The following is a 57,671-nucleotide window of genomic DNA, read 5'->3' on the forward strand; positions in this document are numbered from 1 at the left end:
CTATTCAATGCTCGATAGCTTACGTCGTGAAAAAAATGCAGCATTTGCTGTGCTTCCTGAGGGGGGCCCTAAAAATATGCTTGGCGTATTAGGAGATTTCCTGCTGAGCGTTGATGAGCTCGATATTGTCGTCCTCACGGCTAGAAATAGAGAGAAAACCTTTATCTCTCTTCGTTCAGAGTGTTCAAAAAACAATGTCGCGAAGATAGTTAGAAGGGCTCTTAATGAAAAAGGGATTGGTTTTGGCGGCGGGCACCCTCATATGGCTGGCGGCATTATCAACAAACAGTTTGAATTCAGCAGTGAACTTGCTTGTGTTTATGACTTGATTCGACCGAACCTTTTACTTGATGCCTAAGTTCATCAATGAAAATGATTGTTGCTCTATAAGAAGCATCAACTCAAAGGCGATAACGAAAGTTGTCGCCTTTGTCTTATTTACAGCAAACCAAATAACATGAATCTTCCTGAGCCTTTGGTTTGGGAGTGACTCGGTGCACAAGTTAGCTAATGTAGACTCGATCTCGATAAATTGGGATACGTGTTCGAAGTAAATTTGTGAGACGCTTGAACCAGTATCAGTTGAATCACAAGGAAGTTGAATGCACCACTTTAATATCCGTGCTCTTGATTATTTAAACGCGTTATCAAAATATGGGTCATTGCGTAAGGCATCTAAGATGATGAACGTTGACCCAGCGGCGATGAGCAGAATGCTGACACAGCTAGAAGCGCAAGCGGAAATGAAAGTGTGGGAGCGCAACAACCGCCAATCACTGTTAACCGAAGCGGGTAATGAACTGTTGAATTACTACCGTTCAATTGTTCGTGGAGAGGCTGCAGTGCTTGCTCGATTAACCAAGCTTAAAAACCTCAAAGGAGGCAATGTCAGTATTGCCATCGGTGAAGGGTTTATTACCAACTTGGTTTCCAAGCCGATGCAAACTTTCATGGCTCGTTATCCAGATATCAATCTATCGATTGAGATAGCTGGAGCGTTAGACGCGATCAAAATGCTTGAAGATCAACAGATAGATTTTGCAATTACCTATGCTTCCGCACCGCACCCCAAACTACACTCCCACGTTGAACGCAGCCATCCGCTCGAATTGATTGCTCCGAAGGGACATTTCCTTACGATGAAAGAGGCGCCTGTGGTAATGCAAGATATTCAAGACGCTTCTCTCGCCTTGATCGATAACTCGACAGGTATGGGTAGGCTGGTAAAGCAGGCCGAGCAAATTTCCCACCTTACCTTGCAGCCAAAGCTTCAAACCAATTCGGTAACCGCACTGACGAACTTTGTTTCTGCGGGGTTGGGCGTAACCTTTATGCCCAAACTCACCGTGATTGATGAGATCAAGGCTGGCCAGATTGAAGTGGTTGCGACCGATTTGGAGATGTTATCTAAGGCAACCGTTAAGGTTCAATCTTTGAAAGGCCGCGCACTCACGCTACAGGCTGAAACCTTGTTAGATTTCTTACTTGAAAACGCCACTTTCTTGAGTCATGACGCCTACAATATTTAGGAATAGTAAATTTATGGAATAACCCCTCCCAGGCTTCCAAATACCTCCAACATCACAGTTCCAAACCGCCGAATTCGTTTTTAAGTGTAATTGATCTTTTGTCAACGCCATCCCTATTGTTAAGTCAACATGTGCAGAATAAGTTACAAATCATTAACGAAACGAGTTTTAAACAGATAGCTGTGTTCGACAGGTTTTGGCTTTGTTGGGCATTAGGGGAAGATAATGGAAGTAATTGTAATTGGTAGCGGTGTTATTGGGTTGACTAGTGCTTGGTACCTGGCGAAAGAAGGTCATTCAGTCACAGTTATTGATCGTCAAGATAGCAGTGGTAAGGAAACCAGTTTTGCTAATGCCGGGCAGATTTCTTACGGCTATTCTTCACCATGGGCGGCTCCTGGTATTCCATTGAAAGCCATGAAATGGTTAACCCAAGAGCATGCGCCACTAAAAGTGAAACCGTCACTTTCTCCTGAATTGGTCTCTTGGGCGACTAAGATGCTCACTAACTGCAATGAAGCCAAATACGCACAGAATAAATCTCGCATGTTGAGAGTAGCAAATTACAGTCGTGATTGTCTGACTCACCTGAGAACCAGAGAAGAACTGGCTTATGAAGGTCGTCAGAAAGGGACACTGCAAGTGTTTCGAAGCGAGAAACAATTGGATTTCATTCAGCAGGATATGAAGCTGCTTAAAGATAGCGGAATTGAGCATTCGTTGCTTGATGTTGAGCAGTGCTTATCCATTGAACCAGGTTTAGCGGACGTGAAAGATAAGCTGGTGGGTGGCCTGTATTTACCACACGATGAAACCGGTGATTGCCATCAGTTCTGTTTAGCCTTGACCGAAAAAGCCCAAAAGCTTGGAGTTCAGTTCGTGTTCGACACCGAAGTGGTGAGGCTGAATCAGCAGAATCAAACCATTGAGAGTATTACTACCACCCAGGGTGAGTTCAAAGCCGATGCTTATGTGGTCGCTTCGGGCAGTTATTCCCGAGATTTGTTGAAACAAGTCGACTTGTCTATTCCAGTGTATCCAGTAAAAGGTTACTCACTCACATTGCCTATCGTGAATGCAGACAAATCACCAACCTCTACCGTGATGGATGAAACCTACAAGGTAGCGATGACTCGTTTTGATGACCGTATTCGTATTGCAGGAACGGCAGAACTCGCAGGTTTTGATTATCTCATTCCTGAAAAACGTAAAGCCACGATTGATATGGTGGTCAAAGACCTCTTTCCTCAAGCGGGTGATTTTTCTAAGGCAGAGTATTGGACTGGGTTAAGGCCAATGACCCCTGATGGCACGCCTATTATCGGCAAAACACCAATAAAGAATCTGTTTACTAATACGGGGCACGGGACCCTAGGTTGGACAATGGCATGTGGCTCAGGAAAGATCTTGGCAAGCGTGGTTAGTGGCTCAGCTAGTGATATTAAAACTGATGACTTGAGTATCTACCGTTATCTGTAATTGAGGGAAGATAACGGTAGATATCCCATTAACCCTATTCTTGAGTTTAGAATGGGGTTAATGGTGTACGGCTCAGTATTGAGCGTCTATCGGGTGGTGGTTTCTAATACATGAGTAAAGCGATCCCATGATTTTTGGTCAGCTTCTTGTTGATAGTTGTTTGAGCCGAATACAGTAAAGGCATGCGGCGCACCACTGTAGGTGATCATTTCATGCGGAACTTTGGTCGATTCGAGTTGGGCTGCTAGGTTTCCAAAGTCTTCCATTGTAATCATCGAATCTGCTGTGCCATGGAACACGACAACAGGAGCTTTTGTCTGAGAGTAATCTTGGCCTTTCGGTGTTGATAAACCACCATGGAAGGTGACATAAGCTTTCGAAGGTATGCCCGCACGCGCGGCTTCCAACACAGCTGCTCCGCCAAAACAGTATCCCATCATCACGTTGTTATCTAAGTTACCGCCTAGTCTTTTTGCTTCCATTGCTCCAGCATTGAGTAACGTACGCATCTTTTCTCGGTCTTTATACAATTCGCCAGTGTGTTGCTTTTTATCTTTCACTTCGGTTGGACGAATATCTTTACCAAACAAGTCGATGGCGAATACGTTGTAACCGAGTTCATTGAGCATCTCAGAACGTTTCTTTTCGTAATCGGTTAATCCATCCCAATCATGTACTAATAGCACCAAAGGCGCTTGGTCGCTGGCTTCACTCCAATAACCTTCGTAATCCATACCATCGACTTGGTACGTGACGTTTTCTCCTGAAATCGCGGAGAAGGGCAGTAAAACTGAAAACAGGCCGAGCGTAGTGAGTTTTCGCATGAGTGATTCCTTTCGATGACAATTGACGTTTCACTCGAAAGTATAGATAACGCGATGATTCTCGCCAGATTTCTGTTTCTAATTTTGAAGTGTAAGGGTGAAGGTAAAAAATATAGGTGAAGGTAAAAATAAAGTTGAAGTGCACTAGACAGCCATCACGATGAAATGCGATGGCTGTTTTGTGATGTTCTCAGCTTACCAGTATTTGAATAGCTAAAACTGGGGAATAAAGGAAAACATCTACCAAGATGCGTTGGTTTTGGTATTGCTGATACTCATCTCTGGGTATTTTCGCTGATAGCGTGGCAACATCGATTCATTACCTAAGATGCCGCCTTGATGGATATAGATGATGGTTTTGGTTGGGTTGTCTTGTTGCCACTGTTTTAGGCACTGCCACATTAATGGGTCATATAGCAGGTCGAATTCAATGTCGGTTTGTTCTTGTAGATCTAACCAAGTTTGATAATCCTGTTGATACAGCTTACCAAAATGGTGTTTGGTTTTGAGCGGTAAGATCTGTGGATGATCGGTTTCGCCAAGTTCATTGAATTGCTGTGTTAAATACTCACTCCCACCAACACACGCACAAGTTATTACAGGGATGTCGTGGATCTTTAAATGCTTATGAAGGTACAGAGCAGTACTGCCTGTGCCTGCTGGTAGTGCAACCACAAAATCGTACTTGTTTTCGAAGCGAGTCCAGCTGAGTATCTCCATCGCCAGTTGTTTCACGCCATACTCCGAAAGTTGGGAGCGTCCGCCTTCCGGCAACACAATGCAATGAGAGTCGGGTTTTCTAACTTGCTCAATGTATGCTTTTGGGTGCAGCTCTGCTCCAGTTTCTTTAACTGAAATCACTTTAGCCCCTAAGTCGACAGCGCCACGGTAGTTACCGATAGGACGTTCTTGTAGCCATTGAGGAATATGGTCTACATAAAACTCAAGCGTCCAGCCTTTAATCTTTGCGAGTGCGGAGAGTGAAAACAGAGAGTTCGCCTGCGCAGAACCATAGCTGATCAAGGTAGTGGTTTCTGGGTGCTCGTCTTCCAACAGCTTCATGAATTTACGGGCTTTGTTGCCGCAAAAGTGGGAGTGAAGCTGGTCGTCACGCTTTAAGAAAAAGGTGTGGTTGTTGTATTGATGCTGAGTTACAGGGCTATTATTTAGTTTCATCGCACTTAGACAAAATGCTGACTAAAGAGCCTGCATTTTTAAATCAAATAGGGCCAACGAGTATCTAGTAGCTAGCCAGCGCTGTAAACCAACTAAATCAAGTTTTCGTTGGATATTGAGCTTAGTACTACGAGTTTATTTGCTCTGATATGGACAAGGATGAATCGGTTTGAAAGGCAATTTTCGCGGTGCAACCACCACAGCTACGATTGAACAATTCAAAGTCCCAATGGAAGCGCTGACACAAGTCATCGACAATCAACAAGCCTAACCCATGACCATTTGGATTGTATTGTTCTTGCAAGCCTTCACCTTGGTCTTCAATCACAAGATTGTCTTGGGAGAGGGTGATGGTTACAGTGCCGCTATTGGTTGCTGCAATCGCATTTCTCAACAAGTTGCCGACCAACATGTTCATGATCGCGCTGGTGGCTTGAATAATCGGCTCTGATTGAATGTGTAGTGATATCTCGACTTGCTTCTCATCCGCTTGTAATGAATTTTTGGAAACGATAGCTTCTAATTCTTGCTGACTAAACAAACGCAGCGGCGCATCGTCACTGTTTCTTTCATAACGGACTAAACCGAGCAGGGCATCGACCATTTCTGACATTTGAACTATGGCTTCATCAATGCGCTCAACTTGACGAGATTGAAACTCGGTCGTCTCACTGCGAAGTAGTAATTTGTTTGCCCCTCGAGCAACAGTCAGCGGGGTTCTCAATTCATGGCTCGAGTAACGAGCAAAGGCTTGTTCACGCTTAAGCAGGGAATTTATTTCTCGACGATATTGATTGAGTTGATCGGTCAGTTGACGAAACTCAACAGCAGCACCTTCACTGACACCAAACTCTTCCCCTAGATCGAGTTTATTCGAATTGAGTTGCTCAGATAGGGAATTGAAAGGCTCAATAAGTCGTTTAGAAAGACGAGAGAGTAAGGTACCAAAGCTAAATATCAAAATGGATAGCAGTACCAACACAAACGAGATGGCGTATACCAACTCATAGGTATCAAATTCGACGCGATCTATCTCAGACATTAGGATGATCGGGTAAGTTTTACCTTCATGAGAGTACTCTCCCACATAGATCATTCGTGATTCCGGTTCGTCGCCGGCTTCACCAAGAAAGTTATCCTTACCCTCTATATAAGGCGCGTACTCTTTTGGCACAAATGAGAGGTCATTGTATGCCATGGTGAGACCGTCAATACGTATTGCGCCGCTCTCTCCTGCTTGAAAGAGTTCGATAGCATAGTTGCGGTCAATCAGGATGCGTCTTTCACCAACCCGGTCTTCTGACATATACAACCCGGCAACAAAAACGACATAGACGAATGCAGACACAATCACGGCCATTAATCCAAAGAAAACCGCTAGGCGACCGGTGAGGGTTTTGGTGCTTGTCAGAACATTTGAAATCAATTCGATGGCTCCAGACGGAATCCCACTTTAGGGACCGTAATCAACATCTGGGTATCAAAAGGTTTATCGAGCTGATTACGTAATTGATAGATGTGACTGCGTAGCACATCATTGTTAGGCTCGTTTTCTTCCCATAATTTATATGAGATAGCTTCACGTGTTACCACATCAGGTGCGCTTTGGCACAGCATTTCAAGTATGGTGTAAGTGGTAGGGTTAAGCGCGAGCAGTTTATCTTTACGGTAGGCTTTACGAGTTTTTTGGTCGATGGTGAGTTCATCAAACTGAAGTTTTGAAGAGGCCACTTTCCCGCGGTAACGACGAATAAGCGCATTCATTCTGGCTTCCAAAATATCCAAATCAAAAGGCTTGGTGAGATAATCATCGGCACCATGCTCAAACCCTTTCAACATATCATCTCGGCTATCTAGTGCAGTGAGCATTAGAATAGGCGTTGCGTTGCCTTGGTCCCGCAGTTTATTACAAACCGTTAGGCCGTCCATTCGTGGCAGCATCAGATCCAATATGATGATATCAAATGCATTCTCCATTGCGAGTTGCAAGCCAAGCTCGCCGTTGTCCGCGTAGTCGAGTTCCATACCAATACATTCAAAATAATCAAATAAGACACCAGCGATTTCGCGGTTATCTTCGACTAATAGAACTCGTTTCATTTTGATTCTCATACAGAAATAGACGGTAACATTATCCTGAGTGAGTGTGAAAAATATGTCAATAACATAACTTTCACTTGTGGGAGGGTAGATTGGCTTCAGATTAAAAAAATAGAAGAACGTGTTATGTCTGAACTCCATATAAGCCGCCCTAAGATATCTACATCGCAGATCAACCCTGCGGTTTCTCTGTCTATCATTGTGCCTTTTTACGATGAACAAGAAGTACTGGAAGAATTCCACTCTCGCCTTACTAAAGTGCTTGATAGCTTGCCCATCACCAATGAAATCGTTTATGTCGACGACGGCAGCAAAGACAGCAGCTTGGAGTTGGTGAGTTCATTTACTTCAATCAACAGCTCAATTTCTGTTATTGGTTTAAGCCGTAACTTTGGTAAAGAATCAGCGATGAGTGCAGGTCTTGAGCACTGCCGTGGACAAGCGGTTATTCTGCTCGATGCCGACTTACAAGACCCGCCTGAGCTTATCCCGCAAATGATTGCCAAATGGCGTGAAGGTTATGATGTGGTCAATATGCAGCGCAGTCAACGTGACGGTGAGACGTGGTTTAAGAAGTTTTCAGCCGCAAGTTTTTACAAAGTCATGAACGTAGCTGCGAAGATTGATGTTCCCGAAAATGTCGGTGATTTTCGATTGTTAAGCCGAGAAGTTGTCGACCATATTAATCAGCTTCCAGAACGTAACCGCTACATGAAAGGCATATTTTCTTGGCCGGGTTTCAGACAAACGATGATCCAATTTAAGCGAGATGCTCGCTTTTGTGGTGAAACCAAGTGGAACTACCTAAAGCTTATCGGTTTGGCGATGGATGGCATCACATCATTCTCTATCCGACCACTGCGTATTGCGACGGCCATTGGGGGTTTAGTGGCTCTTACTGCTTTTGTGTATGGCGTCTTCATCGTATTCAAAACCATGATGTTTGGCGAGCCTATCACGGGCTACCCGTCAATGATGGTGGTGCAACTTGCCCTAGGCGGCATTCAACTTCTGAGCATTGGTTTAATGGGGGAGTACATAGGTCGTATTTTCATTGAAACCAAGAATCGTCCTCTGTATCTGATCCAATCGGTCGTCGATACTCCTGCATTGAAAACACATTTTAAATTAGAGGAGTCAGCATGAGCCTGAACAGAACGCACCTATGGTATTTGTTGGCTTTTGCACTGGTTCTAAGGCTCTTATCTTTAGCGACGTATCCATTAATGGACACCACAGAAGCACGCTACGGGGAGATGGCTCGTTTGATGGTGGAAACTGGTAATTGGTTAACCCCACAGTTTGATTACGGTATTCCTTTCTGGGGCAAGCCACCGTTGTTCACATGGATGAGTGCAGTTGGCATTGAGTTGTTCGGCTTGAGTGAGTTTGCTGTGCGTGCTCCGCATTGGTTAGCTGGTTTCGCGACAATTTTGTTGGTTGCTTACATGGCTAAGCGAACGGGTCAAAGTGCCTTGGTCGCTGCGGTTGTATTAGCGACATGCAGTATTTTCTCTGTCGCGGCGGGTGCCGTCATGACAGACATGGCATTAACGTTAGCCATGACTATTGCGATGCTGGGTTTTTACCTATGTTGGCTAGGAGGAGAGGATAGGGAAAGAGAAGGAAGTTCGAAACCCAATAGAGTTTGGGGCTATGTCGGTTTCATTGGACTAGCACTAGGCTTGCTTGCAAAAGGGCCTGTAGCGATTGTGATTATGGGTATCGCAGTTTTCCCTTGGTTAGTATTACAACATGGCTTTTTTGGCGCTTTTAAAGTGCTTTGGCAACGCTTTCCATTGTTGTCTGGTTTAGGTGTAATGCTGGCGATTGCCTTGCCTTGGTACATCATGGCCGAAATGGCAACACCGGGTTTTATTGATTACTTTATTGTTGGTGAACACTTTAAACGTTTTGTTGTGAGTGGTTGGGAGGGCGATTTATACGGTTCAGCCCATGACCAGGCGAGAGGCATGATTTGGCTGTTTTGGCTTCAAGCGGCTGCGCCATGGTCGATTGTGTTGCCTATTTTGGCGTTTACTCGACGCCAGAAAATTACAGAAATTAATAATGAAAATCATGGCTTGTTTTCATTCCTAATGTGCTGGTTGATTTCACCTCTGATTCTTTTCACTATGGCGGGCAATATTCTCCCAGCTTACGTCCTGCCAGGTATTCCGGCCCTTGGCTTGTTGATTGCTATGCTCGTAGTGGAAAAAGATAAGAAGTGGTTTTCGAGCGTGGCTTTGGTTCTACCTGTGCTGCTAATGATTGCGATGGTCTACCTGAATCTCGGTAAAGCGAACGAGAAAAGTGACCGTATTATCTTCGAACAAATTACGGATTCTGCGCCAAGCTTTTACGTGGGTAAACGACCATTCTCAGGGCAGTTTTATAGCCATGGGCAAGCAAAAAGACTACTTGATATCGAACAGCTTGATGGCATTGATAAGTTCTATCTGATTGGTAAAAGAGCGGAAGTAGAAACCAAGATTAAAGACAACGCGTTAACGTGTATTTTGGAACCGACAGTCACAATAAAGCGCGACTTATTCAGCTGTCATAGCCAAAACATCAAACCAAATTTGTCGTTGAGTCATACTCGAAGTGAAAGTGATGTTCAGCGTTAACTCAGGGCTGCGAATGATTCAGACACAAAGCCAAAGGCTTCAGTCCCATCACAAGATGGTTCGGTTTGCTATGGTTGGTGTTGGCGGGTTTGTTGTTGATTGCTTAGTTTTTACATTGCTCCATTACGTTATTGGGTTGCCTTTAATGACTGCGCGAATTGGTTCCTTCATTGCTGCTGCAACGACAACGTGGTTTGGCAATCGAGTGCTGACCTTTGAGTTCAAAGGGCAGGGTAATTGGTCTGAAAAACTGATTCAGTGGCAAAAGTTCATGTTCTCAGCGTCGATATCAGCGGTACCTAATTTACTGTGCTTTAAGTTGATGACGGAATTACTGCCAGTGTTTACTGGTGTTGTATTTATTGCCATGGCGGTTGGTATCTTGGTGGGTATGGTCACTAACTATCTGTTTAGTCAATATTGGGTCTTTACCCGTTAGAATTCCTGTAATCACATAACCAAGTGAAACCTTTGGGTAGCTCATTAGTAACAGGTGCAAAAAAGCGCAGCTAAATAGCTGCGCTTTGTATTTTTATGATGACCAAGTAAATGAAGTCGCTATATTAACGCTGTGTTGCGCGTTGGCGATTCTTTCCGTTACCCGCAGGTTTACCACCTTGACCATTGCCCGCTTTGTTGCGGTTGGGCTTGCCATTTCCGCCACCGTTGCCTTGCGATTGCTGACTAGCAGGTGCTTTTTTGATGAAGCCAGTCGCTGGTTTATTACCATTGCTGTTCTGCTTTCCGTTGCCCTGATTGCCGTTGCTTTGGCTACCTGTTGGCTTTTTACCACCCGGTTTAGGCTTATTGCCACCCGGCTTAGAATGGTTACGTGGGCTTTCGCCGCCAAGACCCGGTTGAGCTTTACTGTGCTTAGTTGCAAAGCGTTGTGAGCCGTGACGACCAGACTTACGACGCTGTGCTGGTGTCTGAGCTTCAAAATCTTCTTCTGGCACTAGGCAGTTTATTTTGTCACCAATTAGGTGCTTTTTGCCCATGCTGATCAGCGCTTCACGGATGATCTTCCAGTTTTCAGGATCGTGGTAACGAAGCAATGCTTTATGCAGACGACGTTGACGATCGCCTTTAGGCACTGGAACATCTTCACGTTTTTTGTATTTCACGCGTTTTAGAGGGTTAGTCTCTGAGTAGTACATCGACGTTGCATTACACATTGGCGATGGGTAGAAGTTCTGTACTTGGTCACACTCGTAGTTATGCTTTTTTAGCCACAACGCAAGGTTAAGCATGTCTTCATCTTCCGTGCCCGGGTGAGCAGAGATGAAGTAAGGAATTAGGTACTGTTTCTTACCCGCTTCAGCGCTGTACTTTTCGAACATCTCTTTGAAACGATCGTAAGTGCCCATGCCCGGTTTCATCATCAGATCCAGAGGACCTTTTTCAGTGTGCTCTGGAGCAATCTTCAAGTAACCACCAACGTGGTGAGTCACAAGTTCACGTACGTATTCTGGAGATTCAATCGCAAGGTCATAACGAACGCCTGATGCGATCATCACTTTCTTGATGCCCGGAACTTTTCTCGCTGAGCGATAAAGGTCAATGGTGTGCTGGTGGTCTGTGTTCAGTTTTTCACAGATTTTAGGGAACACACATGATGGGCGACGACAGTTAATTTCAGCTTTAGGATCAGAACAACCTAGGCGATACATGTTCGCCGTTGGGCCACCCAAGTCAGAAATGGTACCGGTAAAGCCAGGTACTTTATCTTTAATGTCTTCGATTTCATCCAAGATCGATTCTTTCGAACGGTTCTGGATTATACGACCTTCGTGCTCTGTGATTGAACAGAATGAACAACCACCAAAACAACCACGCATGATGTTAACCGAAGTCTTAATCATGTCGTATGCGGGAATCTTTGCTTTGCCATACATAGGGTGAGGAACACGCTTGTAAGCAAGACCAAACACATAATCCATCTCTTCAGTTGCAAGAGGAATTGGCGCTTGGTTTACCCATAGCTCGCGGTCACCGTGACGTTGAATAAGAGCACGACCTGAATACGGGTTGGTCTCTAGGTGCAGAATACGGCTAGCGTGAGCGTAAAGAATACGGTCATTATTTAACTTTTCGAAACCAGGAATACGAACAGCGGTTGTTTTCGCATCGTGACGAGAAGGGCGAATAGTAATTGGCTGCGCCTTTACTTCTTCTTTTTCATCTTTCTTGGTATCACACTGCGTTTCTACTTCGTACGGGTTAACCGGAACGTAGGCTTTGTTCGGTTTTTCGATACGAGAAGAATCGATAATTTTGTAACCTTCAGGCGCTGCAGGCAGGTTGATTGCAGTACCGCGAATATTTGTCAGCGTTGACATATCTTCGCCGTCGGCAATTCGGTGTGCGACTTCAACCAGTGCACGCTCAGCGTTACCGAAAAGAAGAATGTCTGCTTTTGCATCAAACAATACAGAGCGACGAACTTTATCAGACCAGTAGTCGTAATGCGCAACGCGGCGTAAGCTCGCTTCAATACCACCAAGAACGATTGGTGTGCCTTTATAAGCTTCACGACAACGTTGAGAATAAATCAGAGTTGCGCGGTCAGGACGCTTACCACCTTCATTGTTTGGTGTGTAGGCATCGTCATGACGAAGTTTGCGATCAGAGGTGTAGCGGTTGATCATGGAATCCATGTTACCCGCTGTGATGCCGAAGAATAGGTTAGGTTGACCCAGTTCCATGAAGGCATCTTTACTGTCCCACTTTGGTTGGGCAATGATGCCCACGCGGAAACCTTGAGCTTCAAGCAAACGGCCAATGATAGCCATACCAAAGCTCGGGTGATCGACATAAGCATCACCAGTTACAATAATAATGTCACAGCTATCCCATCCAAGAGCATCCATCTCCTTTCTACTGGTAGGCAAAAAGGGTGCTGTTCCGTAGCACTCGGCCCAGTATTTTTTGTGTTCGTGAATAGGAGTGATATCGCTGTACATATTTCAACCTCTGATTTTTGAGGCGGGAATTATAGCGGCATGAGGCTAGACTAGCCAGTAGAACATGCCCCTGTTAGTTCTGGTGTCTTTCGCTATATTACGATTAAAAGTGATTAAAGAGCCATACAACAGCATAGTTGAAGCCTTGAATAACGTCGCTAATTTGTGATTTTGATTAGTGTTCGCACCAGTTTTTGATATTATTCGCGAAAATAAGTCTGAACAAGTAGATCCACAATGGTCGAATCATTATTAGTACAATTTGCTCCCATGCTATTAGGAGCCCAACTGATCTTAACTTTAATCTTAGTGAAAGGTGATATTTGCCCTGGCCAACGTGGCCGTATTCACAAGATGTTACCTGCGATTGGCGTGCTTTGGCTCGCTGTTGCTTCATTAAGAATTGAAGCGTTTCTGATCGTATTCGCTATCTTTTACTTCTATTCTCAAGTTCAAACTAAGAAGACACGTGACTCTGGCCCTATCTGGGTGATGTATCTTGCGTGTGGTTTGGCGCTGTCATACGTCGCTATCCAAGCAAGCGAACAGGTAAATCCCGTAGGTATGATCGCAACTGTATTGCTGGTAGCTTTACTGGGTGCTTCTTTCGGACATTTACTGCTGACTATCGCAAGAACGCGCTTACAAGCATTTCACCGCGTTCTGCCTGTTGTGGGTGTGTTAACAGGTATGTTAGTGGTACTGGCGACGGTCGTTAATGTTTACTCCCTTTCTGAAGCTCAATTAGAGCCTGTGATTTCAACTCTGCTGTTTAGCTTTGCTTTGCTTATCTCATCTATCGTGGTGTGGTGTTGGCATCTACTGTTCGTTAAAACGCCTGAAAAGCTTCAGCTGACGATTTCATTGTTGATGTTATTGGCCGCGGCTGTTGGTTTAACGCCAGTTTGGGCACTTTAATTACGTACTTTTATTAATCACGCATTCTCATTAATCACGTACTCTCATTAAGAAGTGTGATCAGTTTTTTGGCATGGCATTGGTAAGCGTTCTAAACTTAAATCTAGTCGGTGTGTTCGTTAGGAGTTCGGGATGGATTTAAGCAACGTCAAAGGTTTCGATAGCATTATCTTGCTCGGGATCGTCAACGAAAAACTTCGTTTGGAATGCGATAGTTTTGAAGAGTTGGTCAGCATGTATGAAATGGATATAGAAAGTGTCGTCGGTAAGCTCGATATGCTTGGTTATCAATACGATCCATTAACTAACCAGTTTAAGTCTTATCCAAGATAAGCAGCAAACTGGCGCATCTTCTGTCGATTGTGACTTGGTTATCGAGAGTGAGTCAGGTATCGACTGTGAGCCAGTATCGTGAATATACAAGTACAGCCATTGCCGGTACTAAAGCTAAAAGAAAAAAGTCACAGATTATCTGTGACTTTTTTGTTTCTGGCGTTTATCTATCAGTCTTCACTCAGTCTTCACTCAGACTTGAATTAACCTCATAGAGAATCTCTTAAACGACCTCAATCCCATCTAGATGACTCTTACTCTGTTGTCTTGCTGTGCTAAAGAAAGCTTGCAGGTAACGTTTGTCTTTTTCTGAATTTCTTACTGCTGCAAACAGTCTTCTTGAAAGCCCGTTGCCCAGTGGTTTACTGGCGATTAACCCTTGTCTTGAAAACTCACTGATCGCCCAGTTTGGTAAGGCTGCAACACCTAAACCCGCCGATACCATTTGTACCAACATTAATGTGTTGTCTGCCTGTTTCCATTTTTTAGGCTCTACGCCTGCCGGCTGCAAAAAGTGCTTCACAACATCAAGACGCTGCTTTTGAACTGGATAAGAGAGCATCGTGATATCGCTAAGATCTTGCGGATCGATGCTTGGCTTTTCCGCCAAAGGGGAGTTAATAGCGGTGATTAAACGCATTTCAAAATCAAAGAGCGGTTCGTAATGGACCTCTGAACGCGGCTGAATGTCTGATGTGATCACCAAATCGAGTTCCCCAGCCATCAAAGCTGGTAAAGGTTCAAAACCAAAGCCTGATGAAAAGTCGAGCGTCACGCTTGGCCAAGCAACTTGGTACTCCTTTAAAGCGGGCATTAACCATTGGAAGCAGGAGTGACATTCGATCGCCATGTGCAATCGACCATTCACATCCTCTTTCAGGCTCGCGAGTTCGTTCTCTGCTTTGGCGATTCGTGGTTGTATCTCATCTGCGAGCTTAAGCAAGATCTCACCCTCAGAGGTGAATTTTACGGGCCTAGTTTTACGCAGGAAAAGCTGACCGCCAATACGAGCCTCAAGGTCTTTCAATTGATGCGAAAGCGCCGACTGAGTCAGATGAAGAGAAGTCGCAGTTGCGGTAAGCGATCCGCTGTCTCTTAAGGTGGTCAATGTTCGAAGGTGTTTAAGCTCTATCATGAGTATTCCTCATATTCCCTAAGCCAATTCAATATTTCTTAATAATCACCCTACGGTGTTTTTGCTCTCTTGTAAACGTCTAGATGTCCAGATGGATTTAAACTGTTCATCTTTGGATGATTCAAGATGAATATTATTAATAAACAAGATGAATATTTGGACGTTGTTCATAGATCGGATTAAGGCGATAGTTTAGCCATCCAGACGCCTTTGTAAAAAATACAATCATCACAGGCAGTCTGACCGGAAATTAAAATTATCGAATAAGGAACAGACTCATGACGACAACAACTCATATTCTTGGTTACCCACGCATTGGTGAAAAACGCGAACTTAAATTTACACTAGAAAAATACTGGCGCGGTGAGATTAACCAATCAGAGCTTAAGCAGCTCGGCAGCGAGCTAAGAAAGCGTAACTGGAATGTACAAACCGACGCGAATCTTAGCTTTGCAACTGCGGGTGACTTCGCATGGTACGACCATGTTCTGACGACGACTCTACTTCTAGGCCACGTGCCAAAGCGCCATGCTGGTGGTTCTGAAGATGAAAAAGCTTTCCCAGATTTAGATACCTTGTTCCGTGTGGGGCGCGGTCAATCTCAAACTCAAATACAATCTCAAACGCAGCCAACCTGTTGTGGTGGTCAACATGGTTTGGAAAGTGGCACAAAAGACAGCTCAGCGGCTTCTGACATGACTAAGTGGTTCAACACCAATTATCACTACATTGTTCCTGAGTTCAGCAAAGATGACTCTTTTGAAGTAAGTTGGCCGCAACTGTTTGATGAAGTGAACGAAGCGATAAAAGCAGGACACAAAGTTAAACCTGTACTTCTTGGACCACTCTCTTACTTGTACTTAGGCAAAGAAGTAGAAAAGGACTTTGACCGCTTATCTCTACTTCCACGTCTTCTTACCGCTTACCAAGCGATTTTGGCAAAACTCGCCAAGCTGGGTGTTGAGTGGGTTCAAATCGATGAACCCATTCTCTCTCTGGAACTTGAAACTAAGTGGGTAGATTCATTCAAACTGGCTTATCAAGTGATTCAAGGCGATGTAAAACTGCTGCTTACCACTTACTTTGATTCGGTGACTGACACGCTAGATAAAATCGTAGAACTGCCTGTCAACGGCTTACACATCGACTTGGCTGCAGCACCGCAGCAACTTGATGAAGTGGTAAATAAGTTACCGGAAGATTGGGTACTTTCTGCAGGGGCGATTAACGGTCGCAATGTGTGGCGTGCTGATTTGGCCACGCAACTGGAGCGATTACAGCCAGTGAAAGAGAAGCTAGGAGACAAACTGTGGGTGGCAAGTTCATGTTCACTGCTGCACAGCCCGGTTGATCTTGAATTAGAAGACTCGCTCAGCGAAGAAGTGAAGAGTTGGTTTGCCTTCGCTAAACAGAAAGTCACCGAGGTGAGTTTATTGGGGGCTGCGTTAGATGGCGATCATAATGCCATTTTAGCGTGTGAGACGTACAGCCAACCAATTGCTGCTCGTAAGAGTGCGACTCATGTGAATAAGCCTCAGGTACAAGAGCGCCTTAATACCATCACTAAAGCGTTAGCAGAGCGAAGTGCGCCTTATGCAGAACGTGCGGCGCATCAGTCTGAAGTTCTCGGCTTACCGTTGTTACCAACCACAACGATCGGTTCATTCCCACAAACAGGTGAGATCCGAGTTCAGCGTAGTGCTTACCGCACTGGTCAATTGAGTGAAGTGGAATACACCAACGCACTAAAAGGTCATATCGCGGATGCGGTCAAACGTCAGGAAGCCCTTGATTTAGATGTGCTTGTGCATGGTGAAGCTGAGCGTAATGACATGGTGGAATACTTTGCAGAAAACCTAGCCGGCTTCCAAACGACTAAGTTTGGCTGGGTACAAAGTTATGGCTCTCGCTGCGTGAAACCAGCAATCGTGGTTGCGGATATTGAGCGTGAAAAACCGATGACGGTGGAATGGTCTACCTATGCTCAATCTCTGACGTCAAAGCAGATGAAAGGAATGCTTACTGGGCCAGTGACTATCTTGTGTTGGACATTTCCGCGTGAAGATATCTCACGTAAAGAGATCACCAACCAATTGGCGTTTGCGCTGCGCGATGAGGTGTCGGATTTACAAGACGCAGGGATCAACATTATTCAAATCGATGAGCCTGCAATTCGCGAAGGCTTGCCGCTGAAAAAACGTGACCATGCAGAATACTTAGAGTGGGCAGTGGATGCTTTTAAGATTTCAGCCGCGAGTGCCAAGCCAGAGACTCAGATCCACACACACATGTGTTACAGCGAGTTCAACGAGATCATTGATTCAGTGGCTGCGCTAGATGCCGATGTGATCACCATTGAGACCTCTCGTTCGAACATGGAACTGCTCAAAGCATTTGAAGAGTTCAACTACCCGAATGCGATTGGCCCCGGTGTTTACGATATTCACTCGCCAAACATTCCTTCAGAAGAGTGGATTGTGGATTTACTTAAGAAAGCGGCAGAAAAAATCCCAGCAGAACGTTTGTGGGCAAACCCAGATTGTGGATTAAAGACTCGTAACTGGGCAGAGACAGAAGCGGCACTAACTAACTTAGTTTCGGCCACTAAGACACTGCGTAAAGAGTGGGAGTCGGCAGGAGTTTAAGCTTAGCTAACGTTAGGGTTTTATTACTCTCAAAAAACAAAGGCCTCGCAAATGCGAGGCCTTTCTGCTTGATGTTTGTTCGAATCTAGCTGCTGCTTTGGCAAGTATCTTTGCTGATCAGCTTCTCAACCATCAATTGTCCGCGTGTATTGCGAATCTTGATGTTGTAAGCCAAGCCCATGTCTAGGTTTGCTCTTACTTCTGAGTTGGTGCAGTAGCTATTCACACTCATATCTACAACTCGGTTTAAAGGCTTAGCACCTTTTGCATCTTGGTTGTAGATCATCATGATCTCAATCACGGTGTTTTTCGCAAGTACACGCATGACTGACAGTGGGCCATACTCAATCGGCAGGCCTGCAGATAAAACGCCAGCACGGTGTTGTGCCATCATTTCAAGTTGTCTTTGTTTGTCTTGCTCGCTTGAAGCACAGCCTGCAAGCAGAACCGCTGCCAGTGAGCCAATAATCCATTTTTTCACGTTAAAATACTTTCTTGAATGGTTTTACAATGACGTTTTGGTAGACGCCAGCATCAATGTACGGGTCTGCGTCAGCCCATGCTTGCGCGTCTTCTAAAGAGTTGAACTCAGCGATCACAGTAGAACCTGTGAAACCCGCTTCACCAGGGTTATCTGAATCGATAGCTGGCATTGGGCCTGCTGTTAGAAGTCGACCTTCATCGTGAAGTGTTTGTAGGCGTTCTAGATGCTGTGGGCGAACACTTAGGCGTTTTTCTAATGAATTTTCGACGTCTTGAGAAAAAATCACGTACCACATATTGAGATATCCTTATTTTACTTCACTAAATTGAGGGCGTTTAAATTCGCTATCTTGCTAATTTACGCGAACTAATTGGTATTGGAAGAGCTAATGATAAGAAATTGTGAAATGGTGCGGGAGAGCAGTATGGTCTTTAGCGATTTCATTCACTGAAACTAAAGACCATCTACATTAACAGCTTGGTGAAAAGTACTATTTGTTAATTGGACGAGGTTTACCGCCTTCGTCTACAGCAACGTAGTTAAATGTTGCACCACACACCTTGTAACGATCCCCGATGCCGTGATCAAGTACAGGTTTAACCCATACTTCTAGATCGATGTTCATCGAGCTACGGCCAATTTTAGTGCAGTCTCCATAAACACACACCACATCACCTACTGAAACCGGTTGTTTGAACTCGATACTCGATACTGAAACAGTGACAATCTTGCCGTTAGAGATCTCTTTTGCCAGTATGCCGCCAGCAAGGTCGAGTTGAGACATTATCCAACCACCGAAAATCTGGCCTGCTGCATTGGTATCAGAGGGCATCGCCAAAGTGCGAAGAAGTAAAGAACCAATCGGGTTCAAAGTTGATTGAATAGTCATTGTTGTACTCTTAATGGTATTGATTGTTTTAAATTTAAATAGATGTGTTTGCGGGACTCGCGGTGGTCGTATTTTTAACGTATTCACCGAACACAAACAATCAGTGGCCAATGATCACGAGTATCATTGGCCACTGTTAAATAGCATATTGGTAATAATTGTATCAAAAAGGGGATCAGGACTCATCCCTAAGGGTTACTTCTCGTCGGTATTTTTACCTGAGAGCTCTTGTTGCTTATCGTTTTGTTGAGTTTGGTCTTTTGATTGAAGCTGGTCTTTTGGTAAATGTTTATAGATATAAACACCCGTAAGCAAGGTAAATGCAAAGGTTGCGATGAGAAGGCCGAATACTTTGAAGTTGACCCACACATCTAATGGCAGGTTGAAAGCAACGTAAACATTGAGGATAGCACACAATGTGAAGAACAGAGTCCAAGCCCAGTTGATCTTGCCCCATACAGTTTCAGGAAGAGAGATCTCTTTACCCAACATGCCTTTAATCGCTGATTTGCCCATTAGGTGACTGACTGTCAGGCCGATAGCAAATAGCGCATAAACTATGGTCACTTTCCACTTAATGAAATTATCGTCATGCAAGAAGATGGTCATGCCACCAAATACGGCAACCATCAGAAATGTAATGATCTGCATTTTCTCTACTTTCTTGTAGATGATGTACGTCAAAACGATTTGTACTGCGGAAGCAACAATCAATGCACCTGTCGCTGTGTAGATGTCATACATCTTGTAAAGCGCAAAGAAAATAATGAGAGGAATGAAATCAAGGATTTGCTTCATGTGGCACTGACTATCCAGTTAGTTGAGTTGCAGACAGTCTAACGAAAACTGTCTCGATGCTAAATAGCCCGAGACAATTGGGTGCTAATTAATTTCATCTAATCGCTTTAACGAGTCGGAGCTTTTCATCATTGAGTTGAACCACGTTATCGCATTGATGCGGTTTGGTAACGAGGTATCAGCTTCTTGATATCTTCAAGGTAACCTTCGCTCTTTAAGCTGTCCAAGGTGTTTTCGAGTTCTTGTTCGCTCATGGCAAAACATGTCGATTTGCCTGTCGTTAGGTCAAGGTACTCGTGATATTCACGCTCTGTGAAGTGACCAATTCTGTCCATTAACAAGGTTTTGATTCCGTGGTGAATTAAGCCGTAATATGTATGTCTTTGTAAGGTCATAGCCTATCCTCCGTGACAAGTTGCAGTTACATCTTTGCAACCTGCTGTATATTGGTTGGGTTATCTATGACAAAGCAATTCGAATGCCATTTTCTCGAATTGAACAGAACAATTTCCCTACCAAATAGAATTGAACTTCTTTTCAAATAGTTAAAAGGAACGTCCGTTCTGATCTCTAAATACCAATACGAAGCTAACGTAAAATAGTTTTATTTTGAGAATCGTAAAATTCTCATTATGACTAGCTACTTGGGCCTTGATGCTTCTGAATGGGCAATTGTTATAGGCCGTGAGTCAACAAGCCAGTCAACCAATGTTGATAGGGAAGGGTTTTGACGGTTTTTAGGCTGCAGTAAAAAATAACCGTTGCCCGAAAATATGCTTCCTTCACTCACCTTAACCAATCTCCCTAAGTCGATGTCTTGCTTAGCGAGAGTGATGTCGCCTATCGCAATCCCAAAACCTTGTATTGCGGCATTCATCGCTTGATCGAGTGTCGCAAATTGTTGATTGTTCTTACTTGAAAGGTCATGACTTCCTATGTGCTCTAACCAAAGTCGCCAATCACTCTGCTCATTGTTTGCGTGTAGCCAAGTGTATTGAGCGAGCTTATGTGGCTTGATGATGGTCGACGCGTCACCTACAAGATGGCTCTGCATAATACTTTGCGCTTGGCAGACCGGAGCCAGCTGCTCGTTGAACAATAACTGGCTAACAATCGATTGTTGGTTTGGTTTCTTACCATAGGTGATTACGGCGTCGAACGGATCAAAGCTTGGTTCAAAAACGTGCTTAATGGTTGAGGTCAACTCTACATCAATTTCAGGAAAGGCTTGTTGAAATGACATCAGCTTAGGCAATAGCCAAGAGGTGATACAACTTGGTGCGTTGAGTTTGATCTTCGATGGAGAGCTTGCAACTTGATTTAACGCCGATTGCAGTTGTTGGATGGTATCTTGAATCAGCGGAACCAGTTCTTCTCCCTTGGGTGTTAATGACAACCCGCGAGCATGTCGGTAGAAAAGATCGCACCCGAGACTTTCTTCAAACGACAGCACTTGACGGCTTACCGCACCTTGCGTGACATTGAGCTCATGTGCTGCACGTGTAAAGTTGAGGTGTTTAGCTGTAGACAAGAACGCGAGCAGTGTTTTTGTTGAAGGGAGAGTTTTATTCATACTTTACCTATGACTTTTTATCATGGCTATTATGTGATTATTTCGATTCATTTATCAATAGTGTTCTGTTTGAATGTAAATACTTAATCATCATTTTTGATTCAATATGTGTATAAGCCACATATTTTGAATATGAAGGCAGTGGTGAAGGAATCGTAATTACATGAAAGGGATAGCTTCTTGACATCTTTTATTGATAGCTTAGTGCCACAGGCTGTAAAAAAATTAATACCTTATCAATCGGCAAGAAGAATTGGCGGCGATGGTCGTGTCTGGCTAAACGCCAACGAATTGGAAAGCTCGCTGTTTCAAGGAGAAATAAGCTACAACCGATACCCAGACTTCTTACCACAAGATATTGCTAAGGCTTACCAAGATTACTGCGGCACTGATGCCGCGACTGTTGCCGTTCGAGGAGCAGATGAAGCGATTGATTTGCTGATCAGAACCTTTTGCAAACCAGCACAAGACAAAATCCTCATTTGTTCCCCAACTTACGCAATGTATGAGTTTTGTGCCGATTCATTGGCGATCGATATCTTGGATTCTCCGTTGCAGGAAGATTTTAGCCTTGATATCGGTGATATTGTGCAGAAGTCTGAACTGGTTAATCTTGTCTTTCTTTGTTCACCAAACAACCCAACGGGCAACGTAATTCCAAAAGCTGACCTTATTGAGGTACTGGAAGGAACCGTGGGCAAATCGCTAGTCGTGGTCGATGAAGCGTATATTGAATTTGAACCTCAAACATCGGCTGTGAGCCTTATTGAGCGTTATCCGCATCTCGTCGTTATTCGTACTTTATCTAAAGCGTTTGGACTCGCAGCCGTACGTTGTGGCTTTATTTTGGCTAGCCCTAACGTGATGCAATACGTATCTAAGCTGATTCCCCCATACCCAATGCCAGATTGCTCTTCTCAGATTGTGTTAGAAGCTTTATCTGATGAGCGTGTTGCCGTGATGAAACAGGCGACCGCTAAACTGGTAGAGATTCGTAATCAGTTTGCTGCGGAGTTAATGCAGTTCGACTTCGTTGAACATGTTTATCCGTCATCGACCAACTTCATTTTACTACGTCAAAAATCGGGTCATGAAGTGTTCGGTGTATTGGCGAAGGATGGCATTGTGACCAGGAACCAAAATCACGAACCGGCTTTACGTAACTGCGTTCGAATCAGTATTGGTAGCCAAGAGAGTATGGCGGAAGTGATAGCGTCGCTTTCACGCTACCAAACCGAAATAAGAAAGAATCAGCAAGACAAACAAATTCAACAATCTCAACATAAAGAAACTCAATCTCAACTCGATAAAGATCATATCTAGGATGGCAATGATGAAAAAGATAATACTAGGACTCGCTTGTGCGGCCGCTTTACTTGGTACAACGGTACAGGCGAAAGAAATCCGTTTGGCGTCAGACTTTACGTATCCGCCATTCAACTATAAAAACAGTGACGGTGTGCCTGTCGGGTTTGATATTGAGATAGCTGATGCACTGTGTGATCAAGCTAAACTAGAGTGTACTTGGGTTTCACAAAGCTGGGATTCATTAATTCCTAGCTTGTTAGCAAGAAAGTCAGACGTGATTATGGCGTCGATGCGTATTACCGAAGAACGTAAAAGCAAAATCTTGTTCACCGATAAGTACTACCAAACACCTGCTGTATTTGTTGCCGCTAAAAGTGCAAAGTTTGATATTGATAAGCAAGGTCTTGATGGTAAAACCATTGGGGTACAACAAGGAACGATTCACGATCGTTACGTGACCGACAAGTTTGGCGATGTCGCAAACATCAAGCGTTACACTGGCCAAGATGAAGTTTATCTGGATCTCCAAAACGGCCGTCTAGATCTAACCTTCGGCAACTCAGATCAACTGTCATTGGCTTTCTTAGACAAGAAAGAAGGTGAGGGCTTTGAATTTAAAGGTAAAGCAGTAACCGACAAAGCCTACATTGGTGAAGGTACGGCGTTAGCACTAAGAAAGCAGGATTCAAAACTGGCTAAACAATTCAATGTTGCGATTGAAGAGATCAGAGCGAACGGTACTTATGACAAAATTGCGGCTAAGTACTTTACGTTTGATATTTATGGCAGTGATTTATAGCGACAAATGAGACAGCTTTCTTTTAGATACTACATAATGAATAGGGTGGTTTCAGTTGATTGAAACCTTTTCTGTGAGAACTTAATCCGAGGGCAAGTTAGCTCTCGGATTTTTTATTCTATCTATATGGCCAAATATGGATAGCTAAACATGACAAGACGTCTTCTGCTGCTCTGTTACGGAATGCTAACTCTGGCTTGAACAGCAAGTTTAAATCAGTACTTTTCAGCTTAATCTTCAACTGATTTTCTATTTCAAGCTAGATCTAACCAGCTTGTTTCTAGTTAGAAACCTTTCCAACTTATGCCATACCTCTAGATAATTCGTACAAATAAAGTCTTAAAATAACACAAAGCTATTGTGCTATTTGTAACTAAGTCTTTTTTTTGGTCTGCTTCAAAAAACAACGAAAATCAAAAATTATTGTGAAATTAGGTCGTTTTACGATCGAGCTTGCGGTCTCATATAACAAGTTTGATTGATATCACAATCGAATCATCTCTCTGATTGATTAATGAGCTTCAGACCACACTATTGTCACATCTTATTGTAATACAAAAACCATAAAGGTAAGAATATTGTAATGAAGCGTTACAGTTATGAGCAATATGCAATTGAACGTTAGATTTCAAGCTCAGCTATAACGCGCCATATACAAACTGTACCTCTTACAAAAATGGATTCTGGAGAAGAACATGAAAAAACACCTACTGACGATTGCAGCGGCTTCAATTCTTATGGCATTTGGCGCTCAAGCAAAAACTTTGACCTTAGGGCATGCAATGTCACTAGAAAGCGCAGCTCACCAAGGCATGGTGATCATGGCTGATAAAGTTAAAGAAAAATCGAATGGTGACCTTACGATTAAGATCTTTCCAAACGGTCAATTAGGCTCTGAACGTGACCAAGCGGAGCAAGTTGTTACTGGCGCGATTGATATGGCTAAAATCAATGGTGGGTTAGCTGAGTCTTTTGAACCAACGTTTAAAGTTAATGCACTGCCTTTCTTATTCCGTGACGTTCCACATATGAGAACGTTCATGCGAAGTGAAGCAGCACAAGAGATGTTGCTTTCAAGTGAAGGTAAAGGCTTCATCGGTCTTACATTTTATGATTCAGGCACACGTAGCTTCTACGCTAAAAAAGCCATTAACTCACCAGCTGATCTAGCTGGCATGAAAGTTCGAGTTCCTGGTTCTCCAACCATGATGGAAATGGTCAACCTATTGGGCGGTAAAGCAACGCCTGTACCCTTCAATGAGGTATACACGGCGCTGCAACAAGGCGTAATTGACGGTGCTGAAAATAATATTTCTAGCTTAGTTGAAATGAAGCACAGTGAAGTTGCCAAATTTTATTCTATGGACCAGCACATGATGACGCCTGATGTGATCATCATTTCTGAATACAAATGGGGTTCATTAACGGCAGAAGAGCAAAAAATCTTAAAAGAAGCTGCTGCTGAGTCTCTTGAAGAGCAGATCAAAATCTGGGACGCAACAGATGACATGAACAAAGAGAAAGGAATGAAAGAAGGCGTAACGTTTGTTGAAGTTGATAAAGCCCCTTTCCGTGCCGCTGTTAAACCTATGATTGATGAGGCGAAAAAAGATCCAAAACTAGCGCCATTCATTGAAAAAATTGAAGCTCTTTAATCAGTCTTAGTGAAAATATAATTTTGCCTTGGCTTTGCTAAGGCAAAATTTTTTGAGGTATCACACCATGTTAGCAACTTTCAGAAACCTACTTGATAGGCTGATTCTTTTTGTCTCTTCTTTTGCACTAATGTTACTTGTCGTTACTGTCACTTGGCAGGTCTTTAGTCGTTATGTTTTGAATGATCCAAGTAACTGGACTGATGAACTTGCTCGTTATGCGATGGTATGGCTTGGCTTATTAGGAGCAAGCTACTTATTCGGTATCAAAGGACACTTAGCAATAACGTTATTGGATGGTTATCTTAAGGGTAAAGCACATATCGCATTACATGTGCTCATCAATTTCATTTCTGGCGCATTTGTATTTCTAGCAATGCTTCAAGGTGGCATCGCCTTAATGGGAAGAACCACACAACAACTCTCTCCAGCACTGCAATTACCGATGTCGACGGTTTATTCAATATTGCCGATTTCAGCCGTTATTATCCTCATCTATTTGGTCATGAATACGTTTGATCTTTTTTGTGAACCCAACAAAAAGTAAGTTTTAAAAGGACTCTATATTATGGATTTGTCCATTGGTGTTTGGCTGCTAGGCCTATTCTTATTCATGATCGCGATTAGCATGCCCATTGCGATTGCAATTGCCATGTCATCTTTAACGATCATGTATTTCATCTTACCGTTTGAAGTCGCCAGTATTACTGCGGGTCAAAAAATCATTACCGGTATCGATAGTTTCAGTTTATTAGCCATCCCTTTCTTTATCCTTGCTGGGAATATAATGAATGTGGGCGGCATCGCGAGTCGGCTTATCAATCTTGCAAAGCTCTTGGTTGGTTGGATTCCGGGATCACTTTTTCACGTGAACATCTTCGCCAATATGATGTTTGGCGCCGTTTCAGGATCAGCCGTTGCAGCAGCTGCTGCGGTTGGCAAAACCTTAGGCCCTGAATTAGAAAAAGATGGCTATGATAAAAACTTAGCAACAGCAGTAAACGTTGCATCTTGCCCGGCAGGCTTACTAATACCGCCGAGTAATTCATTGATCGTATTTTCAGTAGTATCGGGCGGAACATCCGTTGCGGCGCTGTTTATCGCAGGTTATGTTCCAGGTATTTTAATGGGCTTAAGTTGTATGGTCGTCGCCTATTTTATCGCTAAAAAGAAAGGCTACAAAACAAGTGCGAATGACGGCTTCACAGCAAAAGATGTGCTGAATATTGTTTGGCAAGCAACGCCAAGCTTAGGGCTTATTGTTGTTGTTATTGGCGGTATTATTGGTGGTATTTTCACTGCAACAGAAGGGGCATGTATAGCGGTTCTATACTCTTTTATACTGTCACTCTGTTACCGAACCCTCAAATGGGCGCACTTCCCGATAATTTGTAGAGAAACGGTTCAGGTCACTGGCATTATGCTGTTCTTGATTGGTGCTTCTACCATCATGTCATGGGCAATGGCGTTTACCGGTCTACCAACCATGATCAGCGATTGGATGCTCTCTATTTCAGATAATCCGATTATCATCTTTATTCTGATGAACCTGATTCTACTGATTGTGGGTATGTTTATGGATCTTACGCCCGCCGTATTGATCTTTACCCCTATCTTTATGCCGATTGCTGAGCATTTAGGTATGCATCCAATTCACTTTGCGATGATGATTATCTTCAACTTATGTATTGGTATTGCAACGCCACCCGTTGGCACGGCGCTATTTGTAGGTTGTAGTGTCAGTGGTTCCAAGATTGAGAATGTTATAAGAAGTATCATGCCGTTTTGTGCCGTATTGATCGTCACATTGTTGGCCATTACTTTTATTCCTGAAATTAGTCTGGCTCTGCCTCGTGCGTTTGGATTAATCAATTAACCTTACAAGAGTACGATTTACCGGCTGAATATTGATCGCCACGTAATAAAAAACCGCCTCATGAAGGCGGTTTTTATTTATCAATCAAACTGAAGCTTAATATTACGCTTGCTGTTTTTGTAGCTCAGCTTCTTTCGCTTCGTCTTCGATTAGAGAATCAACGATGACTGCACATGCTGCATCACCAGTGATGTTTAGAGCAGTACGGATCATGTCGAAGATACGGTCTAGAGCGAACAACAGAGGTAGACCTTCAATAGGGATACCAGCTGCTAGAAGAACCGCAACCACTAGGAAAGAAGGGCCTGGAACACCTGCTTGACCAACTGCGCCTAGAGTTGACGTTACGATGATAGCAACGTAAGCGCCCATAGATAGGTCGATGTTGAACAGCTGTGCGAAGAAGATAGCAACTAGGCCGTAGTAAATTGCATTACCAGACATGTTGATCGTCGCACCAAGTGGCAGAACGAATGAAGCCGTAGAGTTACGAACGCCAAGTTCTTTCTCTACCGTTTCCATTGTTACTGGTAGTGTCGCCATTGAAGATGCTGTTGATAGTGCAACCGCTTGAGGCTTCTTCATTGCCACTAGGAACTTCTTAGCTGAAGTCTTAGTGAAGATTTGAATCATCAGTGGATAAGCAACAAAGCCGAAGATAAGAATCGCAGCGATGTAAACAATGAACAGCTTGAACACGACCATAAGCGCACCAAAACCAAACGTACCTACTGCTTCAGCCATTAGGCCGAATACGCCAAGTGGTGCAATGATCATAACCTTGTTGATCATCCATACCATAGCGTCAACGATAGCATTTACACCGTTGATGATAGGGTCACGTTTCTCTTTTGCTTGTTTAGAAATCGCAATACCAAAGAATAAGCAGAAAACGAGAATTTGCAGAATGTTTGCTTCATTCAATGATTGGAAAACGTTGGTAGGGATCATGCCAGTGATGGTTGCCCAGAACGTTGGAAGCTCGCCTTTCGCAGCGTATTCTGAAGAGAACATACCTTCAACGCCAGACACATCGATACCACGACCTGGTTCGAACACTTCACCCATTACAAGCGCTAGTGCTACAGCAAGTGCAGACGTTAGTGCGAAGTAACCCAGTGTTGTTACACCGACTTTGCCAGCCGATGAGCTATTTCCTAGACCAGCAGCACCTGAAATTAAGGCAACCGCGACTAGAGGAATAACCAGCATCTTGATCAAGTTGATGAAGATAGCACCCAGTGGAGCGAACATTGTTGCGCTGTCACCCATCATCGCGCCGACAGCGGTACCGATGATCATTGCAATAACGACTTGAACGCCGATGTTGCTTAGTAAACTCTTTTCTTTTAACACTTCCATAACCTCTGTGCTACTAAATATAAAAATCCCAGAACTACTCACCAATGTACGATGTACCATTGGATTAATATTTCGCGACGAGTTTTACACGTATCCTTTACATTTATCAATATGAGTGGAGATGAAAGTCTCTTAAAAACCGGAGCTGAATCGCTATTAGGTGTTTTTTTATACCAAAGCAAACGTTTGCCTTGGTTTTAGGTTGATGCGTTATTTGTTTAATTTATAAAAGGTTTGATCGATGTGATTTTGTGAATGCTTTTCGTGAGGTTCTGATAACTCATTTTTATTAACATTTAATCTTCATTGATGAGTACTTTTCATACAAACCTAGAAAGGGAGGATATGAGATGTTTGTTGTGTGAAATTTAACCTGAACTATGCTTAAGGTATCTATTTATTACCAAGATGTTACCTCTGCGCTTTAAATAAAACGTCTATCTAGCATCTCAGTTGTAAGGAGAGGGGCTATGACTTTTATATTAAAGTACTTGTTTGCGTTTCTTCTGTTGTTCAGCTCTGTGTTCGCTCAGGCCGATGATGTCTGGGTGATTGATGTGAACGGAGGGATAGGTCCGGCGACCAGTGATTACCTCACTAGAGAAATAGAACAAGCTCACGATGAGCAAGCCAAGCTCATCATTTTGAAAATGAACACGCCCGGTGGGTTAGATTCGTCGATGCGTGACATTATTCGATCCATCACCACGTCACCGATTCCGATAGCTACTTGGGTTGGGCCTGCGGGTTCAAGAGCAGCGAGCGCCGGAACCTATATTTTACTTGCCAGCCATATTGCTTCCATGGCGCCCGGAACTAATCTAGGTGCAGCAACCCCTGTGTCTCTTGGTGGCGGTAAAGCACCGACTAATCCCTTATCACCTCAAGATGATACCAATAAAGACGACAACACTTCTGCGAGTGAGCAAGACGCAACGAAACAAGAGAACTCAGATCAAGTAACAGCCACCACTGCGATGGAAAAGAAAGTCATCAATGATGCAGCGGCTTACATTGTCAGTTTGGCTAAACTGCACAAACGTAACGAAGAATGGGCAGAAAAAGCGGTAAGAGAAGCGGCGAGTTTGGATTCTGAGAATGCACTCTCGCTTAACGTGATTGATTTTATTGCCAGCGACCTTCAGCAATTGGTTGAGCTGAGCAACGGACGCACCGTCACCATCAACGGTGTCAGTCAGGAAGTCCAACTTAGTGGTGTTGCTTTTGTCGAGCGAGAACAAGACTGGCGCTTTAGTTTGCTTTCGGTGATCACGAACCCGAACGTTGCATATATTTTGATGCTGATTGGTATCTATGGCTTGTTACTCGAATTCTATAACCCCGGCGTCGGTTTACCCGGTGTATTGGGAGGGATCTGTCTGTTACTAGCGATGTATTCTTTACAAATGCTACCGGTGAGTTACGCAGGCCTTGCTTTAATCCTATTGGGAATTGCCTTAATGGTCGCAGAGGCCTTTAGCCCGAGCTTCGGTATTTTCGGTTTAGGTGGCGTCGCTGCGTTTACGCTCGGTTCAATCATGCTGATGGATACTGAGGTGCCGGGTTATCAAATTGCATTGCCGCTAATCATTGGGATCAGTTTGTTCTCTGTCGCCTTTATCGTCATAACTATATCCATGTTAGTTCGAGTGAGAAACAAGCCAGTGACTACGGGGATGGAAGCGGTTGTCGGCGACACAGGCAAAGTTGTAAGCGGCTTCCCCGGTGCGGGTCGAGTATTGGTTGAAGGTGAGATCTGGCAAGCCAAATGCGCGAGTGAATTGCAAGCGGGGCAGCTTATTAGAGTGACCAAGCTGACTGGGCTATCTTTGGATGTTGAGGTGTTGCCCGATGAGACATCATCGAAATCTGGTTAGCACGAACTGTTAGTGTGGAATGCTAGGACAAACGTTATTGAATTATTAATTGCTTAACCATCGTTACCATTAGGGGGCGGTTATGTTTATACACACTATAGGTATTGTCATTGTGCTCGTTATCTTGTTGATAGCCAGCATGTTCAGAGTACTGCGCGAATATGAACGTGCAGTGGTGTTTTTCCTTGGGCGCTTTTACGGTGTCAAAGGGCCGGGGTTGATTATCATCATTCCTTTTATCCAACAAATTGTACGAGTGGATCTACGAACTATCGTGTTGGATGTTCCAACACAAGATTTGATCACACGCGATAACGTGTCGGTCAAGGTGAATGCCGTGGTGTATTTCCGAGTACTGGATCCGAAGATGGCGATCAACAACGTGGAGAACTATCTTGAAGCGACCAGTCAACTGTCACAAACGACGCTGCGTTCGGTGCTTGGTCAGCATGAGTTGGATGAGCTGTTATCTGAGCGTGAAGAACTCAATAGAGACTTACAAGCGATCTTGGATCAACATACCGATAATTGGGGGATCAAGATTGCCAATGTCGAGATCAAGCATGTGGATCTGGATGACAGTATGGTGCGAGCTCTAGCTAAGCAAGCCGAGGCGGAACGTTCACGTCGAGCTAAGGTGATCCATGCAACAGGGGAACTAGAAGCATCAACCAAGCTGAAAGAGGCTGCAGAGGTTCTTAATCAAGCGCCGAATGCGATTCAGCTACGTTACATGCAAACACTAACAGAAGTAGCCAATGAGCGAACCTCTACAATCATATTCCCAATGCCGATCGACCTGGTCGAGAAGATAACCGATCCGATCAAAACGACACTCAATGAGGCAGCAATCAAGAAAGCGATGAAAGCCGATGAGTGATTGGCTCAAATGAAAAGCAATAAAAAAGGCTCCACAGTTGTGGAACCTTTTACTATTTGAGTCATTGGTTTTATTTAATGACCATTGATTACGAGCGTCTATTTAATGACCGTCGATTATTTCTGCGTAGCGGCTTTCATTGGCGTTACGAACTCCGCAAGTGCTTTAAGCATTGCTTCTGGTTGTTCAACGTTGTTTTCAATGATTTTCACAACCGCTGAACCAGAGATAGCACCTGCAGCGCCAGCTACAATCGCTTCTTTCACTTGTTCAGGAGCAGAGATACCGAAACCAAGCAGTGCTGGTGGCGCATCAAACTTGTTCAAACGATCAAGTAGGGCAGTCACAGGCATGTTTGCTTTTGTTTCTGCACCCGTTACGCCTGAGCGAGAAAGTAAGTATGTGTAACCGCCACCTAGCTCAGAAACTGATTGAAGTGTTTCATCGCTTGCTGTTGGTGGAGCAATAAAGATTGGGTGAACGCCAAACTTCTTAGCTGCCGCAACAAACTCGCCACTCTCGTTGGTTGGTACATCAGCAATAAGTACTGAATCGATACCTGCTTTTGCGCAGCGTTCGTAAAAATTTTCTATACCACGTGCGTAAACCAAATTTGCGTACATCAGTAGGCCGATTGGTAGCTCTGGGTATTTAGCACGAATTTGACCAATAAGATCAAAACACACATCGGGTGTTACTTTTGAATCTAACGCACGAATATTTGCGCCTTGGATTGTTGGTCCATCTGCAAGCGGATCTGAGAATGGAATACCAAGCTCAAGAGCATCAGCACCCGCTTCAACCAAGGTTTCCATGATCTTAAGAGACTGCTCAGGGTTAGGATCGCCAACCGTTACGAATGGTACAAATGCGCCCTGATTCTTTTCAGCTAAGCGAGTGAAGAGTGATTGATAGCGATCCATTATAATGCTCCTTTCTCTTTAAGAATGTCGTGTACAGAGAAAATATCTTTGTCACCACGACCAGATAAGTTAACGACTAATAGCTGTTCTTTCTCTGGGTCGTCGTGAGCCATTTTAACAGCGTGAGCCACAGCATGAGATGACTCTAGTGCTGCGATAATACCTTCTTTGCGTGCAATCAATTGGAAGGCTTCTAGCGCTTCATCATCGGTCACGTTGTCGTATTCTGCGCGGCCAATAGCATTTAGGTGCGCGTGTTGAGGACCAACTGATGGGAAATCTAGACCCGCAGATACAGAGTAAGACTCTTCTACTTGGCCATTCTCATCTTGCATCAGTGGTGCTTTCATTCCGAAGAAGATACCGGTTTTACCATGCTTAAGTGGCGCGCCGTGTTGGTCGGTATCAATACCTTTACCTGCAGGCTCTACACCGATCAGGCGAACAGATTCTTCTTCAATGAAATCAGCGAACATACCGATAGCGTTTGAACCACCGCCAACACAAGCGATAACCGCATCCGGAAGGCGACCTTCACGAGCTAGGATTTGGTTCTTCGTTTCTTCACCAATCATGCGTTGGAAATCACGAACAATCGTTGGAAATGGGTGAGGACCCGCTGCAGTACCCAATAGGTAGTGCGCGTCTTCATAAGTTGCAGACCAGTCACGTAGCGCTTCGTTACATGCATCTTTTAGTGTTGAAGAGCCAGAATGAACAGGGATAACCTCTGCACCCATTAGCTTCATACGGAACACGTTAGGGCTTTGACGTTCAACGTCTTTTGCACCCATGTAAACACGACACTTAAGACCTAATAGAGCACATGCTAGAGCTGTTGCTACACCGTGTTGCCCTGCGCCAGTTTCAGCGATGATTTCCTGCTTACCCATGCGTTTTGCTAGCAATGCTTGGCCAAGAACTTGGTTTGTCTTGTGAGCGCCGCCGTGAAGGAGATCTTCACGCTTTAGGTACAGTTTGGTTTTTGTACCTTTAGTCAGGTTACGCGTTAGCGTTAGTGCCGTTGGACGACCTGCGTACTCTTGCAAAAGCGTCATGAATTCGCTGCGGAACTCAGGATCAGCTTGTGCATCGATAAATGCTTGTTCTAGTTGGTCTAGTGCTGGCACTAGGATCTGCGGTACGTATTGACCACCGTATTCACCAAAGTAGGCATCGAGTTTAGCCATTGTGTTATTCCTTCAATTCTATCGATGTGTATTCACACCAAGTCATTTAATCTTGTTTGAGCTTCGCAAAAGGCAAAGCTCACAAATTTGTTTTTCGTCTCTGCTTTCTAGCTTTCTATTTTCTAAGCTCTAAGCTCTAAGCTCTAAGCTCTAAGCTCTGGGTTCCAGGTTTAAGTTCTAGAAGCCGGACTAGTAATTACGAATCGCAGCAAAAGCGCGTTGCAGCTTGTCTGCGTCTTTGTTACCTGGAGCCGATTCAACGCCAGAGTTTAGGTCTAGCCCTAAACAACCCAACTTAGCCGCTTGGTTAGCGTTTTCTGGGTTTAGGCCACCCGCTAACATGACTGCGCTTTGGTTGTTGATTAGGCTCCAATCGAACGCTTGGCCTGTACCACCCGTTTGAGAACCCACTTTAGTATCTAACAGGTGACGAGTCACGTTGCTTTGAAGTAATTCTGGTAGCGCACTTTCAGCGCCGTTTTCAGTACTGCAAGCAACACCGTAAGCTTTCCAAATCTCAACGTTTTCAGGTAGTGATTGTTTTAACTCATCGACAAATGCTTGAGACTCATCGCCGTGCAGTTGCACCGCAAACAGACCTAGTTCAGAAACTGTGTTAGCAACGTCAGTAACGCTATGATTTTGGAACACACCCACGTAGTTCAGAGGTGCGCCGCTCATGGTTAAACGAGCAGCTTCGATATCCACATGACGCTTAGACGCTTCAACGAAAATCAAACCACCGAATACTGCACCCGCTTGATACGCTTTCGCTGCATCGTCAGAGTGAGTTAAACCACACACCTTGTTTTCACCGAGCGTTACTTTGCGCACTGCGAGTTCAAGGTTCTTTTCAGCCATCAGAGAACTGCCGATTAGGAAGCCATCTGCAAATGTTGAAAGGTCACGTACTTGTTGATGTGTGTAGATGCCCGATTCTGAAATCACCACCGCGTTGGGTGCCAACTCACGAACAAGCGGAGCCAGCTCTTTAGTACGGTTCAAGTCAGTCGAAAGGTCACGTAGGTTACGGTTATTAATGCCGATCACTCTAGCGTTTAGAGCGACTGCGCGGTGAAGCTCTTCTTCGTTACTGACTTCAGTTAGTACACCCATGTTGAGTGAGTGAGCAACTTCCGCCAGTGCTTTGTACTCTTCGTCATCCAATACCGATAGCATCAACAAGATAGCATCAGCAGAGTAGTGACGAGCTAAGTAAACCTGGTAGGTATCAACCATGAAGTCTTTACATAGGATAGGCTGCTTAGCAATGCTACGAACCTTAGGTAAAAACTCGAAGTCACCTTGGAAGTATTTCTCGTCTGTCAGCACTGAAATTGCGTTGGCGTGGTTGTTGTACACCGATGCAATGTAGTCCAAATCAAACTCGTCACGGATCAAACCTTTTGACGGAGATGCCTTTTTACACTCAGTGATGAAAACGGTTTGTTCGCCGCTCAGAGCATCATAAAAACTGCGGTCAGTTGCGGTTAACGCCGCTTTAAACTCGTCCAATGGTTGAGTCTGCTTACGCGCTTCAACCCATTGGTATTTATCACGAACGATTTTTGCTAATACTTCCGCCATTTCAGCTTCTTTGACTGAAACGTGGGTCGACAATTTATCGGTAGTCTGTGTCATGTTCTTTGTCTCGTCGTTCGTTAGGCGTGTGCAGCAAGCTTTTGTACAAGCTCGTACGCTTTGCCAGAGTTCATCGCGTCAATCGCTTGCTGTGTGTTGGCTTTTAGATCTTCGTGACCAAATAGACGCATCAGCAGAGCAACGTTGACTGCCACAGCGCCAACTTGAGCATCTGTGCCTTTACCCGTCAGGATATCTGTTGTGATGGCTTTGTTCTCTTCTGGCTCGCCGCCCTTGATTGCTTCAAGAGGGTGAGTGTTCAGGCCAAAGTCTGCCGGTGTCACTGTGTACTCGTGAATCTCGCCATCTTTAATTTCAGCAACGATTGTCTCGCCATGAATAGCCACTTCATCAAGGCCGCTACCGTGTACAACGGCAGCACGCTTCATGCCCATTTGCAGCATGGTTTCCGCGATAGGGCGTACTAGCTCTTTGCTGTAAACACCCATTAGCTCGATGTTAGGGCGAGCAGGGTTAATCAGTGGGCCAAGGATGTTGAAGATAGTACGTGTTTTCATAGTTTGACGAACAGGCATCGCATGACGTACACCGACGTGATATTGCGGAGCAAATAGGAATGCAACGCCAAGCTCGTCGACTGCAGTACGAGTGTCTTCTGCTGTCATTGCTAGGTTAATACCGAACGAATCTAGTAAGTCAGAAGAGCCTGATTTGCTCGATACGCTGCGGTTGCCGTGCTTAGCTATTTTTAAACCACACGCTGCTGCTACAAATGCAGAAGTTGTAGAAATGTTGATGGTGTCATGACCGTCGCCACCTGTACCTACGATGTCTGCAAAATCGTAATCAGGACGTGGGAACGGGTTTGCATTGGCAAGCAGTGCTTTTGCTGCGCCAGCGATCTCATCGGGCGTTTCGCCTTTGATTTTTAGTGCAGTTAGCGCGGAAGCCATCAAAATTGGGTTTAGTTCGCCCTTGATGATCACATCAAACAGTTGTTGGCTTTCTTCTTGAGTAAGAGACTGTTGTTCGTAAAGTTTATTAATCTGTTCCATGATCGTTTCCTAGTTAGTCTTTTTATCAAGAGTAGAGCTTTTCTCTAGATGAAGAGGTTTCTCAAGAGCCCATTCGATAGCGTTCGCTAGAAGCGTTGCACCGTAGGTCGTCATAATCGATTCAGGGTGGAATTGGAATCCACAAACCTTGTCTTGTTCTTGAACTACAGACATTACCAAATCATCGACTTCAGCGGTCACTGTTAGGCTATCGGATACATGCGTTGCCACTAAAGAGTGGTAACGAGCGATAGCCAGCGGCGAAGGTAAGCCTTGGTAAGTCGCATGGTTTTGGTGTTCCATCATCGACACCTTACCATGAATGATTTCGCCAGCGCCTGCAACGGTGCCGCCGTAGGCTTCAACAATCGCTTGGTGGCCTAAGCAAATACCAATCATTGGCACTTTGCCTTTTAGCAGCTGAATTAGCTCAGGCATGCAGCCCGCATCCGCTGGAGCGCCAGGGCCTGGTGAAAGCAGTGCAACAGGGTTGTCTAGTTCGTTGATCGCCGCTTCAACTACTTTTGCAGGAATGTTGTTACGGTAAATTTTTACGCTGTGACCTAATGAACGAAATTGGTCTACAAGGTTGTAAGTGAACGAGTCGAAGTTATCGATGAATACAATATCAGCCATGATTACGACTCCTTCTTGTTAGAGATGCTTTTAGTATGTGCAGCTTGAATCGCTGAGATGACCGCTTGAGCTTTGCCACGAGTTTCATCTGCTTCTGCTTGTGGGTCTGAGTCGAACACCACGCCCGCGCCCGCTTGTACTTGTGCTACGCCATCTTCAACGTAAGCAGAACGAATCACGATACACGTATCTAACGTGCCTTCACCGGTTAGATAACCGACTGCACCACCGTAGCTACCACGACGCGTTTTTTCTACGTCACGAATAAGCTGCATTGCGCGGATTTTTGGTGCGCCCGTTAGCGTGCCCATGTTCATACAAGCTTGGTAAGCGTGCAGAGCATCTAAGTCTTCACGTAGCTGACCAACAACACGAGAAACCAAGTGCATTACATGGCTGTAGCGATCAACTTTCAGCAAGTCTGCTACGTGGCGAGTGCCGGCTTCTGCAATACGTGCCACATCGTTACGAGCTAGGTCGACTAGCATCATGTGCTCAGCGTTTTCTTTCTTGTCGGTACGCAGTTCAAGTTCAATGCGGCTATCTAGGTCGAAATCAATTTGGCCATTCGGGCGCTTACCACGACGACGAGTACCAGCAATTGGGTAAATTTCGATTTGGTTGGTTTCAGTTTCGTACTTCAGCGCGCTTTCTGGAGATGCACCAAACAAAGTAAACAGCTCATCTTGCATGTAGAACATGTAAGGGCTTGGGTTACTTTGCTTGAGTTCTTTGTACGCTGCTAGTGGAGCAGGGCAAGGCAGCGTGAAGCGGCGTGAAGGTACAACTTGGAATACATCGCCTTTAACGACGTACTCTTTTAAGTTACGAACAGTTTGGCAGAAGTCTTCATCTGAAACACTTGGTACAGCTTCAACATTGTCGAGCGGCGTTACTTCTGTGATGGCTTTCAGTGACTGACATTGTGTCTGAATGTCAGCTAGACGCTCAGTTAATTGTGTTCTGATGTTTTCATCTTGAGTGAACAAGCTGGCGTGAAGCAGACCTTCGTTCTCTTGGTGATCGAAACGCAATAGTGTTTCAGCAACGTAGAAAACAAAGTCAGGGCAGTTGTTGGTTGCTTCTGCATCGCCTAGCGGTTCAAAGTTCGCCACGATGTCGTAAGCGAATAGGCCCGCCATGAATAACGCGTGCTTGTTATCAGCGTCTTGCTCAAAGCTGTGTTGAACCAAACGCAGTGCATCGAATGAAGAAGCTTCTCTTAAACGTGAGTCTTCATCTAATTCGTTGCTTGGCTCGACAAAAGTCAGCGTCAAAACGTTATCGGTAAGGTCAGATTCAATTTCTGCTTTAACGTTTTGAGTGAGATGTTCGATAAGCGCTTGACCATTTTCAGTCAATGCTTGGAAGGTTACTTCATGTCCGCGACATACGATGCGAACAGCAGAGTCGATAAGGAGTAGGCTTGTCAGGTTCTGTTTAGATTCAATCTCAGCAGATTCCAACAACAGACTGTCTGTTTTGTTTTCACACAAAGTATGAAAAACGCTGGTTGGATCTTGCGAGTAAGGAACTAAGGAATTGATGACCTCAATGGTTCCCAGCTTTTTGATTTCAATGGCCTTGTTCACAAGACCTCCTTTATGATTCTTTAAATTTCCTGCCGTACATAGTCGCATAAAGATACCTTTCACCCAATCTAGAATATGGTCAATTCGATGATTTGTTAGTCAGTTGAATGTGAGATGTTCGACAAATTAAAAAGCCCGCTATTAAAGCGGGCTTAGTGATAACTTTTTTATAAACAAACTGTTTAACTAGAAGTACACGTTAGCCCACCAAGAATTTGTCCAAGTGCGCCACCAATTAAGCTCTGAACTTGCTTCTACTGAAGAAAGTTCTAAAACTTTATCTTTATGGTTTTGGTTAAATTCTTGTAACATGGTGAACCTATCAAATGTGATACTTCGTATTTGTGTACTAGTTAACTAGTTTTGCGCTTGCAGGTCAAGTGCGTTGACACAAATATAACGATAAAAATTGAAAACAATGAAAAAGAATATATGAGAATTGATCTACATAGTCATACAACAGCCTCAGATGGCCGACTTACTCCACCTGAACTGATTGACCGAGCGCTAGGCTTTAACATCGAAGCGTTAGCGATTACAGATCATGATACGACTGATGGGCTTGCTGAAGCACGCAGCTATATTGCTGATAACAACCTTCCTATCCAGTTGATTAACGGCATCGAGATCTCAACCGTTTGGCAAAACAAAGATATCCATATTGTTGGGTTAAACGTCGATCCTGAATCACCAGAATTGAAAGCGTTAATAGAACAACAAAAGCTTCATCGTATTGGGCGTGCAGAGATGATTGCTCAACGACTCGAGAAAGCGACTCGTGAAGGGTTGCTAGAAGAAGTTAAGTTGATAGCTGGTGATGCGCCTATCACTCGTGCTCACTTTGCTAAGTGGTTAGTCGATAACGGCTACGCAAAAACCATGCAGCAGGTGTTTAAAAAGTTTCTGACTCGCAATAACCCAGGTTATGTGCCGCCAACGTGGTGTTCAATGAGTGATGCTGTAACTGCAATTCATGCTGCTGGTGGTCAAGCCGTATTAGCTCACCCCGGCCGATATGGCTTAACAGCTAAGTGGGTTAAGCGTCTGTTAGCTGCATTTGTTGAAGCAAAAGGTGACGCTATGGAAGTCGCTCAGCCTCAGCAAGCGCAACAAGAAAGACGCACACTTGCGGATTATGCTATACAATACAAACTATTAGCCTCCCAAGGCAGTGACTTCCATTATCCATCCCCATGGATGGAGCTTGGACGTAATCTCTGGCTACCTTCTGGGGTCGAAGAAGTATGGAAAGATTGGGAGTTTCAAACGGTTTCACCAATTGATACCGATGACAGTATTTAGGTGAACCAGCTCCTTCTGATGATAGAGTCGAGAGATTCGATAACGAGGATCAACAATGAGCCAGTTTTTTTATGTACACCCAGATAACCCACAAGCGCGCTTAATTACTCAAGCTGTTGCGATTATTCGTAGTGGTGGTGTGGTGGTTTATCCAACAGATTCCGGTTATGCGCTGGGCTGTCAGCTTGAAAATAAACAAGCACTTGAACGCATCTGTAAAATTCGTCGAATCGATGATAAGCACAATTTCACGTTGTTATGCCGTGATCTTTCTGAGTTGTCACTGTATGCACGAGTTGATAACGTTGCTTTCCGTTTACTTAAGGCGCACACGCCCGGTGCTTACACGTTTATCTTCAAAGCAACCAAAGAAGTGCCGAAGCGTTTGATGAACGCGAAACGTAAAACGATTGGTATTCGTGTCCCAGACAACAAGATTGCACTTGACCTGTTGGAAGCAATGGGTGAGCCATTGATGTCGACGTCTCTAATTCTTCCGGGTAACGAGACAACTGAATCGGATCCAGAAGAAATTCGCGACAGCCTAGAGCATGCGGTTGATGTCATTTTGAATGGCGGCTACTTAGGTGAGCAACCGACTACGGTTATTGACTTCAGTGACGATGACGCCGTTGTTTTACGTCGTGGTGCCGGTGATCCAGCGCCGTTTGAATAATAGCGTTACTGATTAACAGTCTGTAACGAAACAGCAAACCTGCCAGAGTAAATAACAAGTGCTTTTTGGCAGGTTATTTGCGATAATACGCGACCGCGATTTGGTCGCGAAAAATTCATTCGACGTCTGTGAAGACGACAATTAGGTAGAAAAGAGTAAATGAGCGAAAAATTACAGAAGGTTTTAGCGCGAGCTGGTCATGGTTCTCGTCGTGAACTAGAAGGTTTAATCAAATCTGGTCGTGTAAGTGTTAACGGTCAAGTTGCGAAATTGGGTGAGCGTCTTGAAGACGAGAACTCAGTGATCCGTATTGATGGCCACACTATTACAGGCAAAGCCTCTGAAGAAGTGGTTTGTCGTGTACTTGCTTACTACAAGCCGGAAGGTGAGCTTTGTACTCGTCACGATCCTGAAGGTCGCCGTACTGTTTTCGATCGTCTACCTAAGATCCGTGGTTCTCGTTGGATTTCAGTTGGTCGTCTTGATGCAAACACATCAGGCCTACTGTTGTTCACAACCGATGGTGAACTAGCAAACCGCCTAATGCACCCAAGCCGTCAAGTTGAACGTGAGTACCTAGTACGTGTATTTGGCGAAGTAACAGAGCAAAAAGTTAAGAACGTGACTCGTGGCGTTCAACTTGAAGATGGTATGGCTCGTTTCGAAGACGTGGTTTACGCTGGCGGTGAAGGTATGAACCATACTTTCTACGTAGCGATTAACGAAGGTCGTAACCGTGAGGTTCGTCGTCTTTGGGAATCACAAGAAACAACAGTAAGCCGTCTGAAACGTGTACGTTACGGTGATATCTACCTTGATAAGAAACTACCTCGTGGCGGTTGGAAAGAGCTAGATCTTCAAGAAGTAAACTACTTGCGTGAGCTTGTTGAGCTTCAACCAGAAAAAGAGACATTGTTGGATCTTGATCCTGCAAACACTTCTCGTAAGCGTGAGCGTTCTCGTAGCCAGAAAATTCGTCGTGCTGTTAAGCGTCACGAAGAGCGTGCAAATGCTCCCAAAGGCCGTAGTAACCAGACTAAGCGTAAGAAGCCTGCAACTCGCGGTACTACAACACCTGATTCAGGCCGTAGTGCTCCAGCGAGCAATGGCAAACCTCAGGCTACTAAAAAGCCTAAACTGAACAACGGACGCCCGGCTAAACCGGCTAAGCCAAGATCACGTAAGTAATTACACCAGTAGTTGCTACAGTTCTTAAGCTTAAAGCTTAATCCAACGTTTTGAATACAAAAAAACCTGCTAACTTAGCAGGTTTTTTTATGTCTTGAATATGGCGCAGTTCAAATCATGTGGAAGTGCTTGATCAGATAGAGGTGCTTAACCAACTAGCAGTGCTTAACTAGTTAGGGTAACTAGCTATTTACTTACTACGATTGGTATTAGGTCACTTTTAAATGATTAGAAAAGTTGTCACCTTTTGCCATGCGGTCGTACAAAATGACATTTACCGCGGCAGCAAGGTTCATGCAGCCATTGGTCGGAACGTAGATGGTTTCACGACAAAAATCCGTGATCTCTTTTTTCAGAGTCCCATCTTCAGGGCCGAAGATATAAAAAGCACGAGGTGGGTGCTTGTAATCAGGCAGAGGCTTAGCGCCCTCTATTAAATCAACCGCGATTGGTACACAGCCAACTGGAATAATGTCTTTCAGGTCTTCAACACCAATTAATGGCAACTCAAGGTGCTTTTCTTTGGTGTCGGTATGAAACTGTCGAGCGTGGTCATAACGGGTGCCAGTATAAAATACAGAGTTTGCTCCGTAGCAACCAGCCGCTCGCATTACTGAGCCAACATTTTCAGGTGTTTTGGGGTTTACTAATCCAACACAGGCATAGCCTTTGGATAGGGTATCTGTCTTTGCTTTGGTCATAATTTTGTAGAGTTGCAGTTTGGTAAAGTGATGAGGCTATGAAGTCGTAAGAAAATCAGCTCAGTACTCTGAGCTGATTTAAGAAGAGCCTAGTCGCGTTTCCACAAGATGTGACAGAACTTGTGTTCAGGGTCACGGCTGATCAGCAGACGAGCGAATACGTCATCTAAGACATCATCAGCTTCATTTACAAGACCAATGCGAACTTCAGCGTAGATTTCTTTGTCGACTTCAAAGCCAACATGTTCAACCCAATCGTCACCAGTTTCAACAAGCTCTGCAGCGCCACGATCTTCAAACTGAGCCGTGAATAGGATCACGTCTGCTGGTTCAAGGTTATCAGGGGCCATCTCTAGAAAGATGTCGTATGCAGTGTCAATTGCATCGTCGTAAGACATTAGGTCGTTAGCTTCGGTCATAATAATTATCTTAGCTTGCGCGGTTCATGTATTTACGTTCAGCTGTGTTCACAACAACTTTGTCGCCAGTTGCAATGTACTCAGGAACTTGAACAGTAAGGCCTGTAGACAGACGAGCTGGCTTAGTACGAGCTGAAGCAGATGCGCCTTTGATTGAAGGGTCTGTTTCTTCGATAATTAACTCAACTGAAGAAGGAAGTTCAAGAGTTGCAGCTGTACCATCGATAAGAATTGCGTACACACCTTGAGTTTCTTCGTTGATGAACAGCAGTTCGTCTTCGATCATTTCACCGTTGAAGATGAACTGTGTGTAATCTTCGTTATCCATGAAGATGTACTCATTGCCGTCAACGTAAGAGAACATCACCGCACGCTTAGTTACGTCGATAGTTTCAACGATTTCGTCAGCCTTGTGGCGAACTTCTGTTTTAACGCCAGTTGCTACATCGTGACCACGGAAGCGGTAAATCTTTTGACCGCCACGGCCACCTGGTGTTGTCACTTCGATATCTTTAACGAGTACTGTTTTGCCATCAACGTTGATCGCAAAACCTTTTTTAATCTCACTTGCTCTAGGCATTTTGTGTTTGTCCTTATTGGGTCTATCCGGTGATTATATCTCGTAGACGCTATAAATAGGAATAGCTTGAATCATAAAGTCACCTAAGCGATCATAGAGAGACAGTTAAATCATTATTTTATTTACCGAAACGACCTATGCAGCTACCTGTTATTGACCCAACCCAGCCATTTCAACCTGAATTTCAACCTGTGGTTAACGATCTGATTACCTTTCTAAAAGGTGGGTTAGGTTCTAATCTGCACAGTGTCTATGTTTATGGCAGTGTGGCACGCAAACAAGCTGTTGTTGGTCGCTCGAATCTAGATGTGGTTGTGGTTACCCATCGTCCTTTCCCGGATCAACGAACTACGCTGCTAAATACCATCAAATGGCGCTTCCAAAAGAGCTTCCTTCAGGTCTCGCAAGTGGCGATCAAAACTACTTTGGTGAGCGAGATAGTTGATTTCGACAACATCTTTACGTGGGGCTTTATGCTCAAGCATTTAGCCGTGTGTGTGTATGGCGAAGATTTATCAGACTGCTATGGTGATTTCGAAACGAGTTGGGAAATTGCCAAGCATTGGAATATGGACGCTGAAAATTGGTTGGCGGTTTATCGCAACAAAGTTGCCCGAGCAACAACGCCAGAACAACAAGTAGCCGCGCAGGTAATTATTGCCAAGAAGCTACTGCGAGCGAGTTATTCTTTGGTGATGTATCGTGACAAATATTGGTTCGATGACCCAATAGAGTGTGGTCAACAGTTCTTGAAGTATCACCCAGATAAAGGCGTCGAAATCCAAAGGTTAGGCATTTTACTTACTGGTAGACCGATTCCTAAACGTTCGGTGATAGGAATTCTTGATGGTTTTGGCGAATGGCTGGTTAAGCAGTACCAGAAAACAGAGTTTCGTATCGGATAGAGATTCGTAACCTCCCAATGAATACTAAAAAGCAGAGCAGGCTGAGTAACACAGCACTTCTCTGCTTTTTTCGTTTTAATGTCTGGCTCGAGTTTTAATTGGTATTTAGAGTCTAATGTCGCCTAGAAAAGAGAACTAAATCTAGAACAGACCTAGCTGTTGCCCACTAACTCTTTCAAAATCTAAACCAATGAAGGGCAAAATAGCCTCTGCGACAGGTTTGATTTGCTTGTCGATGTAATGCTGATAATCGATACCACTCTTCAAATATTCTTTGGGCTCGGGACCACTCAGCGTAATCAAATATTCAATGCGTCCTTTGTTTTGGTATTGAAGCGGGCGACCAAGCTGGGTATTGATCTCATCGGCCAATCTTGCTGCGCGAACTTGTGGCGGAATGTTTTTTTGATATTCGTGTAGCTTACGGCGCAAGCGTTTTTGATAAACCAGTAGATCGTCGTGTTTGCCTGCGGATGTTTCATCGACAAACTGTCTAACATAGTCGCTTGGATCTTGGTCGTGAAACACCATCTCATATAAGGTTTGTTGGAACTGCTGTGCGAGGGGCGTCCAATCGGTTCGGGCACTCTCAAGGCCTTTGAAAATGATCTTCTCTTGGTCACCTTGATTGATTAAACCTGCATAACGTTTCTTTGAGCCTGTCTCAGAGCCTCGAATGGTCGGCATTAGAAACTTGCGGTAATGGGTCTCGTATTCCAATTCAAGTATCGAGGTGAGGTTGTAGACCTCTTTCAGGTGATTCGTCCACCAGTCGTTGATGTAAGCAACAAGGGAGTGACCAATCTCGTCTGCTTGTTCTTGCTCAAAACTGCCATTAAGAGACACGAAAGTTGAATCGGTATCCCCGTAGATCACTTGATAACCTTTGTCTTCGATCAGAACCTTAGTTTGCTTCATGATCTCATGTCCGCGCATGGTGATCGATGACGCCAACCGAGTATCAAAGAAACGGCAACCAGAAGAGCCCAGTACGCCATAGAAAGAGTTCATGATGATCTTAATCGCTTGAGAAAAAGCTTTCTCATTGTTTTTCTTTGCAACATCACGCGCAGCCCAGAGGTTTTCGATCATCTCTGGTAAAAAGTGCTTAGAGCGGTGGAATTGCCCCCCACGAAACCCCGCTACTGCTTGGTCTTCTTCAGATCCTAACTCTAACTTTAATCCTTCAATTAGCCCCATCGGATCAATCAAGAATGAACGAATGATCGATGGATACAGACTTTTAAAGTCGAGCACCAACACAGAGTCATAAAGGTTGGGGATTGAATCCATCACATAGCCTCCGGGGCTAGCGATCCAATTTTCAGGCTCTAAGTTAGGTGCGACGTAACCCGCTCGGTGTATCTGAGGCATGTATAAATTGGTAAAGGCGGCAACAGAGCCACCAACACGATCGAGTTCAACACCAGTTAATCGAGAACGTTCAATCGCAAAATCGAGTAGGTGAGTGTGTTCAAATATACGGTTTACTAGCACGCAGTCTTGAAGGTTGTATTTGGCAAGTGAAGGCTTATCGAACTTAAACATTCGATTGATTTCATCCATGCGGTCGTGAACGTTATGGATGTCTTTGCCTTCGCCTAATAACTCTTGTGACACTGATTCAAGAGACCACGAGCGGAATTGGTAGGTCGCCGTCTTGAGCATATCGATGCCATCTAAAACCACACGTCCTGGAATGGTAATGAAGCCTTGTTGATTTTGTGCGGAGCTGCGAAAGAAGCTTGGTTGATTGTCGCGACCAATACTGAGTTTTACTTCGTTCCATTCTGAACGTTTGTGCAGCAGCCTAAAATCGAAGTCGATGACGTTCCAACCAATGATGATGTCAGGGTCAAATTCAGAAAACCATCTAATCATCGCCTCTAATAGAGCTTTCTCATTAGAGACCCATTGGACGTTTGTGTCAGCTTCTTGTGGTTCGCCGACCATGATGACTCGGCTGTCCATTGGGCTGTCTAAGCCAATGGAATAAAGCACGCCTTTTTCTGAACATTCAATATCAAGTGAAACCACAGTTAAGCTGGGTAAGTAATCGCCCGCTCTGCATTTTGCATTGGAGACTCTAAGATGCTGACTTCTTTGGACGGCAGTCCCAGTGAACTCAATGCTGCCTTTGATAAAGCGTTCCATCAGATATCGATCGGCGAGTCGAATATCGCTTTCAAAGGTCTGAATTTCTTCGCTGTGAAAAGCTTGTGCTAAACCAAAGCTACTTCTCGATAATGAGGTGTAACATGCGGCGAGAGGAGTTTGCTCGAATGTGGCTAGCTGCAGTGGCTTGAATTGGCAATCGATCGACTCTTTCGCTGCGATTACCTGACATTCTTCAACATCAGATTGAGCGACGAAAAAGACAGGTTTTTCATTTTGAATCGTCAGCAGAGTTGGGCCTTGAGGGGTGCTGAGCCACAAGTCAATTTGGGTACGCCCTGAAAAGTCTCTCGCTTGTCTTGTGAGTACAAAGCCTTGCTGAATATCCAATGTAGTAACCTATTGAAATGGGGAATCGAATACTACCATCTAGCGGCTCTCTGCGCACAACAGGTAGCCAAAATACTAACTAAATTCTAGTTAATAGAGGCAAATAACGGGATTCAATAAGCAAATAAGTGAAATTGTTACGAATGGTTATTCAATGGTATTGAAAATATCTTTATCTTGTGTAATTTTATTGGGTGTTGTTTTAACTGATTGATTTTTAGAAAAAGCTTGTTGTTTTAGTCAGCTTATTTGTTAATAAGTACTTGCTAAAGTTCGTGTTTCAGCACATATTCAACAGAGCTTTTTTTTAGTAATTAAGTTAAGATGTACTCAATGCTGCGATCCACTGTTTTTTTGTTCAATTGTTTCAAACAGATGAAACGACACAGTGGTTGCAGAGCCAATTAATAGTGTGGAGATACAAGTTTGATAAATGTTTTCCTTGTAGATGATCACGAGCTGGTTCGCACAGGGATACGACGTATTATTGAAGACGTCCGTGGAATGAACGTAGCAGGGGAAGCTGAAAGCGGTGAAGATGCTGCAAAATGGTGTCGTACTAATAATACTGACGTTATTTTGATGGATATGAATATGCCTGGTATTGGTGGCTTAGAAGCAACCAAGAAAATCTTGCGTTTCAACCCTGATGTTAAAATCATCGTTTTAACTGTTCATACGGAAAATCCGTTTCCAACTAAAGTGATGCAAGCTGGAGCTGCTGGTTACCTTACTAAAGGGGCAGGTCCAGATGAAATGGTAAATGCAATTCGAGTGGTTAATAGTGGCCAACGATACATTTCACCAGAAATTGCGCAGCAGATGGCTTTGAGCCAATTCTCGCCTGCGTCTGAAAATCCATTCGCAGACTTATCTGAGCGTGAACTTCAAATCATGATGATGATTACCAAAGGTCAGAAAGTGACGGATATTTCAGAACAACTCAATCTAAGCCCTAAAACAGTCAACAGTTACCGCTACCGTTTGTTCAGCAAATTGGATATCAATGGCGATGTAGAGCTGACGCATTTAGCGATTAGACATGGGATGTTAGACACTGAGACCCTTTAACACTGAGATCGTATAGTGACCAACTTGTTTGACTCAGTGTCATTTCTCAAAACAGTAACAGAGCAGCCTGGCGTTTATCGAATGTATAACGCCGAGGCTGTTGTTATTTACGTCGGTAAAGCTAAGAACCTCAGAAAACGCCTTTCTAGTTATTTCCGCAAAAAAGTCGACAGTGAAAAAACACGCGCTTTGGTCAGTAATATTGCCAAAATTGACGTCACTGTAACGCACACGGAAACAGAAGCTCTTATCCTTGAGCACAACTATATCAAGCAGTATTTGCCTAAGTACAACGTACTTCTGCGTGATGATAAGTCGTATCCCTATATTTTTATTAGCGGTCACAAACATCCTCGTTTGTCGATGCATCGTGGGGCTAAGAAGAAAAAGGGAGAATACTTCGGTCCTTATCCTGATTCCGGCGCTGTGCGTGAGACGTTGCACCTAATACAGAAAATCTTTCCTGCTCGTCAGTGTGAAGATACGGTTTATGCCAACAGAACGCGCCCGTGTTTGATGTATCAGATTGGTCGTTGCGCTGCGCCATGTGTTAGCTCAATCATCTCTGACGAAGAATACAGAGAGCTTATCGACTACGTTCGTTTGTTCCTGCAAGGGAAAGATAAGCTAGTTCTTGAGACACTCATCGACAAAATGGACAAGGCAAGCCAAGAGCTTCGCTTTGAGCAAGCTGCTGCTTTCCGTGACCAGATCCAAGCGATTCGACGCGTGCAAGAGCAACAGTACGTATCTGACGACTCAATGGAAGATATGGACGTTTTGGGTTTTGCTCAAGAAAATGGCGTCGCTTGTATTCACATCTTGATGATTCGACAAGGAAAGGTTTTAGGCAGTAGAAGCCATTTTCCGAAAATTCCAAACAATACGGTACGAGAAGAAGTTTTTTCGAGCTTTTTAAGCCAATATTATCTAGCGCATAATGAAGCAAGAACTATCCCAACTCGTCTGATTCTTAATGCTGATTTGATCGAAGATGTCACACCGATTCAAGAAGCACTGTGTGAAGTCGCTGGTCGAAAGATTCACTTCAATACCAATCCTTCTGGAACTCGAGGTCGCTACCTTAAACTGTCAAATACCAATGCATTAACCGCAATTACCACCAAGATTAACCACAAGATGACGATTAATCAGCGCTTTAAAGAGCTTCAAGAAGTGCTGTCGATGGATGCCATCAAGCGCATGGAATGCTTCGATATTAGTCATACCATGGGTGAAAGTACGATTGCATCTTGTGTGGTATTCAATCATGAAGGGCCAGTTAAACCGGAGTACCGTCGTTACAACATTACAGGTATTACTGGTGGTGATGACTACGCTGCAATGGCTCAGGCGCTTGAAAAGCGTTATTCAAAACAACTCGATGTGGACAAAATTCCTGACATCATTTTTATCGACGGCGGTAAAGGTCAGTTGAATCGTGCCCATGAGATTGTTTCCAAATATTGGGGTGATTGGCCGTTTAGACCAAGAATGATGGGTATTGCGAAAGGGGTAACACGTAAACCCGGTTTGGAAACCTTGGTGACCCTTGAAGGTGAAGAGTTTAATTTACCAAGTGATGCGCCAGCACTGCACCTTATTCAACATATTCGTGATGAAAGCCATAATCATGCGATTGCGGGGCATAGAGCGAAGCGTGGTAAAACGCGGAGAACCAGTGCACTGGAAGGAATTGAAGGAGTAGGGCCTAAGCGTCGTCAAGCTTTACTAAAATATATGGGTGGCTTACAAGAACTTAAGCGTGCAACTGTCGAAGAAATAGCCAAAGTGCCGGGCATTAGTCATTCTTTGGCAGAAAACATTTATCAAGCATTGAAACAATAGTAAAAATCCCGCACCATTAAAGCGCAATTAATAAGAGCCCAATAATATGCGTTTGAATATACCTAACATTTTGTCCTTACTGAGACTATTTTTGATCCCAGTATTCGTTGTTGTTTTTTACCTACCTTACCAATGGGCTCCTTTTGCTGCTGCAATGGTGTTTTGGGTAGCGGGTTTTACTGACTGGCTAGATGGCATGCTGGCTCGTAAACTCGGGCAAACGTCTCGCTTCGGTGCCTTTATTGACCCTGTAGCGGATAAAGTGCTGGTTGCTACTGCTCTTATCTTAGTTACCGAGCACTATCACTCGATCTGGGTGACTATTCCTGCGGTGACCATGATTGGTCGTGAAATTATCATCTCGGCGCTTCGTGAATGGATGGCTGAAATCGGCAAACGTGCAAGCGTTGCGGTATCTTGGGTTGGTAAAGTGAAAACCGTTTCTCAGATGTTTGCTCTTTGGGTGCTTATCTGGCGATACGACGACTGGATGGTTTGGGTGGGGTACATTGCACTCTATGTTGCAACTGTTCTTACTTACTGGTCAATGGCGCAATACTTGATGGCCGCCAAAGATGATTTGTTAGACGAAAAACATCATTGATGAAGAAGCGAGCTGAGGCTCGCTTTTTTGATCTTTAACCTAAGGTTAAGTTATCAATAGTGGATATATAATGTGATATAGATCGCCTTTGAATGGCCTGTCCACAAAGTCCTTTGCACACAAAGTCAGCTATTTAGCCTGTTTCGTATGAAATCTATTCAAACGAATTAAAAATACAAAAATAATATTGACTCAATCCTCTGAATCCGTAGAATGCATCCCGTACCCAAGAGGATGGCAATAAGCAATTCGATTGGAGTTACTAAGGCGCCTTGGCAGAGTGGCNNAACCCGATGTATCGCTCCAAAATTTGTAATGTTGATTGGCTTCGACATTAAGATGGTGTTTTACTTTTCAGTAATCGGCATCGCAATAAAGAATTGCGTGCCCTGGTGGTGGAATTGGTAGACACAAGGGATTTAAAATCCCTCGGCGTTCGCGCTGTGCCGGTTCAAGTCCGGCCCGGGGCACCATCTATTAAAGTCTACATCTTAACGGATGTAGCAAATGCGATACTAGCTCAGTTGGTAGAGCGCAACCTTGCCAAGGTTGAGGTCATCGGTTCGAACCCGATGTATCGCTCCAAATTAAAAAGCCCGAACAGAAATGTTCGGGCTTTTTGGTTTCTGGATTTTAGCTTTTACGTGTAAGTACTTTGCTTGTTCGAACCCGCACTCAAATTTGATTCCTATCTCAAAACCTTCGCTATCAAATTCGTTTATATCACTTAGCTTTTAGAAGCGAGATTCCCTATGAACTCGTTCCTCGTACTAGGGAATGACGAAAGGGTGCTGAGATCTCAAAGCCCACTAGCAACGTTTGTATACCCGCGTCGTCATCCTCGGGCGTGAGGAACGAGCGGACCGGGGATCTTTTTTAAAGATTCAGTCGGTGATAATTGCAGCAATTCCTCAATCATTGTTCCTATTTCTTAATCCATTATTAAAAACTATTGATAGTTGATTTCACTTCATGTTATTTTTCGGGCAATCTCGGAATGGCGGATGCTCAAAAAGAGCCGTGATTGCTTCTGGGGGATACGCGTAGTGACCATTCTTGCTGATTGGGACATTACGTAGGGTAGGTATCGGCTAATCCTTTAGCTGATAGACGGGATACTTATGGCGCAATTCGCCATGCTAATGGGAAACCCAACATTGAATACACTAATAACAACATTGCTAATCAGCTCTGCATTTCCAAAAGGTCCAGTTCTTCATAGCTGTCCGATACTGCAAAAATGTCCAATTCTTCAAAACAGTAGCATTACTGAACCTTGAGCTCGCGCTAACTAATTTTTGCTGTCCTAAGACGGCCTAATTTCGTATTCGTCATTTGACTTATGCGAGCGTACAGCTATATCTCATTTCTAGACAATACGCGTGTTTCACTATGAATTCTCTCTAAATCAATAGAGGGACGGTGTGCAATTGCGTCTGATGGAGGTGAGTATGAACACATTCAAGGGGATTTTTATGACTACCGCCTTTGAAGTCGATATTAATAATATCGCAAATTCATTTTCAACTTTGGTTCCTATCGTTGAGGGAACTTACGACCTAACACCTGACGCTATTTTGCTTGAACAAGAGCAGCATGAATCGGATGTTCGTTCATACCCAAGACGCCTACCTATTGCTATTAAACGAGCATGTGGTGTTTTAGTTGAAGATACTCGTGGCCAACTCTTTCTCGATTGCTTAGCCGGTGCCGGTACACTTTCTTTGGGTTACAACCACCCTGAAATCAACCAAGCACTTAAAGACCAACTCGATTCAGGTTTGCCATACCAGACTCTTGATATAACGACTCAAGCAAAAGAGACGTTTATCAAGCGAGTTAAAGCGTTTCTCCCTCAAAACTTTTCAACTAACTCGGTTCTTCAATTCTGTGGCCCGTCTGGCGCTGATGCTGTGGAAGCGGCTATCAAGCTCGCCAAGCAAACAACAGGTCGTAACACCATGTTTGCTTTCCGTGGTGCTTACCATGGCATGACGAACGGCACCATGGGCATGATGGGTAACCTTGGCACTAAAGAGCGTCGTAGCGGCTTGATGTCTGACGTACATTTCATGCCTTTCCCATACAACCTTCGCTGCCCGTTTGGCATTGGTGGTGAAGCAGGTGCCAACGCGAGTATTCGTTACATCGAACGTATGTTGAATGACGACGAATCTGGCATCATGAAACCTGCCGCGATGATCGTTGAGCCTGTACAAGGTGAGGGCGGTGTGATTCCAGCTCCGGCATCTTGGCTACAAGGTTTACGTCGCATCTGTGATGAGCATGGCATCCTACTGATTTTTGATGAAATACAGTGTGGTGTGGGTAAAACCGGCCATCGCTTTGCGTTTGAAGAATCAGGCGTTAACCCTGATATTTTATGCTTGTCGAAGGCGATTGGTGGCGGGCTGCCTATGTCGCTGCTTGTATTCGATAAGAGCATTGATACTTGGAAAGCGGGTGAACACACCGGCACATTCCGTGGAAACCAATTAGCTATGGTATCTGGCGCTAAGGCGTTGGAAATCATCGAACGTGATGGTTTGGTTGAGCACGCGAACATCGCAGGCCAATATTTACGTCATGGGCTTGAGATGATTCAATCGCGTGTGAACTGTATTGCTGAAGTCCGAGGTAAAGGCTTAATGCTTGGCACTGAGATCAAGCAACCAAATGGTGAGCTAAACAAGTTTGGCGAACCACAGTCAGACGGCGATCTAACCCTAGCGATTCAACGAGCTGCATTAGAGCGCGGCTTGATGGTTGAAAAGGGTGGTCGTGATGGTTCGGTAATTCGTTTTCTTCCGCCAATGATTATCTCTTTTGAGCAGATCGACTTTGCACTGCGCGTCATGGAAGAAGCGATCATCGCAGCGGGTGGTGGTTTACAACAAGACCAAACACATAGCGAACAAACTAACCAAGAATGGAATAAGCATTTCATCCAGACAGGTTTAGGCGGTAGCGACGAATTTGCTAGCGTGATGAACCAAACCACTCAAGCGATGAAAGCGGTTTTTGAACAGGTTGAAACCCCTTATTCGGGTTTAGATCCAAAAGTGCTAGAAGCTGCTATCAATGCTGTTGATCTCGATAACAATCAACACGCTTTGGTTGATGTTGTAGATAGTACTGCAGATCTTGTCGCTGCGAACTCCATCTTCGTGCAACACCCAGACTGCATTGCGCACCTTCACACTCCTCCTCTTATGGCTTCGGTAGCTGCGGAATCGATTATCGCGGCGTTGAATCAATCAATGGATTCATGGGACCAAGCATCTGCAGCGACTTATGTTGAACAGCGAGTGGTTGATTGGATGTGTGAGAAATACCAACTTGGTGAACAAGCTGACGGTGTTTTCACAAGCGGGGGTACGCAAAGTAACCTAATGGGCTTATTGCTTGCGAGAGACTGGGTTGCCGATAAGTACAATGGCCACTCAATCCAAAAGTTAGGTTTGCCAGAGTACGCGAGCAAACTGCGTATCTTATGTTCAAAGAAATCTCACTTCACGGTTCAAAAATCCGCATCTCTAATGGGATTAGGCGAAGCGGCAGTGTGCTGTGTCGATACCAATGCAAACGGCACCATCAAAGCTGATTTGTTAGATGCAGAAGTGAAAGCACTGAAAGCACAAGGTTTGATTCCTTTTGCTGTGGTTGGTACGGCGGGCACAACCGATCATGGTGCTATCGATGACCTTGATGCGATTGCAGACATCGCAAGCCAGCAAGATCTTTGGTTCCATGTCGACAGTGCATACGGTGGCGCGCTTATTTTAAGTAGCCATAAAGCTCGCCTACAAGGCATCGAAAAAGCAGACTCAGTGAGCGTCGATTTCCACAAGCTTTTCTACCAAACAATCAGCTGTGGTGCGGTGTTGCTCAAAGACAAAGCGAACTTTAAGTACTTACTGCATCACGCAGATTACTTGAACCGCGAGCACGATGAACTACCGAATCTGGTCGATAAATCCATTGCTACCACCAAGCGCTTCGATGCACTGAAAGTCTTCATGACGATGCAAAGCGTTGGGCCAAAGCAATTGGGCTATATGTACGACCATCTCTTAGAGCAGACGCTTGAAGTTGCCGATCTGATTCAGAAGCATGACGATTTCGAGTTGCTTGCTGAGCCGTCACTGTCGACTGTGCTGTTCCGTTCGGTGCCTAGCAATGGGCAATCAGCAAACAGCGTTCTTGATTTAGACAAACTGAATCAGACGTTAAGACTGGAGGCGCTGACTCGTGGCGTTGCCGTTCTTGGCGAAACGGTCGTTGATGGTAAAAGCGCGCTGAAATTTACTATCTTGAACCCGTGCTTAAAGATATCAGATTTCAAATCTCTAATTAACAAAATTCAAACTCTAGCGACTGAGCTAGCAGAACAACAAGGGTAATTAATACTATGGCTATTCTACAAATTGGTGCAGGCGGCGTTGGTTGGGTTGTTGCACATAAAGCAGCACAAAATAACGAAGTACTGGGTGATATTACAATCGCTTCTCGCACAATCGCGAAATGTGAAAAAATCATCGAATCGATCAAAGGTAAAAACAACCTGAAAGATTCAACTAAGAAACTAGAAGCACGTTCAGTAGACGCTGACGATGTTGATGCGCTTGTTGCTTTGATTAAAGAAGTTAAGCCTGATCTTGTGATCAACGCTGGCCCTCCTTGGGTAAACATGGCAATCATGGAAGCGTGTTACCAATCTAAAGTCTCTTACCTAGATACATCGGTAGCGGTTGACCTATGTTCTGAAGGCCAACAAGTACCACAAGCTTACGATTGGCAGTGGGGTTACCGTGAGAAGTTCGCTGAAGCAGGCATCACTGGTATTCTTGGTGCTGGTTTTGATCCAGGTGTGGTATCAATCTTTGCTGCGTACGCGGTTAAGCACTTGTTCGATGAGATTGATTCAATTGACGTGATGGACGTGAATGCTGGCGACCACGGCAAGAAGTTTGCGACGAACTTTGACCCAGAAACCAACATGCTTGAGATCCAAGGCGACTCTTTCTACTGGGAAAATGAAGAGTGGAAACAAGTACCTTGTCACTCTCGTATGCTTGAGTTTGAATTCCCGAACTGTGGCTCTCACAAAGTGTACTCAATGGCGCACGATGAAGTTCGTTCAATGAAAGAGTTCATCCCAGCTAAGCGTATCGAATTCTGGATGGGCTTTGGTGATGCATACCTGAACTACTTCAACTGCATGCGTGATATCGGCCTTCTTAGCCCTGATCCGCTAACATTGCACGATGGCACTGTGGTTCAGCCTCTACATGTTCTTAAAGCATTACTGCCAGATCCAACGTCTCTAGCTCCGGGTTACACGGGTTTAACGTGTATCGGTACTTGGGTTCAAGGTAAGAAAGACGGTAAAGAGCGTAGCGTGTTCATTTACAACAACGCAGACCACGAAGTGGCTTACGAAGACGTAGAACACCAAGCAATCTCTTACACTACGGGTGTTCCTGCGATTACTGCTGCACTTCAGTTCTTCCGTGGCGAATGGGCTGATAAAGGCGTGTTCAACATGGAACAGCTAAACCCAGACCCGTTCCTAGCAACCATGCCGGAAATCGGTCTAGATTGGCACGTTCAAGAGCTAGAGCCGACGCAAGGTCTGCCTCTGATCCATACTTTGAAGTAATTTCTGGCTCTTTGCCCTCGTCGCGTTGTCCATCGTGCTCATTTACGTTCGTAAACTCCGCGCGATGTCCTAGCGACAAGGTCAAAGCTCTGCGAATTCCATTCAAAGTCATATGATTGACGAGAACGTATAATTACAAGCCGATGCCGTTGCGTCGGCTTTGTTCGATTATCATGTGCCTTCGTGAACTCGAGGGCCGTAAGGTATTAACATGCAAAACAACGAACTAAAAACGCCTTATTTCATGATCAACGAAGAAAAGTTGATTACGAATTTAGAGATAGCTAAACAGCTGAGAGAGATTTCAGGTGTGAAGCTGGTATTGGCACTCAAGTGTTTCTCGACATGGGGTGTGTTTGACATCATCAAACCTTACCTCGATGGCACGACAAGCTCTGGTCCATACGAAGTGAAGCTTGGTCATGAAACTTTCGGTGGTGAAACGCACGCTTACAGTGTCGGTTACAGCGAAGATGACGTGAGAGAAGTTGCTGACATCTGCGATAAGATGATCTTCAACTCGCAAAGCCAATTCGAAGCTTACCGTCATATTGTTGAAGGCAAAGCGTCGCTGGGTTTACGTCTAAATCCGGGCGTAAGCTACGCAGGACAAGACTTGGCAAACCCTGCGCGTCAATTCTCGCGTTTGGGCGTACAAGCTGACCATATCAAGTCTGAAATCTTTGATGAGATTAATGGCGTGATGTTCCACATGAACTGTGAGAACAAAGACGTCGATGCCTTTATTGGTTTGCTTGATTCAATCTCAGAACAATTTGGTGAGCATTTAGATAAATTGGACTGGGTGAGCATGGGCGGTGGTGTGTTCTTCACATGGCCGGGCTATGACATTGAAAAGCTTGGTCTTGCGCTAAAAGCCTTCTCTGAAAAGCACGGCGTGCAGATGTACCTTGAGCCGGGTGAAGCGATCATCACTAAAACAACTGACTTGGTTGTGACAGTGGTTGATATCGTAGAGAATGTGAAGAAAACGGCGATTGTGGATTCAGCTACCGAGGCACACCGCCTTGATACGCTTATCTATAATGAACCAGCATCGGTATTAGAAGCCTCAGAAACAGGCAGTCACGACTATGTGATTGGTTCATGTTCATGCTTGGCTGGCGACCAGTTCTGCGAAGCGAGCTTTGATGAGCCGCTGAAAATTGGTCAAAAGCTGCATCTGTTGGACAGTGCTGGTTACACCATGGTGAAACTGAACTGGTTTAACGGTCTTAAAATGCCTTCAATCTACTGCGAGCGAAGCAATGGCGACGTTCAAAAGTTGAATGAGTTTGGCTATGAAGACTTCAAACGTTCTCTGTCACAGTGGTCAGTTAAGTAGCTGAGCCATAAGTTCAGAACAATAAAAAGAGCAGCCGATGAGCTGCTCTTTTTGATTTTGGATATAACTGTTAGTGACAACAAACCGTCAGCGACAACAAACGTTAATTACAACAGCTGGGCACTAGTACTTAACTTTCAATCATCACTCGAGTGTCTTCGCTGAGGGTTTCTAGTTCATTGACCACGTCATCTATTAGAACTTCAATTGGCAGTTTAACAGCGATCTTGGACGTAAATAGGCTTGAGCTAACGCCACCACCACCGGCGATGAAGACTCGGTGACAATCCATATCGAGAATGCTAATACCTTGTCTATCTAGGACATGTGTCACTTCGTTGACGATGCCTGCTCGGTCGTTAGAATCGAGTCGTAAGTGATGTATTGTATCTTGAACATTATGTATATGGTCTGAATCGACAAACTGTACAATGAGGTCAGGGTTGGCGCTAAAGGCGTCTTTCACTACCGATTCGTTGATGGCTGGAAGTTGAACTTTTAGTACGCCTGCGACTTGGTCTTCAATAAAGTTAACTTTACTGATGAGCCATTTTCCGTCGTTTTCGTGAGTAACCGCAGCAAGTTGCTTGATTGTTGCTGGTGATGCTTTTCCGATAAAGTTTACGATAAATGT

Annotated in this window: 51 protein-coding genes, 2 tRNA genes and 1 other annotated feature (2 of these 54 only partly in view); of the genes, 28 read left to right on the forward strand and 25 right to left on the reverse strand. The window is 44.4% G+C overall.

Annotation, left to right across the window (positions count from 1 at the left end; genetic code table 11):
* From BCU75_RS01205 to BCU75_RS01215, 3 genes are all read left to right on the forward strand, one after another.
* Positions 1-358 carry the 3' portion of a DHH family phosphoesterase gene (locus BCU75_RS01205; RefSeq protein ID WP_102472715.1) on the forward strand. It extends 620 nt beyond the left edge of the window, so the window shows 358 of its 978 coding nt (coding positions 621-978); its start codon lies beyond the left edge, outside the window; it ends in the stop codon at positions 356-358.
* A 244-nt stretch (positions 359-602) separates the two neighbouring features.
* Entirely contained in the window at positions 603-1,529 is a 927-nt protein-coding gene (locus BCU75_RS01210) for a LysR family transcriptional regulator (RefSeq protein WP_102472716.1), read from the forward strand.
* 225 nt (positions 1,530-1,754) lie between these two features.
* Positions 1,755-3,008 carry a D-amino acid dehydrogenase gene (locus BCU75_RS01215; RefSeq protein WP_102472717.1) on the forward strand — a complete coding sequence of 418 codons (1,254 nt, stop codon included), beginning with the start codon at positions 1,755-1,757 and terminating at the stop codon, positions 3,006-3,008.
* Positions 3,009-3,094: 86 nt separating this feature from the next.
* Here BCU75_RS01215 and BCU75_RS01220 read toward each other — a convergent pair whose 3' ends face one another.
* The 4 genes from BCU75_RS01220 to BCU75_RS01235 form a co-directional block, all read right to left on the reverse strand.
* Positions 3,095-3,832, reverse strand: coding sequence for a dienelactone hydrolase family protein (locus BCU75_RS01220; protein ID WP_102464339.1), 738 nt, complete (start codon positions 3,830-3,832; stop codon positions 3,095-3,097).
* A 240-nt stretch (positions 3,833-4,072) separates the two neighbouring features.
* A complete protein-coding gene (locus BCU75_RS01225) occupies positions 4,073-5,008 on the reverse strand; it encodes a pyridoxal-phosphate dependent enzyme (RefSeq protein WP_102472718.1) in 936 nt (311 codons plus the stop codon).
* A 127-nt stretch (positions 5,009-5,135) separates the two neighbouring features.
* Complete coding sequence (locus BCU75_RS01230) at positions 5,136-6,434, reverse strand: sensor histidine kinase (protein ID WP_102472719.1); 1,299 nt, start codon at positions 6,432-6,434, stop codon at positions 5,136-5,138.
* Positions 6,431-7,108 carry a response regulator transcription factor gene (locus tag BCU75_RS01235; protein WP_076678954.1) on the reverse strand — a complete coding sequence of 226 codons (678 nt, stop codon included), beginning with the start codon at positions 7,106-7,108 and terminating at the stop codon, positions 6,431-6,433. Before BCU75_RS01235 ends, BCU75_RS01230 begins: the two co-directional genes overlap by 4 nt.
* Positions 7,109-7,234: 126 nt before the next feature.
* Here BCU75_RS01235 and BCU75_RS01240 point away from each other — a divergent pair, with 126 nt between their 5' ends.
* From BCU75_RS01240 to BCU75_RS01250, 3 genes are read left to right on the forward strand one after another with little or no spacing between them, the layout of a single operon-like run.
* Positions 7,235-8,254 (forward strand): glycosyltransferase family 2 protein, encoded by a 1,020-nt coding sequence (locus tag BCU75_RS01240; protein ID WP_102464336.1) that lies wholly within the window; start codon positions 7,235-7,237, stop codon positions 8,252-8,254.
* On the forward strand, positions 8,251-9,738 hold the full coding sequence (locus tag BCU75_RS01245) for an ArnT family glycosyltransferase (RefSeq protein ID WP_102472720.1): 1,488 nt from the start codon (positions 8,251-8,253) through the stop codon (positions 9,736-9,738). Before BCU75_RS01240 ends, BCU75_RS01245 begins: the two co-directional genes overlap by 4 nt.
* Entirely contained in the window at positions 9,725-10,177 is a 453-nt protein-coding gene (locus BCU75_RS01250) for a GtrA family protein (protein WP_102472721.1), read from the forward strand. Before BCU75_RS01245 ends, BCU75_RS01250 begins: the two co-directional genes overlap by 14 nt.
* A gap of 124 nt (positions 10,178-10,301) precedes the next feature.
* On the opposite strand, the gene BCU75_RS01255 is transcribed toward BCU75_RS01250, so the two are convergent.
* Positions 10,302-12,608, reverse strand: coding sequence for a YgiQ family radical SAM protein (locus tag BCU75_RS01255; protein WP_241905339.1), 2,307 nt, complete (start codon positions 12,606-12,608; stop codon positions 10,302-10,304).
* 330 nt (positions 12,609-12,938) lie between these two features.
* Between BCU75_RS01255 and BCU75_RS01260 the strand changes: the two genes are divergently transcribed.
* Both BCU75_RS01260 and BCU75_RS01265 read left to right on the forward strand, forming a co-directional pair.
* Positions 12,939-13,619 carry a hypothetical protein gene (locus BCU75_RS01260; RefSeq protein ID WP_076678949.1) on the forward strand — a complete coding sequence of 227 codons (681 nt, stop codon included), beginning with the start codon at positions 12,939-12,941 and terminating at the stop codon, positions 13,617-13,619.
* A gap of 132 nt (positions 13,620-13,751) precedes the next feature.
* Positions 13,752-13,952 (forward strand): DUF4250 domain-containing protein, encoded by a 201-nt coding sequence (locus BCU75_RS01265; protein WP_017076390.1) that lies wholly within the window; start codon positions 13,752-13,754, stop codon positions 13,950-13,952.
* A 223-nt stretch (positions 13,953-14,175) separates the two neighbouring features.
* Here the strand turns inward: BCU75_RS01265 and BCU75_RS01275 are convergent, their stop codons facing one another.
* A complete protein-coding gene (locus BCU75_RS01275) occupies positions 14,176-15,087 on the reverse strand; it encodes a LysR substrate-binding domain-containing protein (protein WP_017111000.1) in 912 nt (303 codons plus the stop codon).
* Positions 15,088-15,365: 278 nt separating this feature from the next.
* Here BCU75_RS01275 and metE point away from each other — a divergent pair, with 278 nt between their 5' ends.
* A complete protein-coding gene (gene metE, locus BCU75_RS01280) occupies positions 15,366-17,732 on the forward strand; it encodes a 5-methyltetrahydropteroyltriglutamate--homocysteine S-methyltransferase (RefSeq protein WP_102472723.1) in 2,367 nt (788 codons plus the stop codon).
* Between the two features lie 85 nt (positions 17,733-17,817).
* Here the strand turns inward: metE and BCU75_RS01285 are convergent, their stop codons facing one another.
* The 6 genes from BCU75_RS01285 to BCU75_RS01310 all read right to left on the reverse strand — a co-directional run bounded on the left by BCU75_RS01285 (position 17,818) and on the right by BCU75_RS01310 (position 21,476).
* Positions 17,818-18,213 carry a GspS/AspS pilotin family protein gene (locus BCU75_RS01285; protein WP_102472724.1) on the reverse strand — a complete coding sequence of 132 codons (396 nt, stop codon included), beginning with the start codon at positions 18,211-18,213 and terminating at the stop codon, positions 17,818-17,820.
* 1 nt (position 18,214) lies between these two features.
* The gene (locus BCU75_RS01290) at positions 18,215-18,511 is read right to left on the reverse strand and encodes a YciI family protein (RefSeq protein ID WP_004741234.1); all 297 of its coding nucleotides are present in this window, start codon (positions 18,509-18,511) and stop codon (positions 18,215-18,217) included.
* 195 nt (positions 18,512-18,706) lie between these two features.
* On the reverse strand, positions 18,707-19,105 hold the full coding sequence (gene yciA / locus BCU75_RS01295) for an acyl-CoA thioester hydrolase YciA (RefSeq protein ID WP_010438001.1): 399 nt from the start codon (positions 19,103-19,105) through the stop codon (positions 18,707-18,709).
* A 195-nt stretch (positions 19,106-19,300) separates the two neighbouring features.
* A complete protein-coding gene (locus BCU75_RS01300) occupies positions 19,301-19,903 on the reverse strand; it encodes a septation protein A (protein WP_076678946.1) in 603 nt (200 codons plus the stop codon).
* 146 nt (positions 19,904-20,049) lie between these two features.
* Complete coding sequence (locus BCU75_RS01305; RefSeq protein ID WP_102472725.1) at positions 20,050-20,298, reverse strand: hypothetical protein; 249 nt, start codon at positions 20,296-20,298, stop codon at positions 20,050-20,052.
* 245 nt (positions 20,299-20,543) lie between these two features.
* Positions 20,544-21,476: a LysR substrate-binding domain-containing protein gene (locus tag BCU75_RS01310; protein ID WP_102472726.1), complete on the reverse strand. Its 933-nt coding sequence runs from the start codon at positions 21,474-21,476 to the stop codon at positions 20,544-20,546.
* Positions 21,477-21,656: 180 nt separating this feature from the next.
* Between BCU75_RS01310 and hisC the strand changes: the two genes are divergently transcribed.
* The 5 genes from hisC to BCU75_RS01335 all read left to right on the forward strand — a co-directional run bounded on the left by hisC (position 21,657) and on the right by BCU75_RS01335 (position 27,114).
* Positions 21,657-22,799: a histidinol-phosphate transaminase gene (gene hisC / locus BCU75_RS01315; protein ID WP_102472727.1), complete on the forward strand. Its 1,143-nt coding sequence runs from the start codon at positions 21,657-21,659 to the stop codon at positions 22,797-22,799.
* Between the two features lie 10 nt (positions 22,800-22,809).
* Positions 22,810-23,583, forward strand: coding sequence for an ABC transporter substrate-binding protein (locus BCU75_RS01320; RefSeq protein WP_076679097.1), 774 nt, complete (start codon positions 22,810-22,812; stop codon positions 23,581-23,583).
* Between the two features lie 695 nt (positions 23,584-24,278).
* Positions 24,279-25,238 (forward strand): TRAP transporter substrate-binding protein, encoded by a 960-nt coding sequence (locus tag BCU75_RS01325; RefSeq protein ID WP_017076380.1) that lies wholly within the window; start codon positions 24,279-24,281, stop codon positions 25,236-25,238.
* A gap of 67 nt (positions 25,239-25,305) precedes the next feature.
* Entirely contained in the window at positions 25,306-25,785 is a 480-nt protein-coding gene (locus BCU75_RS01330) for a TRAP transporter small permease (protein WP_017094468.1), read from the forward strand.
* Positions 25,786-25,806: 21 nt separating this feature from the next.
* Positions 25,807-27,114, forward strand: coding sequence for a TRAP transporter large permease (locus tag BCU75_RS01335; RefSeq protein WP_017078210.1), 1,308 nt, complete (start codon positions 25,807-25,809; stop codon positions 27,112-27,114).
* Positions 27,115-27,216: 102 nt separating this feature from the next.
* Here the strand turns inward: BCU75_RS01335 and BCU75_RS01340 are convergent, their stop codons facing one another.
* Entirely contained in the window at positions 27,217-28,536 is a 1,320-nt protein-coding gene (locus BCU75_RS01340; protein ID WP_339385704.1) for a dicarboxylate/amino acid:cation symporter, read from the reverse strand.
* A 410-nt stretch (positions 28,537-28,946) separates the two neighbouring features.
* Between BCU75_RS01340 and BCU75_RS01345 the strand changes: the two genes are divergently transcribed.
* Together BCU75_RS01345 and BCU75_RS01350 are read left to right on the forward strand one after the other, a co-directional pair.
* Positions 28,947-30,353: an NfeD family protein gene (locus BCU75_RS01345; RefSeq protein ID WP_102472729.1), complete on the forward strand. Its 1,407-nt coding sequence runs from the start codon at positions 28,947-28,949 to the stop codon at positions 30,351-30,353.
* Between the two features lie 82 nt (positions 30,354-30,435).
* The gene (locus BCU75_RS01350; RefSeq protein ID WP_102472730.1) at positions 30,436-31,233 is read left to right on the forward strand and encodes a slipin family protein; all 798 of its coding nucleotides are present in this window, start codon (positions 30,436-30,438) and stop codon (positions 31,231-31,233) included.
* Positions 31,234-31,349: 116 nt separating this feature from the next.
* Here BCU75_RS01350 and trpA read toward each other — a convergent pair whose 3' ends face one another.
* The 7 genes from trpA to BCU75_RS01385 form a co-directional block, all read right to left on the reverse strand.
* Positions 31,350-32,156, reverse strand: coding sequence for a tryptophan synthase subunit alpha (gene trpA / locus BCU75_RS01355; RefSeq protein WP_017080965.1), 807 nt, complete (start codon positions 32,154-32,156; stop codon positions 31,350-31,352).
* Complete coding sequence (gene trpB, locus BCU75_RS01360) at positions 32,156-33,346, reverse strand: tryptophan synthase subunit beta (protein ID WP_010438034.1); 1,191 nt, start codon at positions 33,344-33,346, stop codon at positions 32,156-32,158. The genes trpA and trpB overlap by 1 nt, the downstream gene beginning before the upstream one ends.
* A gap of 189 nt (positions 33,347-33,535) precedes the next feature.
* A complete protein-coding gene (trpCF, locus tag BCU75_RS01365) occupies positions 33,536-34,987 on the reverse strand; it encodes a bifunctional indole-3-glycerol-phosphate synthase TrpC/phosphoribosylanthranilate isomerase TrpF (protein ID WP_102472731.1) in 1,452 nt (483 codons plus the stop codon).
* Between the two features lie 20 nt (positions 34,988-35,007).
* Positions 35,008-36,003, reverse strand: coding sequence for an anthranilate phosphoribosyltransferase (gene trpD / locus BCU75_RS01370; protein ID WP_102472732.1), 996 nt, complete (start codon positions 36,001-36,003; stop codon positions 35,008-35,010).
* A 9-nt stretch (positions 36,004-36,012) separates the two neighbouring features.
* Positions 36,013-36,639, reverse strand: coding sequence for an aminodeoxychorismate/anthranilate synthase component II (locus tag BCU75_RS01375; protein WP_004729794.1), 627 nt, complete (start codon positions 36,637-36,639; stop codon positions 36,013-36,015).
* A 2-nt stretch (positions 36,640-36,641) separates the two neighbouring features.
* The gene (locus BCU75_RS01380) at positions 36,642-38,231 is read right to left on the reverse strand and encodes an anthranilate synthase component 1 (protein WP_102472733.1); all 1,590 of its coding nucleotides are present in this window, start codon (positions 38,229-38,231) and stop codon (positions 36,642-36,644) included.
* Positions 38,232-38,356: 125 nt separating this feature from the next.
* Positions 38,357-38,471 (reverse strand) — a sequence feature (Trp leader region).
* The gene (locus BCU75_RS01385; protein ID WP_017094477.1) at positions 38,418-38,543 is read right to left on the reverse strand and encodes a trp operon leader peptide; all 126 of its coding nucleotides are present in this window, start codon (positions 38,541-38,543) and stop codon (positions 38,418-38,420) included. (Overlaps the previous feature by 54 nt.)
* 120 nt (positions 38,544-38,663) lie before the next feature.
* Between BCU75_RS01385 and rnm the strand changes: the two genes are divergently transcribed.
* From rnm to rluB, 3 genes are all read left to right on the forward strand, one after another.
* On the forward strand, positions 38,664-39,533 hold the full coding sequence (gene rnm / locus BCU75_RS01390; protein ID WP_102472734.1) for an RNase RNM: 870 nt from the start codon (positions 38,664-38,666) through the stop codon (positions 39,531-39,533).
* Between the two features lie 55 nt (positions 39,534-39,588).
* Complete coding sequence (locus tag BCU75_RS01395; RefSeq protein WP_017076369.1) at positions 39,589-40,209, forward strand: L-threonylcarbamoyladenylate synthase; 621 nt, start codon at positions 39,589-39,591, stop codon at positions 40,207-40,209.
* 159 nt (positions 40,210-40,368) lie between these two features.
* Complete coding sequence (rluB, locus tag BCU75_RS01400; RefSeq protein WP_102472735.1) at positions 40,369-41,397, forward strand: 23S rRNA pseudouridine(2605) synthase RluB; 1,029 nt, start codon at positions 40,369-40,371, stop codon at positions 41,395-41,397.
* Between the two features lie 209 nt (positions 41,398-41,606).
* Here the strand turns inward: rluB and BCU75_RS01405 are convergent, their stop codons facing one another.
* From BCU75_RS01405 to efpL, 3 genes are all read right to left on the reverse strand, one after another.
* Positions 41,607-42,098, reverse strand: a complete 492-nt coding sequence (locus BCU75_RS01405; RefSeq protein WP_004729783.1) for an RNA methyltransferase — start codon at positions 42,096-42,098, stop codon at positions 41,607-41,609.
* An 89-nt stretch (positions 42,099-42,187) separates the two neighbouring features.
* Positions 42,188-42,517 (reverse strand): HI1450 family dsDNA-mimic protein, encoded by a 330-nt coding sequence (locus tag BCU75_RS01410; protein ID WP_004729782.1) that lies wholly within the window; start codon positions 42,515-42,517, stop codon positions 42,188-42,190.
* 10 nt (positions 42,518-42,527) lie between these two features.
* Positions 42,528-43,097, reverse strand: a complete 570-nt coding sequence (efpL, locus tag BCU75_RS01415) for an elongation factor P-like protein EfpL (RefSeq protein WP_102466676.1) — start codon at positions 43,095-43,097, stop codon at positions 42,528-42,530.
* A 137-nt stretch (positions 43,098-43,234) separates the two neighbouring features.
* Here efpL and BCU75_RS01420 point away from each other — a divergent pair, with 137 nt between their 5' ends.
* Entirely contained in the window at positions 43,235-44,002 is a 768-nt protein-coding gene (locus BCU75_RS01420; protein ID WP_102472736.1) for a nucleotidyltransferase, read from the forward strand.
* A 141-nt stretch (positions 44,003-44,143) separates the two neighbouring features.
* On the opposite strand, the gene BCU75_RS01425 is transcribed toward BCU75_RS01420, so the two are convergent.
* Positions 44,144-46,507, reverse strand: coding sequence for a DNA polymerase II (locus tag BCU75_RS01425; protein ID WP_102472737.1), 2,364 nt, complete (start codon positions 46,505-46,507; stop codon positions 44,144-44,146).
* Between the two features lie 426 nt (positions 46,508-46,933).
* On the opposite strand from BCU75_RS01425, the gene uvrY reads away from it, so the two are divergent.
* The 8 genes from uvrY (at position 46,934) to nspC (ending at position 57,037) form a co-directional block, all read left to right on the forward strand.
* On the forward strand, positions 46,934-47,578 hold the full coding sequence (gene uvrY / locus BCU75_RS01430; RefSeq protein WP_102472738.1) for a UvrY/SirA/GacA family response regulator transcription factor: 645 nt from the start codon (positions 46,934-46,936) through the stop codon (positions 47,576-47,578).
* A 15-nt stretch (positions 47,579-47,593) separates the two neighbouring features.
* A complete protein-coding gene (uvrC, locus tag BCU75_RS01435) occupies positions 47,594-49,426 on the forward strand; it encodes an excinuclease ABC subunit UvrC (RefSeq protein ID WP_102472739.1) in 1,833 nt (610 codons plus the stop codon).
* 46 nt (positions 49,427-49,472) lie between these two features.
* Positions 49,473-50,030, forward strand: a complete 558-nt coding sequence (pgsA, locus tag BCU75_RS01440) for a CDP-diacylglycerol--glycerol-3-phosphate 3-phosphatidyltransferase (protein WP_086049659.1) — start codon at positions 49,473-49,475, stop codon at positions 50,028-50,030.
* Positions 50,031-50,416: 386 nt separating this feature from the next.
* Positions 50,417-50,503, forward strand: a tRNA-Leu gene (locus BCU75_RS01445).
* A gap of 36 nt (positions 50,504-50,539) precedes the next feature.
* A tRNA-Gly gene (locus BCU75_RS01450) sits at positions 50,540-50,615 on the forward strand.
* Positions 50,616-51,481: 866 nt separating this feature from the next.
* The gene (locus BCU75_RS01455; protein ID WP_198593383.1) at positions 51,482-54,433 is read left to right on the forward strand and encodes a pyridoxal phosphate-dependent class III aminotransferase; all 2,952 of its coding nucleotides are present in this window, start codon (positions 51,482-51,484) and stop codon (positions 54,431-54,433) included.
* An 8-nt stretch (positions 54,434-54,441) separates the two neighbouring features.
* Positions 54,442-55,692 carry a carboxynorspermidine synthase gene (locus tag BCU75_RS01460; protein WP_102445385.1) on the forward strand — a complete coding sequence of 417 codons (1,251 nt, stop codon included), beginning with the start codon at positions 54,442-54,444 and terminating at the stop codon, positions 55,690-55,692.
* 211 nt (positions 55,693-55,903) lie between these two features.
* Positions 55,904-57,037 (forward strand): carboxynorspermidine decarboxylase, encoded by a 1,134-nt coding sequence (nspC, locus tag BCU75_RS01465; protein ID WP_102472740.1) that lies wholly within the window; start codon positions 55,904-55,906, stop codon positions 57,035-57,037.
* A gap of 130 nt (positions 57,038-57,167) precedes the next feature.
* Here the strand turns inward: nspC and BCU75_RS01470 are convergent, their stop codons facing one another.
* Positions 57,168-57,671 carry the 3' portion of a glycine cleavage system protein R gene (locus tag BCU75_RS01470; RefSeq protein ID WP_076678927.1) on the reverse strand. Its footprint extends 9 nt past the window's final position, so the window shows 504 of its 513 coding nt (coding positions 10-513); its start codon lies off the right edge, out of view — the gene reads right to left on this strand; its stop codon occupies positions 57,168-57,170.

The sequence above is a fragment of the Vibrio splendidus genome (assembly GCF_002873455.1).
Lineage (GTDB): Bacteria > Pseudomonadota > Gammaproteobacteria > Enterobacterales > Vibrionaceae > Vibrio > Vibrio splendidus_J.

Excerpts from the sequence above, each read along its gene's own strand:
- BCU75_RS01210 (WP_102472716.1), top strand. The coding sequence starts at position 603 with ATGCACCACTTTAATATCCGTGCTCTTGATTATTTAAACGCGTTATCA.
- BCU75_RS01215 (WP_102472717.1), top strand. The coding sequence starts at position 1,755 with ATGGAAGTAATTGTAATTGGTAGCGGTGTTATTGGGTTGACTAGTGCT.
- BCU75_RS01220 (WP_102464339.1), bottom strand. The coding sequence starts at position 3,832 with ATGCGAAAACTCACTACGCTCGGCCTGTTTTCAGTTTTACTGCCCTTC.
- BCU75_RS01225 (WP_102472718.1), bottom strand. The coding sequence starts at position 5,008 with ATGAAACTAAATAATAGCCCTGTAACTCAGCATCAATACAACAACCAC.
- BCU75_RS01235 (WP_076678954.1), bottom strand. The coding sequence starts at position 7,108 with ATGAAACGAGTTCTATTAGTCGAAGATAACCGCGAAATCGCTGGTGTC.
- BCU75_RS01240 (WP_102464336.1), top strand. The coding sequence starts at position 7,235 with ATGTCTGAACTCCATATAAGCCGCCCTAAGATATCTACATCGCAGATC.
- BCU75_RS01245 (WP_102472720.1), top strand. The coding sequence starts at position 8,251 with ATGAGCCTGAACAGAACGCACCTATGGTATTTGTTGGCTTTTGCACTG.
- BCU75_RS01250 (WP_102472721.1), top strand. The coding sequence starts at position 9,725 with ATGTTCAGCGTTAACTCAGGGCTGCGAATGATTCAGACACAAAGCCAA.
- BCU75_RS01255 (WP_241905339.1), bottom strand. The coding sequence starts at position 12,608 with ATGGATGCTCTTGGATGGGATAGCTGTGACATTATTATTGTAACTGGT.
- BCU75_RS01260 (WP_076678949.1), top strand. The coding sequence starts at position 12,939 with ATGGTCGAATCATTATTAGTACAATTTGCTCCCATGCTATTAGGAGCC.
- BCU75_RS01265 (WP_017076390.1), top strand. The coding sequence starts at position 13,752 with ATGGATTTAAGCAACGTCAAAGGTTTCGATAGCATTATCTTGCTCGGG.
- BCU75_RS01275 (WP_017111000.1), bottom strand. The coding sequence starts at position 15,087 with ATGATAGAGCTTAAACACCTTCGAACATTGACCACCTTAAGAGACAGC.
- metE (WP_102472723.1), top strand. The coding sequence starts at position 15,366 with ATGACGACAACAACTCATATTCTTGGTTACCCACGCATTGGTGAAAAA.
- BCU75_RS01290 (WP_004741234.1), bottom strand. The coding sequence starts at position 18,511 with ATGTGGTACGTGATTTTTTCTCAAGACGTCGAAAATTCATTAGAAAAA.
- yciA (WP_010438001.1), bottom strand. The coding sequence starts at position 19,105 with ATGACTATTCAATCAACTTTGAACCCGATTGGTTCTTTACTTCTTCGC.
- BCU75_RS01300 (WP_076678946.1), bottom strand. The coding sequence starts at position 19,903 with ATGAAGCAAATCCTTGATTTCATTCCTCTCATTATTTTCTTTGCGCTT.
- BCU75_RS01305 (WP_102472725.1), bottom strand. The coding sequence starts at position 20,298 with ATGACCTTACAAAGACATACATATTACGGCTTAATTCACCACGGAATC.
- BCU75_RS01310 (WP_102472726.1), bottom strand. The coding sequence starts at position 21,476 with ATGAATAAAACTCTCCCTTCAACAAAAACACTGCTCGCGTTCTTGTCT.
- BCU75_RS01320 (WP_076679097.1), top strand. The coding sequence starts at position 22,810 with ATGAAAAAGATAATACTAGGACTCGCTTGTGCGGCCGCTTTACTTGGT.
- BCU75_RS01325 (WP_017076380.1), top strand. The coding sequence starts at position 24,279 with ATGAAAAAACACCTACTGACGATTGCAGCGGCTTCAATTCTTATGGCA.
- BCU75_RS01330 (WP_017094468.1), top strand. The coding sequence starts at position 25,306 with ATGTTAGCAACTTTCAGAAACCTACTTGATAGGCTGATTCTTTTTGTC.
- BCU75_RS01335 (WP_017078210.1), top strand. The coding sequence starts at position 25,807 with ATGGATTTGTCCATTGGTGTTTGGCTGCTAGGCCTATTCTTATTCATG.
- BCU75_RS01340 (WP_339385704.1), bottom strand. The coding sequence starts at position 28,536 with ATGGTACATCGTACATTGGTGAGTAGTTCTGGGATTTTTATATTTAGT.
- BCU75_RS01345 (WP_102472729.1), top strand. The coding sequence starts at position 28,947 with ATGACTTTTATATTAAAGTACTTGTTTGCGTTTCTTCTGTTGTTCAGC.
- BCU75_RS01350 (WP_102472730.1), top strand. The coding sequence starts at position 30,436 with ATGTTTATACACACTATAGGTATTGTCATTGTGCTCGTTATCTTGTTG.
- trpA (WP_017080965.1), bottom strand. The coding sequence starts at position 32,156 with ATGGATCGCTATCAATCACTCTTCACTCGCTTAGCTGAAAAGAATCAG.
- trpB (WP_010438034.1), bottom strand. The coding sequence starts at position 33,346 with ATGGCTAAACTCGATGCCTACTTTGGTGAATACGGTGGTCAATACGTA.
- trpCF (WP_102472731.1), bottom strand. The coding sequence starts at position 34,987 with ATGACACAGACTACCGATAAATTGTCGACCCACGTTTCAGTCAAAGAA.
- trpD (WP_102472732.1), bottom strand. The coding sequence starts at position 36,003 with ATGGAACAGATTAATAAACTTTACGAACAACAGTCTCTTACTCAAGAA.
- BCU75_RS01375 (WP_004729794.1), bottom strand. The coding sequence starts at position 36,639 with ATGGCTGATATTGTATTCATCGATAACTTCGACTCGTTCACTTACAAC.
- BCU75_RS01385 (WP_017094477.1), bottom strand. The coding sequence starts at position 38,543 with ATGTTACAAGAATTTAACCAAAACCATAAAGATAAAGTTTTAGAACTT.
- rnm (WP_102472734.1), top strand. The coding sequence starts at position 38,664 with ATGAGAATTGATCTACATAGTCATACAACAGCCTCAGATGGCCGACTT.
- BCU75_RS01395 (WP_017076369.1), top strand. The coding sequence starts at position 39,589 with ATGAGCCAGTTTTTTTATGTACACCCAGATAACCCACAAGCGCGCTTA.
- rluB (WP_102472735.1), top strand. The coding sequence starts at position 40,369 with ATGAGCGAAAAATTACAGAAGGTTTTAGCGCGAGCTGGTCATGGTTCT.
- BCU75_RS01405 (WP_004729783.1), bottom strand. The coding sequence starts at position 42,098 with ATGACCAAAGCAAAGACAGATACCCTATCCAAAGGCTATGCCTGTGTT.
- BCU75_RS01410 (WP_004729782.1), bottom strand. The coding sequence starts at position 42,517 with ATGACCGAAGCTAACGACCTAATGTCTTACGACGATGCAATTGACACT.
- efpL (WP_102466676.1), bottom strand. The coding sequence starts at position 43,097 with ATGCCTAGAGCAAGTGAGATTAAAAAAGGTTTTGCGATCAACGTTGAT.
- BCU75_RS01420 (WP_102472736.1), top strand. The coding sequence starts at position 43,235 with ATGCAGCTACCTGTTATTGACCCAACCCAGCCATTTCAACCTGAATTT.
- pgsA (WP_086049659.1), top strand. The coding sequence starts at position 49,473 with ATGCGTTTGAATATACCTAACATTTTGTCCTTACTGAGACTATTTTTG.
- BCU75_RS01455 (WP_198593383.1), top strand. The coding sequence starts at position 51,482 with ATGAACACATTCAAGGGGATTTTTATGACTACCGCCTTTGAAGTCGAT.
- BCU75_RS01460 (WP_102445385.1), top strand. The coding sequence starts at position 54,442 with ATGGCTATTCTACAAATTGGTGCAGGCGGCGTTGGTTGGGTTGTTGCA.
- nspC (WP_102472740.1), top strand. The coding sequence starts at position 55,904 with ATGCAAAACAACGAACTAAAAACGCCTTATTTCATGATCAACGAAGAA.